The sequence below is a fragment of the Erwinia sp. PsM31 genome (assembly GCF_030433775.1).
Taxonomy (GTDB): Bacteria; Pseudomonadota; Gammaproteobacteria; order Enterobacterales; family Enterobacteriaceae; genus Erwinia; species Erwinia aeris.
In genome coordinates this window covers 1-57,397 of sequence record NZ_JARUWZ010000001.1, presented here as the reverse complement: position 1 = coordinate 57,397, position 57,397 = coordinate 1, and the positions used below count along the sequence as shown (strand labels likewise).

Annotated in this window: 51 protein-coding genes (1 of these 51 cut by a window edge); 29 read left to right on the top strand and 22 right to left on the bottom strand. The window is 56.5% G+C overall.

Translation table 11 applies throughout. The annotated features are described in order from the left end of the window. Window positions 1-932 carry the 3' portion of an NAD-dependent epimerase/dehydratase family protein gene (locus QCD69_RS00255; protein WP_253458375.1) on the top strand. 112 nt of this gene lie to the left of the window's left edge, so the window shows 932 of its 1,044 coding nt (coding positions 113-1,044); its start codon lies beyond the left edge, outside the window; the stop codon is at window positions 930-932. A gap of 87 nt (window positions 933-1,019) precedes the next feature. On the opposite strand, the gene QCD69_RS00250 is transcribed toward QCD69_RS00255, so the two are convergent. The 3 genes from QCD69_RS00250 to QCD69_RS00240 form a co-directional block, all read right to left on the bottom strand. Next, the gene (locus tag QCD69_RS00250; RefSeq protein WP_301250610.1) at window positions 1,020-1,253 is read right to left on the bottom strand and encodes a hypothetical protein; all 234 of its coding nucleotides are present in this window, start codon (window positions 1,251-1,253) and stop codon (window positions 1,020-1,022) included. 202 nt (window positions 1,254-1,455) lie between these two features. Further along, window positions 1,456-1,695: a hypothetical protein gene (locus QCD69_RS00245; RefSeq protein ID WP_253458380.1), complete on the bottom strand. Its 240-nt coding sequence runs from the start codon at window positions 1,693-1,695 to the stop codon at window positions 1,456-1,458. Then, window positions 1,664-2,206 (bottom strand): hypothetical protein, encoded by a 543-nt coding sequence (locus QCD69_RS00240; RefSeq protein WP_253458383.1) that lies wholly within the window; start codon window positions 2,204-2,206, stop codon window positions 1,664-1,666. Before QCD69_RS00240 ends, QCD69_RS00245 begins: the two co-directional genes overlap by 32 nt. A 281-nt stretch (window positions 2,207-2,487) precedes the next feature. On the opposite strand from QCD69_RS00240, the gene QCD69_RS00235 reads away from it, so the two are divergent. Further along, complete coding sequence (locus tag QCD69_RS00235; RefSeq protein ID WP_301250609.1) at window positions 2,488-2,802, top strand: DUF6678 family protein; 315 nt, start codon at window positions 2,488-2,490, stop codon at window positions 2,800-2,802. Between the two features lie 166 nt (window positions 2,803-2,968). Here QCD69_RS00235 and QCD69_RS00230 read toward each other — a convergent pair whose 3' ends face one another. Together QCD69_RS00230 and QCD69_RS00225 are read right to left on the bottom strand one after the other, a co-directional pair. Next, window positions 2,969-4,186: an MFS transporter gene (locus tag QCD69_RS00230; protein WP_253458388.1), complete on the bottom strand. Its 1,218-nt coding sequence runs from the start codon at window positions 4,184-4,186 to the stop codon at window positions 2,969-2,971. Between the two features lie 205 nt (window positions 4,187-4,391). Continuing rightward, window positions 4,392-4,667: a SelT/SelW/SelH family protein gene (locus QCD69_RS00225; RefSeq protein ID WP_253458390.1), complete on the bottom strand. Its 276-nt coding sequence runs from the start codon at window positions 4,665-4,667 to the stop codon at window positions 4,392-4,394. A gap of 245 nt (window positions 4,668-4,912) precedes the next feature. Here QCD69_RS00225 and QCD69_RS00220 point away from each other — a divergent pair, with 245 nt between their 5' ends. From QCD69_RS00220 to QCD69_RS00200, 5 genes are all read left to right on the top strand, one after another. Further along, entirely contained in the window at window positions 4,913-7,285 is a 2,373-nt protein-coding gene (locus tag QCD69_RS00220) for a TonB-dependent receptor domain-containing protein (protein WP_301250608.1), read from the top strand. Between the two features lie 107 nt (window positions 7,286-7,392). Continuing rightward, window positions 7,393-8,421: a hemin-degrading factor gene (locus QCD69_RS00215; protein ID WP_301250607.1), complete on the top strand. Its 1,029-nt coding sequence runs from the start codon at window positions 7,393-7,395 to the stop codon at window positions 8,419-8,421. Further along, a complete protein-coding gene (locus QCD69_RS00210; RefSeq protein WP_253458396.1) occupies window positions 8,418-9,236 on the top strand; it encodes a heme/hemin ABC transporter substrate-binding protein in 819 nt (272 codons plus the stop codon). The genes QCD69_RS00215 and QCD69_RS00210 overlap by 4 nt, the downstream gene beginning before the upstream one ends. Next, window positions 9,233-10,231, top strand: a complete 999-nt coding sequence (locus tag QCD69_RS00205) for a FecCD family ABC transporter permease (protein ID WP_301250606.1) — start codon at window positions 9,233-9,235, stop codon at window positions 10,229-10,231. Before QCD69_RS00210 ends, QCD69_RS00205 begins: the two co-directional genes overlap by 4 nt. After that, entirely contained in the window at window positions 10,224-10,997 is a 774-nt protein-coding gene (locus QCD69_RS00200) for a heme ABC transporter ATP-binding protein (protein ID WP_301250605.1), read from the top strand. Before QCD69_RS00205 ends, QCD69_RS00200 begins: the two co-directional genes overlap by 8 nt. A gap of 8 nt (window positions 10,998-11,005) precedes the next feature. On the opposite strand, the gene mrdA is transcribed toward QCD69_RS00200, so the two are convergent. Further along, on the bottom strand, window positions 11,006-12,901 hold the full coding sequence (mrdA, locus tag QCD69_RS00195; protein ID WP_253458402.1) for a penicillin-binding protein 2: 1,896 nt from the start codon (window positions 12,899-12,901) through the stop codon (window positions 11,006-11,008). Window positions 12,902-13,497: 596 nt separating this feature from the next. Between mrdA and QCD69_RS00190 the strand changes: the two genes are divergently transcribed. Further along, the gene (locus QCD69_RS00190; RefSeq protein ID WP_253458406.1) at window positions 13,498-14,598 is read left to right on the top strand and encodes an NADH:flavin oxidoreductase/NADH oxidase; all 1,101 of its coding nucleotides are present in this window, start codon (window positions 13,498-13,500) and stop codon (window positions 14,596-14,598) included. A 37-nt stretch (window positions 14,599-14,635) separates the two neighbouring features. Here the strand turns inward: QCD69_RS00190 and QCD69_RS00185 are convergent, their stop codons facing one another. The 7 genes from QCD69_RS00185 to QCD69_RS00155 form a co-directional block, all read right to left on the bottom strand. Further along, window positions 14,636-15,274, bottom strand: coding sequence for a helix-turn-helix domain-containing protein (locus tag QCD69_RS00185; protein WP_301250604.1), 639 nt, complete (start codon window positions 15,272-15,274; stop codon window positions 14,636-14,638). Window positions 15,275-15,326: 52 nt separating this feature from the next. Next, a complete protein-coding gene (locus tag QCD69_RS00180; protein WP_301250603.1) occupies window positions 15,327-16,472 on the bottom strand; it encodes a fimbrial protein in 1,146 nt (381 codons plus the stop codon). A gap of 14 nt (window positions 16,473-16,486) precedes the next feature. Then, complete coding sequence (locus tag QCD69_RS00175) at window positions 16,487-19,117, bottom strand: fimbria/pilus outer membrane usher protein (RefSeq protein ID WP_301250602.1); 2,631 nt, start codon at window positions 19,115-19,117, stop codon at window positions 16,487-16,489. 71 nt (window positions 19,118-19,188) lie between these two features. Next, complete coding sequence (locus tag QCD69_RS00170; RefSeq protein WP_301250601.1) at window positions 19,189-19,890, bottom strand: fimbrial biogenesis chaperone; 702 nt, start codon at window positions 19,888-19,890, stop codon at window positions 19,189-19,191. Window positions 19,891-19,940: 50 nt separating this feature from the next. Beyond that, entirely contained in the window at window positions 19,941-20,522 is a 582-nt protein-coding gene (locus QCD69_RS00165; RefSeq protein WP_301250600.1) for a fimbrial protein, read from the bottom strand. A 94-nt stretch (window positions 20,523-20,616) separates the two neighbouring features. Continuing rightward, on the bottom strand, window positions 20,617-21,024 hold the full coding sequence (locus QCD69_RS00160; RefSeq protein WP_253458423.1) for a winged helix-turn-helix domain-containing protein: 408 nt from the start codon (window positions 21,022-21,024) through the stop codon (window positions 20,617-20,619). 657 nt (window positions 21,025-21,681) lie between these two features. Then, entirely contained in the window at window positions 21,682-22,758 is a 1,077-nt protein-coding gene (locus QCD69_RS00155; protein ID WP_301250599.1) for a tartrate dehydrogenase, read from the bottom strand. Window positions 22,759-22,840: 82 nt separating this feature from the next. Between QCD69_RS00155 and QCD69_RS00150 the strand changes: the two genes are divergently transcribed. Continuing rightward, on the top strand, window positions 22,841-23,773 hold the full coding sequence (locus QCD69_RS00150) for a LysR family transcriptional regulator (RefSeq protein WP_301250598.1): 933 nt from the start codon (window positions 22,841-22,843) through the stop codon (window positions 23,771-23,773). Between the two features lie 710 nt (window positions 23,774-24,483). Here the strand turns inward: QCD69_RS00150 and QCD69_RS00145 are convergent. Next, on the bottom strand, window positions 24,484-24,825 hold the full coding sequence (locus tag QCD69_RS00145) for a hypothetical protein (RefSeq protein WP_253458434.1): 342 nt from the start codon (window positions 24,823-24,825) through the stop codon (window positions 24,484-24,486). 194 nt (window positions 24,826-25,019) lie between these two features. Here QCD69_RS00145 and QCD69_RS00140 point away from each other — a divergent pair, with 194 nt between their 5' ends. Next, complete coding sequence (locus QCD69_RS00140) at window positions 25,020-25,817, top strand: arylamine N-acetyltransferase family protein (RefSeq protein ID WP_253458438.1); 798 nt, start codon at window positions 25,020-25,022, stop codon at window positions 25,815-25,817. A gap of 69 nt (window positions 25,818-25,886) precedes the next feature. Here the strand turns inward: QCD69_RS00140 and QCD69_RS00135 are convergent, their stop codons facing one another. Next, on the bottom strand, window positions 25,887-26,153 hold the full coding sequence (locus tag QCD69_RS00135; protein WP_301250597.1) for a hypothetical protein: 267 nt from the start codon (window positions 26,151-26,153) through the stop codon (window positions 25,887-25,889). Between the two features lie 393 nt (window positions 26,154-26,546). Then, window positions 26,547-28,019: a MocR-like pyridoxine biosynthesis transcription factor PdxR gene (gene pdxR, locus QCD69_RS00130; RefSeq protein ID WP_301250596.1), complete on the bottom strand. Its 1,473-nt coding sequence runs from the start codon at window positions 28,017-28,019 to the stop codon at window positions 26,547-26,549. Between the two features lie 109 nt (window positions 28,020-28,128). Here pdxR and QCD69_RS00125 point away from each other — a divergent pair, with 109 nt between their 5' ends. Next, a complete protein-coding gene (locus QCD69_RS00125; RefSeq protein ID WP_301250595.1) occupies window positions 28,129-29,388 on the top strand; it encodes a 4-aminobutyrate--2-oxoglutarate transaminase in 1,260 nt (419 codons plus the stop codon). A gap of 100 nt (window positions 29,389-29,488) precedes the next feature. Here QCD69_RS00125 and QCD69_RS00120 read toward each other — a convergent pair whose 3' ends face one another. Then, the gene (locus QCD69_RS00120) at window positions 29,489-30,865 is read right to left on the bottom strand and encodes an APC family permease (protein ID WP_301250594.1); all 1,377 of its coding nucleotides are present in this window, start codon (window positions 30,863-30,865) and stop codon (window positions 29,489-29,491) included. A 218-nt stretch (window positions 30,866-31,083) separates the two neighbouring features. Next, entirely contained in the window at window positions 31,084-32,499 is a 1,416-nt protein-coding gene (locus QCD69_RS00115) for a glutamine synthetase family protein (RefSeq protein ID WP_253458453.1), read from the bottom strand. Window positions 32,500-32,717: 218 nt separating this feature from the next. Here QCD69_RS00115 and puuD point away from each other — a divergent pair, with 218 nt between their 5' ends. From puuD to QCD69_RS00100, 3 genes are all read left to right on the top strand, one after another. Continuing rightward, window positions 32,718-33,482 carry a gamma-glutamyl-gamma-aminobutyrate hydrolase gene (gene puuD, locus QCD69_RS00110; protein WP_301250593.1) on the top strand — a complete coding sequence of 255 codons (765 nt, stop codon included), beginning with the start codon at window positions 32,718-32,720 and terminating at the stop codon, window positions 33,480-33,482. Window positions 33,483-33,505: 23 nt separating this feature from the next. Next, window positions 33,506-34,063, top strand: coding sequence for an HTH-type transcriptional regulator PuuR (gene puuR / locus QCD69_RS00105; RefSeq protein ID WP_253458460.1), 558 nt, complete (start codon window positions 33,506-33,508; stop codon window positions 34,061-34,063). Window positions 34,064-34,211: 148 nt separating this feature from the next. Further along, entirely contained in the window at window positions 34,212-35,492 is a 1,281-nt protein-coding gene (locus QCD69_RS00100; protein WP_253458463.1) for an NAD(P)/FAD-dependent oxidoreductase, read from the top strand. Between the two features lie 51 nt (window positions 35,493-35,543). Here QCD69_RS00100 and queF read toward each other — a convergent pair whose 3' ends face one another. From queF to QCD69_RS00085, 3 genes are read right to left on the bottom strand one after another with little or no spacing between them, the layout of a single operon-like run. Then, complete coding sequence (gene queF, locus QCD69_RS00095) at window positions 35,544-36,371, bottom strand: NADPH-dependent 7-cyano-7-deazaguanine reductase QueF (protein ID WP_301250592.1); 828 nt, start codon at window positions 36,369-36,371, stop codon at window positions 35,544-35,546. Then, complete coding sequence (locus QCD69_RS00090) at window positions 36,368-37,255, bottom strand: queuosine precursor transporter (protein ID WP_253458470.1); 888 nt, start codon at window positions 37,253-37,255, stop codon at window positions 36,368-36,370. Before QCD69_RS00090 ends, queF begins: the two co-directional genes overlap by 4 nt. Before the next feature lie 18 nt (window positions 37,256-37,273). Beyond that, window positions 37,274-37,870 (bottom strand): helix-turn-helix domain-containing protein, encoded by a 597-nt coding sequence (locus QCD69_RS00085; protein ID WP_301250591.1) that lies wholly within the window; start codon window positions 37,868-37,870, stop codon window positions 37,274-37,276. A 48-nt stretch (window positions 37,871-37,918) separates the two neighbouring features. Between QCD69_RS00085 and QCD69_RS00080 the strand changes: the two genes are divergently transcribed. Both QCD69_RS00080 and QCD69_RS00075 read left to right on the top strand, forming a co-directional pair. After that, window positions 37,919-38,236 carry a hypothetical protein gene (locus QCD69_RS00080; RefSeq protein WP_301250590.1) on the top strand — a complete coding sequence of 106 codons (318 nt, stop codon included), beginning with the start codon at window positions 37,919-37,921 and terminating at the stop codon, window positions 38,234-38,236. A 458-nt stretch (window positions 38,237-38,694) separates the two neighbouring features. Then, the gene (locus tag QCD69_RS00075; protein WP_301250589.1) at window positions 38,695-39,633 is read left to right on the top strand and encodes an alpha/beta hydrolase; all 939 of its coding nucleotides are present in this window, start codon (window positions 38,695-38,697) and stop codon (window positions 39,631-39,633) included. 128 nt (window positions 39,634-39,761) lie between these two features. Here the strand turns inward: QCD69_RS00075 and QCD69_RS00070 are convergent, their stop codons facing one another. Next, window positions 39,762-40,667 (bottom strand): LysR family transcriptional regulator, encoded by a 906-nt coding sequence (locus QCD69_RS00070; RefSeq protein WP_253458482.1) that lies wholly within the window; start codon window positions 40,665-40,667, stop codon window positions 39,762-39,764. A gap of 163 nt (window positions 40,668-40,830) precedes the next feature. Here QCD69_RS00070 and QCD69_RS00065 point away from each other — a divergent pair, with 163 nt between their 5' ends. The 13 genes from QCD69_RS00065 (at window position 40,831) to QCD69_RS00005 (ending at window position 57,075) form a co-directional block, all read left to right on the top strand. After that, on the top strand, window positions 40,831-41,394 hold the full coding sequence (locus tag QCD69_RS00065) for an NAD(P)H-dependent oxidoreductase (protein ID WP_301250588.1): 564 nt from the start codon (window positions 40,831-40,833) through the stop codon (window positions 41,392-41,394). Window positions 41,395-41,420: 26 nt separating this feature from the next. Beyond that, entirely contained in the window at window positions 41,421-42,434 is a 1,014-nt protein-coding gene (locus QCD69_RS00060; protein WP_301250587.1) for an aldo/keto reductase, read from the top strand. 51 nt (window positions 42,435-42,485) lie between these two features. Then, on the top strand, window positions 42,486-43,229 hold the full coding sequence (locus tag QCD69_RS00055) for a putative quinol monooxygenase (RefSeq protein ID WP_301250586.1): 744 nt from the start codon (window positions 42,486-42,488) through the stop codon (window positions 43,227-43,229). A gap of 40 nt (window positions 43,230-43,269) precedes the next feature. After that, window positions 43,270-44,073 (top strand): carboxymuconolactone decarboxylase family protein, encoded by an 804-nt coding sequence (locus QCD69_RS00050; protein WP_301250585.1) that lies wholly within the window; start codon window positions 43,270-43,272, stop codon window positions 44,071-44,073. Between the two features lie 577 nt (window positions 44,074-44,650). Then, window positions 44,651-45,148: a type VI secretion system contractile sheath small subunit gene (gene tssB / locus QCD69_RS00045; protein ID WP_253458501.1), complete on the top strand. Its 498-nt coding sequence runs from the start codon at window positions 44,651-44,653 to the stop codon at window positions 45,146-45,148. 147 nt (window positions 45,149-45,295) lie between these two features. Then, window positions 45,296-46,843 (top strand): type VI secretion system contractile sheath large subunit, encoded by a 1,548-nt coding sequence (gene tssC / locus QCD69_RS00040; RefSeq protein ID WP_301250584.1) that lies wholly within the window; start codon window positions 45,296-45,298, stop codon window positions 46,841-46,843. Window positions 46,844-46,855: 12 nt separating this feature from the next. Continuing rightward, entirely contained in the window at window positions 46,856-48,190 is a 1,335-nt protein-coding gene (tssK, locus tag QCD69_RS00035) for a type VI secretion system baseplate subunit TssK (protein ID WP_301250583.1), read from the top strand. Further along, window positions 48,187-48,861: a type VI secretion system protein TssL, short form gene (gene tssL / locus QCD69_RS00030; protein WP_301250582.1), complete on the top strand. Its 675-nt coding sequence runs from the start codon at window positions 48,187-48,189 to the stop codon at window positions 48,859-48,861. The genes tssK and tssL overlap by 4 nt, the downstream gene beginning before the upstream one ends. Continuing rightward, window positions 48,858-50,540: an OmpA family protein gene (locus QCD69_RS00025; protein ID WP_301250581.1), complete on the top strand. Its 1,683-nt coding sequence runs from the start codon at window positions 48,858-48,860 to the stop codon at window positions 50,538-50,540. The genes tssL and QCD69_RS00025 overlap by 4 nt, the downstream gene beginning before the upstream one ends. Window positions 50,541-50,658: 118 nt before the next feature. Next, window positions 50,659-51,150 (top strand): Hcp family type VI secretion system effector, encoded by a 492-nt coding sequence (locus tag QCD69_RS00020; protein ID WP_253458518.1) that lies wholly within the window; start codon window positions 50,659-50,661, stop codon window positions 51,148-51,150. Window positions 51,151-51,326: 176 nt separating this feature from the next. Continuing rightward, window positions 51,327-53,984, top strand: coding sequence for a type VI secretion system ATPase TssH (gene tssH / locus QCD69_RS00015; protein WP_301250580.1), 2,658 nt, complete (start codon window positions 51,327-51,329; stop codon window positions 53,982-53,984). A 75-nt stretch (window positions 53,985-54,059) separates the two neighbouring features. Next, complete coding sequence (gene yiaA / locus QCD69_RS00010; RefSeq protein ID WP_253458524.1) at window positions 54,060-54,500, top strand: inner membrane protein YiaA; 441 nt, start codon at window positions 54,060-54,062, stop codon at window positions 54,498-54,500. Between the two features lie 82 nt (window positions 54,501-54,582). Beyond that, on the top strand, window positions 54,583-57,075 hold the full coding sequence (locus QCD69_RS00005) for a type VI secretion system Vgr family protein (RefSeq protein WP_301250579.1): 2,493 nt from the start codon (window positions 54,583-54,585) through the stop codon (window positions 57,073-57,075). Window positions 57,076-57,397: the final 322 nt, after the last annotated feature.

Here is a 57,397-nt window from a genome sequence, read left to right as displayed (position 1 = left end):
ACAGCCCTCATTCTTCTCCTCATATCAGCGCCGACCTGACCTCTTCAGAGGATCTTAAACAACACCGCGAAGCGTTTGAAACGGTGACGCATATCTTTTACGCGGCGTTGCGCCAGGATCCTAATCCGGGCGTGGAAGCGGATATTAATGCGTTGATGTTTGAAAACCTGATCGGCGCAGTGCGCTCGTCAGGCAATGCGTTGCAGCATATTATCTTTATTCAGGGCGGCAAGGTTTATGGCGCTCATCTGGGCGTTTACCGCACCCCGGCACGGGAAGAGGACAGCCGGCATTTTCCGCCTAACCTCTATTTCCGGCATGAAGACTATGCGAAGAAGATTGGCGAGGAAGGTATTGGCTGGACTGCGCTGCGCCCGGATATTGTTATCGGCCACTCATTCGGATCGCCCATGAACCTGGGAAATCTGATCGGCGTGTACGGGACGATTTGCCGCGAAACGGGAACCGCTCTGCATTTCCCCGGCCCGGATGACGCCTATCGCAATACGCTGGTGAATATCACCGACAGCCGCATTCTGGGGCAAAGCGCTATCTGGGCTGCCGAAAACGCCAAATTCGGCGCGTTCAATATCACCAATGGCGACGTGTTTCGCTGGTGTCATGTCTGGCCAAAACTGGCTGACTGGTTCGGTGTGCCGGTCGGCGAGGCGCAGCCTGTCTCGCTTAGCGAACGTCTCAGCGGGCTTAAGCCTCTCTGGTCATCCATCGCCGATAAGGCGCAGCTGAAGGAGAAGAATATCGATAAGCTGGCGCTGGGCGGATTTGGTGATTTCATCTTCCATGTGCAGAAAGATGCCATATTTGACGTCACCAAAGCGCGCCGGGAAGGATTTGACGCCATGATCAGGCGCTCCGATGACGTGTTGATCGAGCATCTGGAAGCCATGCGCAGCAGTAAACTTATTCCCTGATATGCAAGGCAGCCCGCCGTCTGGCAGGCTGCCGATCCACTCTTGCGGCTGGCTTTGCAACGGCTGAGTTAATGCCCTGATAATCGCTCAGGAAACGATGCTTACCGAAATGCTGAGGTGTCTGAAAAAGTTATCAGGCATCGTTTTTTCCAGAATCTGCGCCCAATCCATCAACCAGATAATATCAGCCATATCGCGCCACTTTATCGTGACATCTTCCTGTGCCAGACCGCGTATAACGTTGAACACCTGTCCGACTATCTCCGGAACAAGTGCTGTGGTCTGGTCATCAAACCGCCTTACCAGTAGCTGCATCGCCACACATTACTGCTGTCCGGCTGCTATCTGCGCCAGATAAGCGTCTAATCTTTGTCAGAAGCAGGCATTGCTTACAAATATATAGCAACCGGCAAAGTACAAATAACTGATGAGCCAAATGGCTAACTAAGTGCGCAGAATTTTTTTGAAAAAGATAAGTACAGGTTGGAATAGAGCGCATAAAAAAGCCCCTTTCGGGGCTCTTTTATGCGCTATACATCCCCTGCTTCTTTGGGCGACCCCCGCCAAAGACTGAGGAACGTTTAACGCGAAGGCTACTATCACTGGATGCCACATAGCGACCATTGACAATTTTAATCTCGCCGGAAGCAAGCTTCTCTCTCACATCTCGACCTGCTGCTGCCTGCAGACGTTTGCCCATTTCAAGAGTAAGGCGTTCCACTGCGGCGTTGTTAAGGCTGGTAACTTTGAGTTGTGACGACATAACTTCTTCCTCCTGCGTCTATATCGGTATATGCGTTCCAACCGATAAACGGGCTGAACAGCCTGCTTGTACGGTGCCCCTGAAGACCGAGTGCTCGCGAATAAATTACTGAAAGATCAGTGCCTCGCTCATGCTCTCTATCTTCCGCGGCGCTGAAAACATATGCACCTGCATCGCAAATATTATAATGGTCATAAATTATACTTGCAACGTTTTGGAGCACACGCCCACCCGCTAATCCGTCAAACTTAACATGCTTAAAGCCTAAAGGTGAGTCTGTTACCGGGTCAATAGTGTCAAATAGTACTGCCCAGACACTATTGTTCTGTGGGAAACGAAACTGTGGGAACGCATGATTCAACTTTATATGTTTTGCTTCTAAATCTGCCAGCGTCGGCAATTCTTGAAAGCCGATCCCGTAGAGTTGCCCGCAATATAAAAACTTGCGATAGACCATCCCTCCCGCCAGAGAGTCATCGAAGGGATCTGGCCACTGTATCCGATTGTTCACCTGGCTTCTCCTTGCCGCAAACTGATAACTATTCAACTAAATGGCAGTAAATTAAATAAAATAAAAGTTACCTAACCCCAATTATTCAGATCCAAAGAAATTTGCTCTTTATAATCCTATGTTAACTATGTATGGAATCACAAATCTTCATTAAATGCTTCTAAATGTGCGCTTCTCGCTCGTAGCATACGGGGAGCGCCTGGCGCCTGTCCACTTAGAGCCAGGGCGTTGCTAACCGCGTAGTATAGTAATCTGTAGGAAGCTGGTGCCTGGAGGTTTAAATGCTTTATAGCTGCATGAATGATACAAAATGGAATGAAATCCGTCTGGCAATGGTGAACATGACATCGCCTCCTTTATGGAAAACGACCTCTCTCGATGGCTATGGATCCGCAGTGGATGGCGAGTGGTTTTACCATTTCAACGTGGGCGGCTATTCGGATATCCACTATCTTGATATTTTGACAAATTCAGTTGAGCAGCACGTGGAAGTTGGCGTTATTCTTCGCGCTATTCATCTTCCCGGTATTGAAACTTCAACCGGCTACAGGATTTTTGGATACGCGGATCCGACCAGCTATATAGGGTATCTTTAGTTGGGCAGCATCAATAAGCGGCCAGCGGGATTATTAATGATAAGGTAAAATTTGTGTCCGTTTCTCGCTCAAAACAGTAGCCACACGGTATCTGATTTTCCCATGACGTCCGCTCCCACAAAGCGGACGTCACTTAAACATTCAGGGAACCCGATCACGCCATCTTTTAAATCAAATCGGTGGCGCCAATCGCGCTTTTTTTACGGTCGGCCACTTCCTTCAGCAGGGCGAAAGCAAAGATCACCATCCCCATCAGCGGCAGAACGGCGCCATAGCTGGCGGTCTGCGTCATCGGATAGCCCTGCTGCACCACCCAGGCACCCAGAAACGCACCCAGCGCGTTGGCGATATTAAAGGCGGAGTGATTCAGCGTCGCGGCGAGCGTTTGCGCTTTTCCGGCCACCTGCATCAGACGCACCTGTAGCGGCGCGCACAGCGCCAGATTGGTGCCGATCAGGAAAGCCCCCAGCAGCAGGCCGCTGACGGAAGAGACCATCAGCGGGAACAGGGTCAGCACCAGCACGCTCCAGGCCAGAATACAAAAAATAGAGAGCATGATTTTGCGGTCGGCCAGCTTGCCGCCAGCCAGATTGCCCAACACCATGCCCAGACCAAAAGCGAACAGCACCACCGGCAGCCAGAGCGTAGAGAGGTGCGCGGCCAGCGTCAGGATCGGCGTGATATAGCTGATCACGGCAAACATGCCGCCAAAGCCGATAGCCGCGATGCCCAGCGTTAGCCAGATGCGGCTGTTCGCCAGCCCGCGGATCTCTTTCAGCGGCGAGCTTTGCGCTTCCTCATGCTGCTGTGGGAAAAGTTTAAAAATCAGCAGCGCATCGGCCAGTGACAGCAGCGACACGCAGGCAAAGGCCCAGCGCCAGTCCAGGTGTTCGCCCAGCAGCGTCGCCGCGGGATTCCCCAGCAATGAGGCCAGCGTCAGGCCGAGCATGACTTTGCCCACCGCCTGACCGCGCCGGTTTTCTTCCACCAGCGAAGCGGCCGCCAGCGCCGCCACGCCAAGAAAAGCGCCGTGCGGCAGGCCGCTGAGAAAACGGGAAATCACCAGCGCGTGGGCGCTGTCCGCCAGCATGCTGCTGACGTTGCCGCCTAAAAATAGCGTGATAAAAATCATCAGCTGATGCTTGCGGCTAAGGCGCGCGGTGCTCAGGGAAAACAGCGGCGCGCCGATCACCACGCCCAGCGCGTAGTAGCTGATAAAACGGCTGCCTTCGGCCAGGCTGACGTGCATCGCTGCGCTGACCTGCGGCAGCAGGCCCATGATCACAAATTCGCTCAGGCCGATGGCGAAGGCGCCCAGCGCCAGGGCAAACAGCAGCGGGCCGACGGCGCGCGCCGCAGGGGAAGTTGGGTTTTCAATAGTCATAAAAAGTCTTAATAAGAGAGGCTAAAACCTGTGCACAACGCGTGACGGGGACGATGAGGGCAGGGCAGGCAAGAGTAGTTATTATTGCCGGCTGGCAGCGTGCCGCCGGAAGGCGCTGAGTTTACCGTGTAGCGGCAGGGATAAACAAGCCGGGCCGCGTGGATGGCCCGTCAAAACGTTAGCGCAGGGCGCTTTATTCGGCTGGCTATCTGTCTATATGACCCAAATCCCGCTCGGGAAAACAGTAGTTCCGCACGCGCTGCTTCAGCTCTTTCACTTCCGGAAAGCCGCCATCCACTTTGCGATCCCACAGCAGATGACCGTCAACGGCAATTTGATAGATGCCGCCCGTGCCCGGCACCAGCGTGACCGAAGCTAAATCGGTGCCAAAAGTATGCAGCAGCTCCTGCGCCATCCAGCCCGCGCGCAGCAGCCAGTTGCATTGGGAGCAGTAGTGAATAGTGATGGCAGGCGTTGTCATTAGCGTAGTCCGGCAAAAAAGGGGAGCACCATCTTCTGGTTGGTGAGAGGCGCTGTCAAGCCCGCGACTGCTTGCCTTTTCCCGGATTGTGAATTCTTTATGGAGATTGTTGATAACATAAATCAATATGATTATCATTCGCATTTATTGAGGTCAGGGATCGACTATAACCAGGCGCGGCGGGCGTCAGTACCGCTTTTGGCAGTGATGTGAGTCGATACTAATAAAGAAAAAGGCTTACCAGCATGTACAAGAATCAGTGTTCTCAGGGAATTTTCCATCGATCCGTGCTGTTTACGGCACTGGCGGCGGCCGGTTTATCATCAGGTGCGCAGGCGGCGGACGCGCGTGCCGCAAATGAGCAGCTGACCGTTGCCGACACGCACAGCGAACCACAGATGGTGGTCACCGCGCCCCGACAGGTAAAAGAGGCGGGCAGCCAGACCACCCTCACCGCAGCGGAAATGCAAAAAAAAGGGGCTAACGACTTCGGCTCGGTAATGCGTTATGAACCGTTGATCGGCGCGACCGGTGCCAGCGGTGGATCGGGCGCGGGCAAAAGCGGTTTCGATCGCGGCGGCTATACCGGCTACAACATTCGCGGCCTGGAAAGCAACCGCGTGGGGCTGGAGGTGGACGGCATTCCGCAGCCGGAAGCGGCCGGGCGCAGCTACGCCAGCCGCGCAGGTCTGAACACCTTCAGCATTGGCCGCGATTATATCGATCCTTATCTCTACGGCCTGGTAGAGATCGAATCCGGCGCGACCTCTACGGAAAAAGCCAACAACGCCATTGGCGGCGCGGTCTCCTTCCTGCCGAAATCGGCAGATGACTACCTGTCGCCCTATAAATCGACTTATTTCGGCTATCGGTCCGACTACGACTCCGCCAACCGCAGCTGGCACAACGGCATAACCGCTGCGGCAGGCGATGCCACGCTGCGCGGCATGTTCGTTTACAGCCGTCGCGACGGCCAGCAAACGCGCAATAACAGCGATACGCTGGCGGCTTATCCGGCCAACTGGCATTCAAACGCGCTGCTGGCTTCCGGCATCTGGCAGCCCAACGACGAGCACAAGCTGACCGGCACCGTCGATTATTATGACAAAACCAACCACACCCATTACGACTCGTGGGACAGCAGCGGCAACACCATCTGGGGAACCGCGCAGCAGCAAAGCAATACCCGCCGCTGGGGCATCAGCCTGAAGGATGAGTGGACGCCGACCAGCGATTTGCTCGACAGCCTGACCTCCCGACTTTATTACCAGCAGACGCAGGCGCACGACAATACCCTGATGCCTGCCAGCGCGACGGCGATGGAGCGGGTTTATTCCGATTACAATGTGGATATCCGGGGCGTGGAAACCCGGCTGATAAAAACCCTGGGACGCCACGAGCTGAGCGGCGGCCTGAACGCGACCGTCACCGACACGCAGCGGCCCTTCCGTCAGACGCCTGCGCCCAGCCAGTACAGCGTCATCATGCAGCCGCAGGCCGACAGCCGCGGCTATCTGGCGGGCGGTTACCTTCAGGATAAAATCCACTTCGATCTGAACGGTCACGACTTCAGCGCGGTGCCGGGCGTGCGTATCGCTTACCAAAGCATCAGGCCGCAAAACCTGAGCAGCCTGGCCACCGGCAGCACGGCTATTACCGAAGCGGATCTGCAAAAGCTTTACGGGCAGAAAAATAGCGATACGCAGGTGCTGCCATCGCTGAGCCTGAACTACGATCTGACGCCGGATCTGATGACGTATGTGCTCTACAAGCGCGGCGCGCAGTTCCCCAACGCCAGCCAGCTGTACGGCTCCTGGAACCTCGGCTCCAGCTATGCGGGATCCGCGCAGTACGCGCTGATCGGCAACAGCGCGTTAAAAACGGAAACCAGCAATAACCTGGAGTGGGGGCTGAAAGGCGAGGTGGCGAAAGGCGTATCGCTGAATGCCGCCATGTTCTACAACACCTACGACAACTTTATTGCCTATACCCGCTACACGCGCGCCGGCAGTCCGGCGAAGTTCAGCCGGGTGCCGTCGAATATTTACACTATCTATCAGGCAGAAAACCGTGATAAAGCTTTTATCTGGGGCGGCCAGCTTAGCACCAGGCTTGATGTCGGCAGCTGGTTTAGCGAGGTTAACGGCCTGAGCGCCACCTTTGCGCTGGGTTACAGCGAAGGCAAATCAAAATCCAGCTACGCTGGCGACAGCTATGTCGATTTAGACAGCGTGGCGCCGGTCAAAGCGATAGTGGGCGTAGCCTGGGACGATCCGGCAAAAGTCTACGGCGCTGCGGTAACGGCGACCTTTGTTAAGGGCAAGCGGGCGACCGAAACCAATCGCGAAAGCTACAGCAACAGCGGCGCGGCGCTGGCCGGGTCGGACGAGGAATACAGCCGCGTGCCGGGTTACGGCATGGTGGATATGACCGCCTGGTGGCAGGCGGCGAAAAACGTGCGCGTCAGCGGCGGTATCTATAACCTGACCGATCGTAAATATTGGGACTACCTGAGCAGCCGCAACCTGACGGAAAGCACGCGACAGGATGCCTTTGATAAAGCGCTGGCGGTGATGCCGGGCCGCACCTTCCAGCTGGGCGTCAATGTGGATTTCTGACCGCCTTAACTTTGCCCCGCGCTCGAGGCTTAATGGCGTAGCGGTAATGCCGGTTTCACAGTTAAGGCAACTTTGCCCCGCGCGCGGGGCTTAATGGAGAACAAGCGATGAACCTTTTACAACGTTACAGGCAGCTTAAAGCCGACCACCCGAAAAAATACGCCCGCGACCTGGCCGCGCTGCTGGACGTCAGCGAAGCCGAGCTGACCCATGCCCGCACCGCTTTCGACGCGGCGGCGCTGCGGCCGGATTTCAGTGCGCTGCTGGCCGCGCTGGAAGCGGTGGGCGAAACCAAATCGATTACCCGCAACGCCTTTGCCGTGCATGAACAAATTGGCCGCTACGAGAATTTGCATCTGGGCGGCCACGCCGGGCTGGTTCTGAACCCACGCGCGCTGGACCAGCGGATCTTTCCGCAGCGCTGGAAAAGCGCCTATGCGTTGCGTGAGGAGACGGCGCGCGGCGAACGTCACAGCATTCAGATTTTTGACGCGCACGGCGACGCGGTACTGAAAATTTACGCCACGCCCAACACCGATATGGCGGCCTGGCAGGCGCTGATCGCCGACTATCGCCTGATGGAAACGCCGGAGCTGGAGGTGATCCCGGTGACGCCTGCCAGCGTTAGTCCGCAGCCGGACAGCGCGGCTATTGAACAGGAATGGCGGGCGATGACTAACGTGCACCAGTTTTTCGGCCTGCTGAACCGCCACGGCGTTTCGCGCCAGCAGGCTTTCCACGCCGTTCCCGACGATCTGGCGCAGCGGGTGGACAACAGCGCGCCCGGCGAGCTGCTACGGCAGGCCAGCCAGGACGGCAACGAGATCATGATTTTCGTCGGCAATCGCGGCTGCGTGCAGATCTTTACCGGCGTGGTGGAGAAGCCGGTATGGAGGGAAAACTGGCTGAACATTTTCAATCCCACCTTTACGCTGCATCTGATGGCGGATCGCATAGCGGAAAGCTGGATCACCCGTAAGCCCACGGCTGACGGCTTTGTCACCAGCCTGGAGCTGTTTGCCGCCGACGGCACGCAGATCGCCCAGCTGTTTGGTCAGCGCACCGAGGGCCAGCCGGAACAGGCGCGCTGGCGCGAGCAGATCGCCGGGCTGACGAAGCAAGGAGCGACGGTATGAGGCTGTGGCTGATAGCGCTGCTGGCGCTGCCTTTTGCGCTGATGGCGGAAGAGCGAGTGGTAACGATCGGCGGCGACGTCACTGAGATTGTCTACGCGCTGGACGCCCAGCAAACTTTGGTAGCACGGGACTCCACCAGCCTGCGGCCCGCGCTGGCGACCAAACTGCCGGACGTGGGCTATATGCGTCAGCTGAATGCGGAAGGCATCCTGGCGATGCGGCCCACGCTGGTTATCGCCAGCGAGCTGGCTAAACCCTCGCTGGCCTTACAGCAGGTTGAGCAGGCCGGGGTCAGGGTGGTCACGGTAACGGGCGAGCCGACGCTCCAGGCGATCCATAAAAAAATCGCTACCGTTGCAGGCGCGCTGCATAAAGAAGAGGAAGGCAAAGCGCTGGACGCCAGGCTGGACAGCCAGCTGGCCGCAATGGCGAAAAAACCGCTGCCGGTCAAAGTGCTGTTTATCCTTAATCATAGCGGCATGAAGGCGATGGCGGCGGGAACGGAGACGGCGGCGGACAGCGCCATTCGCAGCGCGGGGCTGATTAACGCCATGGGGCAGGTGCCGCGCTACCAGCCGTTGACCCAGGAAGGTATCGTGGCCAGCGCGCCGCAGCTGGTGGTGATTGGCAAAGACGGCCTGAAGGCGATGGGCGATGAAGAGCGTATCTGGCAGCTGCCGGGACTGGCGCTGACGCCTGCGGGCAAGCAGCGCAACCTGCTGGTGGTGGACGATATGGCGCTGCTGGGCTTTGGTCTGCAAACGCCGGGCGCTATCGGCAAACTGCGTAAAGCGGCGGAAGCGACGCTGCCATGAGGAAAATGACGTCGCGCGGGCTGGGGATCATGCTTGCGCTGACGGTGGCGACGGCGCTTTTTGCCGCCAGCATGGGCGCGATGCGGCTGTCGCTGCCGATGGTCTGGCAGGCGTCCGCCGACAGCCTGGTCTGGCAGATCTGGTGGACTATCCGCCTGCCGCGCGTGCTGCTGGCGGTGCTGGTCGGCAGCGCCCTGGCGGTTTCCGGCGCGACCCTACAGGGGTTGTTTCGCAATCCGCTGGCCGATCCCGGCCTGTTGGGGATCAGCAGCGGCGCGTCGCTGGCGCTGGCGCTGGCCGTAGTGATGCCGCTGACGCTGCCTGCCGTGCTGGCTTTATGGTGGCCGATGCTGGCCGCCTTTGTCGGCAGCCTGGCCGTGACCCTGATGATTTTTTTGCTCAGCCGTCACGGCCGCACCACGCTCTCTCGCCTGCTGCTGGCGGGCATCGCTATCAACGCGCTCTGCGGCGCAGCGGTCGGCTTGCTCTCCTGGATCGGCAACGATCAGCAGCTGCGTCAGCTTTCGCTGTGGGGTATGGGATCGCTGGGACAGGCGCAGTGGTCAACGGTGCTGGCCAGCGCCGCGCTGATCCTGCCGGCGCTGCTGGCGACGCAGTGGCAGGCAAAGCGGCTCAATCTGCTGCAGCTGGGTGATGAAGAGGCGCACTATCTGGGCGTCGATGTGCAACGCACGCAGCGCATCGTACTGGTGCTCAGCGCGCTGATGGTGGCCGCAGCGGTGGCGGTCAGCGGCGTGATCGGTTTTATCGGCCTGGTGGTGCCGCACCTGATCCGGCTGGGCACCGGCGGCGATCATCGCTGGCTGCTGCCCGCTTCGGCGCTGCTCGGCGCCATACTGCTGCTGATAGCCGATACGCTGGCGCGCACGCTGGTGGCGCCTGCCGAAATGCCGGTTGGCCTGCTGACCAGCCTGCTGGGCGCGCCGTGGTTCTTATGGCTGATTTTGCGTCGGCGGGAGGGCGAATATGACTGATGCTTTACAGGCGCTCGATCTTTCCTGCCGCTCAGGGGCGCGGCTGCTGATCGATCGGGTTTCGCTGACGCTGACGCCGGGCGAAATGGTCGCTCTGATTGGCCCGAACGGGGCGGGGAAATCCACGCTGCTGCGGCTGCTGACGGGCTATCTCTCGCCGGATTCAGGTCAGTGCCTGCTGAACGGCCAGGCGCTGGATAGCTGGCCGCGCGATCGGCTGGCGCGCGTCAGGGCGGTGATGAGGCAGCAAAGCCACGTCGAGTTTCCGCTCAGCGTGCGCGAGGTGGTGGCGATGGGACGTGCGCCCTGGCCTGGCCGAGCCAGTGCGTCGATGCTGGACGAAGTGATGCAGCTGACCGGCTGCGACGAGCTGGCCACGCGCGACTATCGACGGCTTTCCGGCGGCGAACAGCAGCGTGTGCAGCTGGCGAGGGCGCTGGCGCAGCTCTGGCACGACGATGGCCCGCGCGGCTGGTTATTTTTAGACGAGCCGACCTCGGCGCTGGATCTCTATCATCAGCAGCATGCGCTGCGTTTGCTGCATCGACTCAGCCGTAAAGGGCAGCTGGCGGTTTGCTGCGTGCTGCACGATCTGAACCTGGCGGCGCTGTGGTCCGACAGCATGCTGCTGCTGCACGAGGGCAGGCGAGTCGCCAGCGGCACGCCAGCGGAAGTGATGACCGAACCGACGCTGACGCGCTGGTATCGGGCCGAGCTACAGGTTTATCATCACGGCCCCACGCCGCAGCTTATGCTGCGGCGCTAGCGGCCGGGCTATTGCGCGGTCAGGTTGCTCTGTGGATCGGCGGTAGGGGCCATCGGTTTAACATCCGGCGGCAGGAAGATGTGGTCGAGAATATTTCTTACCAGCGGCGCGGCCGTGACGCCGTTGATGCCGCCGTTTTCCAGGATCAGCGCTATCGCCACTTTGGGCTTATCGAAAGGCGCAAAGGCGGTATAGAAAATATGGTCGCGCAGGCGGATCGGGATCGTTTTGGCGTTGTAGATCTGATTCTGCTTCAGGCCGAACACCTGCGAGGTGCCGCTTTTCGCCGCAATGCCGTAAGGCGCGGTATGGAAATATTTATAGCCGGTGCCGTTTGGCGCGTTGGCCATGCCGAACATGGCGCGGCGTACGATCCCCCAGTACGGCGAGTCAGGATCGCCGACCTGCTGAGCGGGCAGCGTCGGCTGCCAAAGGCTGACGTTTTTACCCTGTTTTTCCTCATACATCAGGTGAGGCTGGATAACGCGCCCGTTATTAATAAGCGTGGCCATCGCTTTCACCATCTGGATTGGCGTGGCAATCCAGTAGCCCTGGCCGATACCGACGGAAACGGTATCGCCCTGATACCAGCTCTTTTTATGCACCTTTTGCTTCCATTCGCGGCCTGGTAGCAGGCCGTTGTACTCCTCGTTGAGATCGATGCCGGTGGATTTACCGTAGCCGAACTGGCTGAGCATGGTATGAATGCGATCGATACCCATCATAAAGGCCACCTGATAAAAGAAGGTGTCCGCCGACTCTTCTATCGCGCGGGTTACGTCCAGCATCCCGTGTCCGGTTTTTTTCCAGTCGCGGTATTTGCGCTCGGTGCCCGGCAGCGTCCAGGTCGGCGCGCCGTAGAAGCTGGTTTGCGGCGTAATGACGTGATTCAGCAGTGCCGACATCGCCATATAAGGCTTAACGGTGGAGGCTGGCGGATAAAGCCCTTGGGTTACGCGGTTGATAAGCGGCAGATCTTTATTAGCCAACAGCGACTTGTAGGCTTTATAGCTGATGCCCTTCACAAAAGGGTTGGGATCGTAGCTGGGACTGGACACCATCGCCAGCACCTCGCCGGTTTTGGGATTTTCAATCAGGACGGCGGCCCGCTGGCCTGGCAGCTGCGTCTCCACGTACTGCTGTAAAGGAAGATCCAGCGTCAAATAAATATTTTTACCGGCAACGGGCGGCACCTCTTTCAGCACGCGGATCACCCGGCCGTGGTTATCCACTTCCACTTCCTGATAGCCGGTTTTGCCATGCAGTACCGATTCGTAATAACCTTCAATCCCCTGTTTGCCAATATTATGGTCGGCGGCGTAGTTCTCGCTAATCCCTTCTTTATCCAGCCTTTTATAATCGCTGTCGTTTATTTTAGAGACGTACCCCACCACGTGTGCCAGATCCGGGCCGTAGGGGTACTGGCGATCTTCATAACTGTTGATATCGACGCCGGTATACTTGAATTGATTAACAGAGAAACGGGCCACTTCTTCCGCCGATAGCTCGGTTTTCAACACCACCGGCTTGTAGCGGCTGGCGTTGTGCAGATTATGGGTAAACGTCTCGATATCGTCGGCAGAAAGATCGACTATTGGCGTCAGTTCAGCCAGTAACGCCTTCATATCATGCACTTTATAAGGCACAACTTCGATGTCATACCAGGTAACATTTTTTACCAGCGGCGTACCGTTACGGTCGAAAATAATCCCACGCGTGGGCGCGATGGGGATCATCTTGATATCGTTTTGATTGGAGCGCGTTTGATAGTATTGATTTTGCTCAATCTGCAGATGCCAGAGATTGATGCCAAGCGTGACAAAACCCGCCAGCACAACGCCAAAGGCCACCAGTGCCCTGCGAACAAACAGCTTTTCTTCTTCTGCAAAATCTCTGAATTTCATTCACTGCCAATCAGGTAGTCTTTTATTTACCCGCTACATGATAGAGATTACGCAACAAATCACGACCTGAAAGATGCGTCCCGGCCAGGTAAAGTGTGACATTTGTTGAAGTTGTAACAGAATGGCTGCCTTTTTTAAAAGAGTGATGATTATTACCGCTGCCGCTGCTCATAAATAATATTTATTTTTTCCGCCTTCTGGCGAAAATTTATGACCATTAAACGAGAATGCTGTTTCTGCTGATAACGCGCCGTGACTATAAAATTCAAATTATTTTTCCGCTCTGTTTATTATTTTTGGCTATCAGCCATACGCGGCTAATTCGACGTGGGCGTTTTATATTTTTTACGAACAGGCCTCTTTGGAGCAGTCTGAGTCCGTTACCCAAATTTATTGCTGATTTTGCCTGGCCTGCGGAAAGCCGCCTGCGTTAAGCGGAAAAGATCGGCCTGTGACCACGGCTGACGCTGATACCCACCCTGCGTACAGCATCAGCATTAACCGCTTAGTGAAGTTGCCAGCATTGGCGTAATAATCGACCGACATGACGTTGTCATCAGGCAACCTGTTTTACCGCCATCCATTAAGAGGTTTTTATGTCAGGGTTATTTTCCCCTTTTACCTTAAAAGACGTGACGTTACGCAACCGTATCGCCGTACCGCCAATGTGTCAGTACAGCGCTGAAGATGGGCTGAGCAACGAGTGGCACCGCGTTCATTATGCCAGCCTGGCCCGTGGCGGCGCAGGTCTGGTGATTGTCGAGGCGACGGCGGTTGCGCCGGAAGGGCGTATCACGCCCGGCTGCCTCGGTATCTGGAACGACGAGCAGGCTGAGAAACTGGCGATCATCGCCCGTGATATCAAGGCGGCAGGCGCGGTGCCGGGTATTCAGATTGCCCATGCGGGCCGCAAAGCCAGCGCTAACCGTCCGTGGGAAGGCGACGATCATATCGCGAAAACCGACCCGCGCGGCTGGGAAACGCTGTCGCCGTCCGCTACCGCTTTCGGTGCTAACCTGCCGCAGGTGCCGCACGAAATGACGCTGGAAGAGATTGCCCGCGTTCGCGATGATTTTGCCGTGGCGGCACAGCGCGCGCGTGATGCCGGCTTCGAGTGGCTGGAGCTGCATTTCGCACATGGCTATCTGGCACAGAGCTTCTTCTCCGTGCACGCTAACCAGCGTCAGGATCAATATGGCGGCGATTTCGAAGGGCGCAGCCGCTTCCTGCTGGAAACGCTGGCTGCCGTACGTACACAGTGGCCGGATAACCTGCCGCTGACGGCGCGTTTCGGCGTGATTGAATACGACGGTCGTGACGAAGAGACGCTGACAGAGGCGATTACGCTGACGAAAAAATTCCGCGAAGGCGGCCTGGATCTGCTCAGCGTCAGCATCGGCTTCTCCACGCCGGACGCTAATATTCCGTGGGGCCCCGCTTTCCTGGCGCCAGTTGCCGAGCGCGTGCGCCGTGAAGCGGATATTCCGGTGGCTTCCGCGTGGGGTATTGATGCGCCGTTAATTGCTAACGAAGCCGTTGAGAAAGGTCAGCTGGATCTGGTCATGGTTGGTAAAGCACACCTGGCCAACCCTAACTGGTCCTATCAGGCCGCGCGGGCGCTGAAAAAAGAGCAGCCTTCATGGGTGCTGCCAGCGCCTTATGCACACTGGCTGGAGCGCTATCGCGTTAGCGAGTAAAACCCTGGCAGAAGGTCTGGCGACCTTCTGCCGCTTTCTACTGTAGCCGGGAAAGCGACGATGCTGCGCGCCACGATGGCGGATCCCGCAACCCCAGATAGCTCTTGTTGAAGCCGGAATAAAGATTAAGAATTTCTTTATAGCAGACCAGCGCCATATCATTGATTTTCATCATCCCCAGTTTGCGTACCGCATTCTGCTTATGGGAGCTAATCGTTTTAACCGAAATATTAAATTTTCGGGAAATAAAGATAGCCGAGTGGCCGGAAGCCAGCTCTTTCAGGATCAGCGTTTCCTTTCGGGAGAGCTGATTGTAGTGTGAAGCTTCATAGTTCGGGATAGCTTTTAATAAAGGAATGTATTTTTTAAAGGTGCTTTTCTTGGAGATAAGCCAGTAAGGATGGAAGCCTTTATGCTCATCCTGTAAGGGAAGGTCGACAATAAAAACAATATTGATACCGAAATAATCAATATTTTTCGCCATGCCCAGTTTGGTATGGCAATTAGTAAAGTTGATATCAATGATCACGGTATCTTCTTTTGTTAACTTACCGGGGCGGAATTGAGTTAGCCAGCCTTCATAGCTAAATCCTTGCATCGCTATGCCATTTGCCGCCAGAAAGTATTTTAGCCCGGCCACAAAGTACATATCGTCGGAAATAACATATATGCACATAAATCCCTCTTTATCCTGTCCCTGTTACAGCTGAAAAAAAACCTCGCTTTTTTCAGTAGTAGTTAATGGTAAATGTAACGGTCGCATCTGCTCTTCCTGCACTTACGGTCGATTCGGTCTGAATGTAACGAGCGACAAGCGGCATAGACTGCGTGGTCGCCGCACTGTTTTGCATGCTGTAATCCTTGCTGCTGGCAAAATCTACCAGCAAGGGAGAAGCATCAGATTTATTGCCATAAGCCATCTGAATGCCGACGCCTGTGGCGCTGCCGCTGCCCGTTTTTATGCCAAGAATACCGTTAGCGCTGTCGATAATGGCGGTATTAGGTGACAGCGTCAGATTTAAAATGTTGTTGGTGATAGCACCCATGCCGCTGGCGCCGTTGTCGGAAGTCCAGGTATTTCTGCCGTCGTTCAGCGTCCCGTAAAAGCGAGGGCAGTTAACTAAGTTAATGGTGGCATCTTTCCATTCGGTGGTTTTCCCTGTTCCCGTAAAATACTCAGCGATGTCATATTTTCCCATCTCGACGGTGACGTCCGGCGTTTGACAGGTTTGCGAAACGATATTTATCGCCCCGGAAAAGTTCAGGCTCCCTAAATTTATCGCCGAAATACCCGGCGCCTCAAAATCATATTTCACCGTAGGCAGCTGCGATCCGATAAGCGTGCCAGGTGTGATCGCGCCGGTTTTAATCAGCACCACGTCAAATTCAAAGCCGCCCTCCGCGTTCCAAACGTTACTGTCGTATTGAGTTTCTCGCCGCCATGGCTGATAGCTGAAAGGAACGGTGTAGTAGGTCAGATTATAGGTATAAATAGCTATGCCTATACCCGCTACGCCGGTTTCATACACTTTGCCGGCGCGAAACGAGCTGTCTGACCAGTCAGACTCTTTGTTAGGCGTCGTGTTGCTGTAATACCAGTTAATAGTGGGTTGATAGCTCTGTGTATTATCGCAATAAATATTTGTAGGCCGGGAGGGCTTAAAATACTGGCGATAAATGACGGTGCCGTTACTGACCCCTGGCCCGATGGTCAGATTGCTGCTTTGTAAGGGCAGCGTAAAATTCATAACGCCATAGCCTTCCAGCAGGCGACAACTCAGGGCAAAAGCCTGCTGGCTCCAGACCATGGCGATAGCCAGCAGAGCGAATAACGGGGCGGACCGGCAATATTTTTGTATTAAACGACTCTTCATGTCTTCAATCCGTATCAACTGTGACTTTGACGGGATGACGGCGGCGCCTCTGCCATGGTTCCCTCTGGCTGCGCGGTTTTTTCAATGGCCTCGCAAACGCTTTCAAAACGCGGTATTTCACGCTGGCGGTCGGTTTCCGCCTGTGGCATCAGGATATAGCTCAGGCTGCATTGCATATCCGGCGCGTCTCCCCATTTAACACGCAGCTTGTCCCGCTGCGCCTGGACGCGTGCATAGACTTCGCCGCCCTGGCCGACGGTACCAACATGGTTGCCTTTGCTGTCCAGCACCTCGGCACCGAAGGCCACAGGCTCACCCTGGAAGGTGGCCGCAATCAGCACCGCTGTGCCGCTGCGCGTGCCGTATTTCAGCTTCACTACGGCGCCTGATAACGGCGCTACTTTCAGCGAGGTGGTATCCAGCTCCACATCGCTGGCGGCCCCGCCAGGATCCAGCGTGACTTCGTTCAGCTGATAGGGATCCAGATAAGGCACGGCAGCGTAGCCGTTCCAGTCAACGTAAACGCCAGGATAGGACGAGACGCTGGCGCCCTGGGCGCCTTTGGCCTCGACCAGCGCGAAGGTATCGGAGGTGTAAGGCGTTAGCGTCACGCCGCCGGAATGGCCAATAACGGTACCGCTCATCCCGGCAGACGCGCTGTAATAGTTGCTGCCTTTGCCGTACGAAGCGCTCAAAGAAGAAACGGCGCTGCGCCATGAACCGTTAACCGTGCCGCTGCTGCCCGTGCCCTGATTGGCATTGGCGGCGCTGACGCCGTAAGAAAACTGGCCAAGCTTACCGCCCGTGCCGGATATGGCTGCCTGTTCTGAGGTTCGCCCGTTGCTGTTATGCGCTAAATCAACACGCAGCTGGGGCGTGTAGCTGCTGCTGTTGCCCAGCGGCAGGCTGAAGTTCAGCAGATAGTTGTTCTCGGCCTCGCCGTACAGCGTCCAGGTGCGGTTAACGCTAAGACCCCATGAGAGATTTTTATAGCGATTGTTGTAGCCCAGCTGGTACTGCTTGCTGTTGCCGTCGCGGTTCCAGTAATCCTGTAGCGAGCTGCTGGCGTAAAGGGTTCCCCAGCGCTCCGGCAGCCCTTGACTGACCGTAGCGATAAAACGGTTTTTGGCGCGCCAGATTGCGCTGGTTGACAACCCGTCGGCAACCGCTTCCCGCGTCTGCATCGCCGTCATAAATCCCATATAGCCGCTGGTGGAAAAACGGTAGGCCGCCAGCGACACTTTGCTGCTGGTAGCGCTGACGGTTTTGCTGTAGCTGAGCTGAAAGCTCTGCCCGCTCATGGATGCCGCCGTATCTTCGGCGGTCCCGCCCAGATGGGTGCGGGCCTGAGTGGCATCCAGCGCAAAAGCGCCGATTTCGGTACCAAGCGCCAGGCCCGATTGCAGCGCATAGTAGTTCTGGCTCGCCTGGAAACCGCCATAGGCGGTAAGCATGTTGGTCAGGCCATATTGCAGCGTAGCCTGATAGAGGGCGGGCTTTTCCGACAGCGAGCTGCTGCGCAGCCTGCCGGCGGTAACGGAGTAGCGGCTGTTGCCCGGCCTGAGCAGCTGGGCAACAGAGGAGTAGGGCACTTCAAAATATTGTTCGCTGCCGTCAGACTCGCGTACGGTGACCGCCAGGTTGCCGCCGTAGCCGGTGGGATAGAGGTCGTTAATTAGAAACTCGCCCGGCGGCACGGTGGTTTCGTAAATAACCTGGCTGCCCTGACGTACGGTCACCCTGGCGTTAGTGCGCGCCACGCCGTGGATCTCTGGCGCATAGCCGCGCAGCGAGTTCGGCAGCATTCTTTCATCACTTGCCAGCTGTACGCCGGAAAAAGGCAGCGTTTCAAACAGCAAGCCTGAGGTATTCGCCTGGCCAGCCAGCAGACGGCTTTCCAGGGCGGGAATATCCCGCTGCACATAGGTATTAAGGGCGCTATATTTTTTCTGGCCGTGCTCAACCCAGTTCCAGCTGCCGTTATGGCGCAGATACCAGCTGGCGATATTTAATCCCGCCCGGATGCTGGCATAGACGGATTGATAGCGGGTTCCCCCGCTTTCGCTGGTGTAGGCGCTGGCATTATAAGCCAGTAGCGCTGCCGGAATGCCGCTGTCCCAGCGGTCCTTGCTTATCGCTCCTCGCGCGTTTCGCGCCATATAAATTTGCGGAACGATAATATCAAGCCGCTGTTCGTTACTGTCGTAATTGACGGCGATCTCGGGAATTTTTTTCTTCAGATCGTAACAGCCCCGGCCGCGCTCATCCTGCTCAAAAAAATTTGCGGGTATCCGGCCTGCATCGAAGGCGATTCTTTTTATCAGCTCTTCTTTTAAGCAGGGCAGAACGTTTTTGTTCTTATCGGCGCTGAATTCAATATCGTAATTTCCCAGCAGGTCATTATTAACGTAAACCGCCGTTCGATAGATGCCGGGCAACGCCGCCGCACCGTTAGCGAAGCGGCCGAGATCGATAGCGCTGCCGTCGCTGACGTTAAGAAATGTAGGATCGAACTCAACATTTTTGGCAACTTCCTGCGGTGCAGAAGGGGAAGGTTCGATCGCATAGGCTGAAGAAATAAAAGGAAGGAGCAACACCAGCTGCGCTTGCTTCCATCTTTTTCCTTGTGGCGAGGCGTTTTCCATAAAAATCCTTTTTATAAAAAACCTGATTAAGCGTCATTAATCTGTCCCGATGACGTAGAGTAGAATATCTATTAATTGACTTGCGCATCGACGCTGATAGAGGCGCCATAATCATTGATATAATTTACCTTTATTTTGTCCCCAGGGTTTGCTGCAGCAGTAAAGCTGGCTTCAGAAAAAGGCGCGATCGTATCTGCCTCGGTATTTTTATCATTAATAACTATATTGGTCAGCGAGATATAATAAGGCGTAGGATTATTGGCTATCAGCTGCTGCCCGTTTTTTTTCCAGACAATTTTTTGTGCGGCATCGTTAGCGTTTCCTTTCAAACCGACGGGACGGAAAAAGAATTTAATGCGCGAGCGAAAGGCCATTTGCAGCAGGTTGCTGTCTTTAAGCAACGGGTTTTTAGCCGGAATTTCCAAAACGTTCAGCCAGTAGATGCTTTCCCGATCGGCCGGCAGCGGCTTCCCGGTATAGCTGATACGCAGCGTCTGGCCTTTCTCCGGCTCCACGCGGTTGATGGGCGGCGTCAGGACAAAAGGCACATGGATAGTTTCCGGTTTGGCTTTTACATCGCCGTCATCGATCCAGCTCTGGATCAGCACCGGCTTTTTTCCTTTATTGGCTAATTTTACGCTGACTTCTCTGGCGTCCGAGGGATAAATAACCCGGGTGCCGGTAATCACTACGCTGGCAGAAGCCGTGTAGCTAAACGCCAGCAATAAAGAAGCGTTTAAACCGGACAAAAATAAGCGAGAAAATTTATTCATACTAACCTTCTGTAAAAAGCAGAGAGACGGCATCTCTCTGCGGGGAGGTTTTATTTATACTGAAGAGCGTAAACCACGCTGCTGCTAACCATACCAGGGGCGGCCTTTGCTCCTGTTATTTCTTGTGCATTGTAGCGAACGGCGTATTCTAATGTTGCGGTTCCATCTGTAGTCACGGGTTTATAAATCGCACTTTCTTTTTGATTATCACTACCAATAAAAATAGATTTATAATTATTGTTATTAGCATCTAACAGCTCCAGCGTGACGTCTGATGTTTCCGTGGCATCGCTCTTGTTTATCAGATGTCCCTTATCATTAACGGTAGTGCCATGCTGGAAGAAAGCCGATACCGTTGTCTTATTATCTGCCAGCGTACAATCCGTCAGTTGCATAATGAAATGCGTATCACCTGCGGTGGCACCCTTCGGCAGAGCAGAAGTTTGAAGCACCGGCAGGTCAACATTACCGTCCGAATTTCCTGATCCGTTGACATTTACCTTACAGGTGGAGGAGGTGAGTTGGCCGTTAAAGGTAATGGTGCCCGAAGACTCCGTAGAAACAGAGTCCGCCTGGGCAGTCACGCCGGTAAACGCGGTTGCCAGCGCAGCAGCAATCAGCAATTTTTTCATTGAACATCCTTATTTTCATCATGTTAAAATAAATCCCATCTTGTCGTTGGGATTGTTATTTTTCCCTGAGGGGAAGTATTTGCAGTGGTTTTATCTACAAATTCTTAGTATCGAAGTAGTAAATAGGCGTGACGCGCTCTTTATTAATGCAGAATCCCCTGACGTGATCCTCTTCTGTCCGGGTGATAAAATCTTCAGCAATACCAAGCGTTGAAAGTTTGTTTCTCAGGCAGTGCATGACCTGCCAGAGCCGCTGTGATGAAGAGCTCAGGCCATACTTGTCCCACACATTGGTTAATATTTCTTCATTGCCGATAACTTTACTGTCGGCATTTTCCAGCAGGTAAATAAAAAGGCGCATCATGGTTTTTCTTAATTTTATTGCGCTGGTGCCCTTTTCGTTTGCCAGTAGTTTGATATTAATGATCCGGCTCTGGTTAATATTAACCTGGATGTCGGGCTCAATCATGTAACCGTAGACTTTTGCGCTTTCCCAATCCATTACCTTTCCTCCATGAAAACCAGACCGATTTTTTCAAAACGTGTCAAACGGAAACTCTTTCCTGAGTGCGGCTATAGTAACTGTTGAGATAAATCCATCTCAACACTTACTTTATTCTTTTATAAAGGGGGTATTATTTGTTAATTAAAGGGGGGAATGGCTACTTAAGGTTTTTTTTGTGGTTTTTTATATCAATGCATGCAGGTGTTTAAGGTTTTTATTTCGTCAAAAGGGGTAAGTCGATCATCAAACGGAAAATCTATTTTAGCCTGATATTTTAGAATAAAATATTAGATAATTTCTGCCATTACTGCTAATGATTCACAATCATGACGGTTTTTTTTAACACTTGTCGATTCCGGTAACTAAAAAAAATTAAATTTTTCCTTAGTTATTGTCATACGTTAGTGTCAGGCTCTGGTTAAAAATTAAAAATAACGTTTTTACTAATGGTTCAGGTAAGTGAAGTCATCTGGCCTGCCAGCCAGGATTATTCTCAGGCCTGAATTAATGGTTGATATTTTATAGCTCATAGTTGGTTGGTGTTTTTAATGGGAATAGTCTCATATTTTTTTATTTTTACAATAGTTGCACAGAATAATTTTCTTTCTTCAGTAAAATAGCAAAAAGGAGAAAGTTATCTCTCTCCTCTGTTATTTACAGCGCGGCGGCGATAGCGGCGCCCAGATCCGTCGTTCTTCCCGAACCGCCAATGTCCGGGGTTAACCGTATTTTATTTTCACTGCTCAGCACGCGTTCAATGGCTGCTACCACCGCTTCCGCCGCCTCGCTATGGCCCAGATGCTCAAGCATCATCGCGCCGCACCAGATTTGACCTATCGGATTGGCGATGCCTTGACCAGCGATGTCCGGTGCAGAGCCATGTACGGGTTCGAATAAGCTGGGAAAGGTACGTTCAGGATTAATGTTAGCGGAAGGCGCAATACCGATGGTTCCGGTGCAGGCCGGCCCCAAATCGGAAAGAATATCGCCGAACAGATTGCTGGCGACAACCACATCGAACCTGTCCGGATGCAGGACAAAGTGCGCCGTCAGAATATCAATATGGTATTTATCCACCGCCAGGTCGGGATAATGCTCGTGCATCGCCGCTACGCGGCTGTCCCACCACGGCATGGTGATGGCAATGCCGTTGGATTTGGTGGCGGAAGTCAGATGGCGGGCCGGACGCTTTTGCGCCAGCTCAAAGGCGAACTTTAAAATGCGGTCCACGCCGGTACGGGTCATTACCGTTTCCTGAATAACAATTTCTCTCTCCGTATTGGGAAACATCGTTCCGCCAACGCTGGAGTATTCACCTTCGGTATTCTCACGCACTACGTAGAAATCGATGTCACCAGGCTGGCGATCGGCCAGCGGGGATTTGATGCCGGCCAGCAGCCTCACCGGACGCAAATTAACGTACTGATCGAACTGGCGGCGGAACTGGAGCAGCGAGCCCCACAGCGAGACGTGATCCGGCACGATTTCGGGCCAGCCGACGGCGCCAAAGTAGATAGCGTCAAACGGCTTAAGTAAGGCAAACCAGTCGTCCGGCAGCATTTTACCGTGCTGCTGATAATAGTCCGCGCTGGCAAAATCAAACCAGACCCACTCCAGCACGATGCCGAATTTTTCTGCGGCGGCGCTGATAACCTTTACGCCTTCCGGCATCACCTCTTTGCCGATCCCGTCACCGGGGATCACGGCAATTTTGTAGTTTGCTACGGACATTGCGCTTCTCCTGGAAAGTTAGCTTTTCGCCCTGAGTCTATTGCAGCATTATGGTTAAATAATTAGCCTGGAATTCAATGCAATGTTAACTAAAGGTAAAGAGTTGGCGACAACCAGCGAGGATCTGCGCTTTTTTACCCACGTGGCCAGACTGACCAGTCTGACGGAGGTCGCCCGGGAACTGGGATTAAGCCTGCCGGCCGTCAGTAAACGACTGACGCAGTTGGAAGAGAAGCTGGGCGTACAGCTGGTCAGACGAACTACCCGACGCCTGGAGCTGACGCCGGAAGGGCTGCTTTACGCCGAAGGCGCGGAGCCGATCCTCAGCCAGCTGGCGCAGCTGGAAGAGGAGCTGGGCGGCGAAAGCGCTATGCTACACGGCACCTTACATATCAACGCTTCCTTTGGTTTTGGACGTCGTTACGTTGCGCCTCTGGTTTCAGATTTTGCCGCGCAACATCCGGCGTTAACGCTTAATTTACAGCTATCCAGCCAGCCGCTGAACTTCCTTAATGCAGGTATAGATGTGGATATCCGCGTAGGCAGCGTGCCGGATTCCCGTTTGATTGCACGCCGTATAGCGGCTAATTATCGCGTGGTATGCGCCTCGCCGGACTATCTGGCCCGTTATGGTGTACCACAGCGCGTTGAAGATCTGGCGCAGCATAATTGTATTGTGCTGCGCCAGCATGAGTCGGATGCCGCTATCTGGCGATTCAGCAAGGCGGGTAAAGAGCATCGGCAGAAAGTACAGGGAAGCCTGACCACAAATGATGGTGAGGTTGCCATGCGCCTGGCGCTGGATGGCCATGGTCTGATCCTGCGCTCGTGGTGGGATGCACGCGAAGCGATCCTGGCCGGCAAGCTGGTTCAGGTGCTCACTTCATATCAGCTGCCTTCAGCGGATATCTATGCGGTTTATGCTCATAGCCGACAGACGCCAAAAAGGATCCGCTGTTTTACCGACTATCTGCATGAGCGTTTCGAAGCGCTATTTACAGACGAGAAGAAATAAAAGGGGTTGCGCGCTCATGATGTTCCTGGCAGCAGAAGTAGCAGGCTTTTACGCGGTTGCCAAACCGGGCTTTGGCCACGGTTAATGCCTGGAGAGGGGCATAGCAGCTGCCGATAAACGCCAGCTTATTTTTCCCGGGCATTTTCTGGCAGCCTCGGCGGTGTAACAGATGAAAATCCATTTGTTCTGGTCGTTGGGTCACATAATAGTATTCAGCTTGCATTTTCCCTTTCACTCTTGGCAGGCGATAGCAGATGACTTTATGATAATTTTAATAAGATTATTTTAACGCGGAACTATCGGAAAATGTGCCGTCCCGTTGATTTACAGATAAATGCGTATAAGGCAAGTTAAGTGGCGTTAATTAATGGGCGCGGCGGGCACTTGTTTTTCTTATTAATAGCAGGTTCAGAGGTTACATGGTGTGTACAGATTTACAGAAAACCTTAATAAACGTGATTTATATTGGTAGTAAAAATATGCGCGTTTACCGAAACTGTGGGTAGCCGTTCCGCTGCAAAAAAGATGCAAATAAGAAGACACATTGCAGCGCCTTCAGATCCGTAACAAGCTGAGTCGATTGGCTGAATATGTAACAGCGCTCTGTTACCCGTTTGCCCTTGCTCCCTGAACGTAGTGAAAGATGCTGTAACAAAGATAATCCATAACCTGAGTGACTAACGGCCCGTCAGCGGCAGGCCGCCGGCCCTTTAGTCGGTTTTTTTCGGCAGCATGACGCTTAAACAGTCGTCGATGCTTTGGCGAGTTCGGTTTTTATCCTGCTCGCTGAGCTGCCGGTAACGCTGAATTGCGCCCTGTGCCGAATGCTTGTCGAAAGCTACTTTGTCCACCGCGTAGGAAGCGTTTTCGTTGGTAATCACCTCGCGCAATTTGTCAGGGAAATCTGCCGAGTCTGGCGTGTCATGCATATCCTTGATCGCCACGCAGGCGGCGGCATAATAGTGCGGATCCTGCTCCGGAGGGAGGAAGGTCAGATAAAGCCCGCCGACGATAGCCAGCAAAGCTACAATGGCGATAGTTTTGCGTTTCATACAGGTTGTTTTTACTGAAGTGGTGGCGGCGAGCTTAACGTTTCCGGCGCCTTTTCGCCAGGTTAACGCCTTTGCCGTTACAGGCGGACAAAAGAAAGAGGATTGAACGTTTTCCATCAACCCGGCGGCCTGCGAAAATAGCCGGCAGCGGCAAAACTGCTAACATGGTGGTTTAACATCATGAACGAGTTGCTATGAACAACTATCACTACTTTTCCCGCTTTGCGGCGCTGGCTGGTTTTTCCGCGTCGCCGTCTGCTGATTTCGCCACCCTTAGTGCACTACATCAGCGCTGGCCTGCTCTTATTCCCTTCGAAAACATAGAGGTTTTGCTGGGCAGGCCGGTCAGTATCGACGTAGAGAAGATTGCCGACAAGCTGCTGAGCAAACAGCGGGGAGGCTACTGCTTTGAGCATAATCTGCTGTTGCGACAAATCCTTGAAGAAATTGGCTTCAGGGTTACGCCGCACCTTGCACGCGTGCTGTGGGGACAGGATAAGCCGGACGCGACGCCGCAAACGCATATGCTGTTAACCGTGGCGCTCGACGGCGTGCGGTATCTGGCGGATGTCGGTTTTGGCGGCGTCAGCCTGACCGCGCCTTTACGGCTGGAGGCGGGCGAACAGCAGGGTTACCGTCTTGAGCGGTTCAGCCAGGAAGAGTGGCTGCTGTCGATGAAAAGCGGCGGCAGCTGGCGGTTGATGTATCGGTTTGCCGATGGCGCCTGCGAACAGGCGGATATTCTTGTCGCCAGCCACTTTGTTGCCACGTATGACGAGTCGCTGTTTCGCCATAATCTGATGATGGCGAAAATAATAAACGGGCAGCAGACCAATCTGTTCAACCGGCATCTTACCGTCTACGGAGAGGAGAAAAGGCAGCAGGAAGCCGCGTCTTTTACCGACTTTCGCGCGTTAATCCTCTCCTTTTTCACGGCGGACAACGTGTTGAGCGAGACGGAAATACGGGCAATTTACGAAAAAGTTGGCTGAAATCATATAGAGGCATAAAAGCATGAAGGCAGACCGATGGCCTGCCTTATTCAGATCCTTTACGCAAAACTACGCGGCAGACGAGCTGTCGGCTGGGGTAGTTAATCCGGTCAGGATATTCGACAGGAAGGAAAGCTTCGCATAGGTGCGAGACAGTCCTATAGCCTGATACGTCAGTTTTTTGATGCTCCAGCTATCCGTCGTGGTAGAAATAGCATCAACGGTGGTTTGCAGTTTGGTTGAGACATTTTCCATAGCCGAGTTCAGGCCGGTGATAACGTCAGTCAGACCAGCGCCGCTAACCATTTGTACTTCATTATGGCTGATTTCTCTCATTACTTTCTCCTTGTATATAAGGTTAATACAGCGGAGTTAATATATTTATCTCTGCCGCTTGCGTAAAGGGCGAAAATTCCTGAATAGAATATATCCGCACGAATAGCCTGGATATAAAGGGCGCATCCCTGTCAGTGCTTTCTTATTAATGAATTTAACAGGAGTTTATTGCGCACTACAGGTGGTAAATATTGGAATGATTAATAACGGGGTGAGTTTGAATGGTGAGTATTATTTATTTGTGATTTAAATTATTTATTATCTATATATTTATTCCTTTTAAATAAATTACCGAAAAATGGCCGGAAGTCATTGACCATGCGCTGCCTGTCGCTCTCTTTTACCCTGCACCGGGCGGGCGTTTTTTCAGGCGGAAAAGCTTACCGACACCGATCATTTTGCTAACAGCGGCAGCAGGGCGTGGACGACAGGCATAAAGGTTTCCGTCATTGCTTCCGCCTCTACGCAGGCGTAGCCGAGGATCAGGCCGCGTCTTTTCGCCTCGCCCCTGTAGTAAACCGAAAGCGGGCGAGTCCAGATCCCCTGTTGCTCCAGCACGTAAGCGAGGGCGACGTCGTCAATTTCCGGCGGCAGCGCAAGGATCAGATGCAGGCCGGCATGGCTGTCCTGGCCGATAAATTCCGCGCCCAGCTCCCGGCGGATCGTCCCGACCAGCGCCTCGCGTCGCTGGCCGTAAAGCTGTCGCATACGGCGTACGTGCGCCGCATAGTGGCCTTCACGAATAAATTCCGCCAGCGCCAGCTGGGTCAGGCCGTAGCCGCCCCGGTAAAGTTCGGAATGGGCCACTTTCAGGCGGGCCGTCAGCGAGTCGGGCACCACCATATAGCTGGTGCGCAGCCCCGGATAGAGCGTTTTGCTGAAGGTGCCCAGATAGATGACGTTTTCATCCTGCGCCAGCCCCTGTAGCGCCGGTACCGGGCTTTCACCAAAGCGAAACTCGCTGTCGTAATCGTCCTCGATGATAATGCTGCCCCAGGCCTGCGCCTGGCGGAGCAGCGCCTGACGACGCGCCAGGCCCATCACGGCGCCGGTCGGATATTGATGGGAAGGCGTTACGCAAATCAGCCGTGGCGGCGCGACGCCTGCGGGCAGCGTCATGCCTTCGTCGTCTACCGCAATCGGCACTGTTTCCAGGCCGTTGATTTCCAGCACGCTGCGATGGCCCCAGTAGCCCGGCTCTTCTACCCAGACCCGATCGCCGGGATTGCAGAGCATTTTCGCCAGCAGATCCAGTGACTGATGCGTCCCGGAAGCGATCAGGATCTGCTCCGGCGTGCATTTAACCGAACGCGCCACGCGCAGGTAATCCGCCAGCGCATGTTGCAGCGGCGCGTAGCCGCCGTGCTGCGAGTAACTCAACGTTTCTACCGGCAGCCGCAGGTTCAGGCGGCGCGTGATTTTATGCCAGGTTTTATGCGGAAAATGCCGTACGTCCGGCACGCCGGGCATAAAGGCTCCCCACTGACGCTGGCTGGCGCCGGCGCGGTTCAGCAGCTGCTCGCCCCGGCGGGAAAGCGCGATCTGCCCTGATGGCACGTCGGCGGAAACGATCCGTTCCACCGCCGAAAGATCGCTTTCCGGCAGACTGGCGCTGACAAAGGTGCCGCTGCCCGCGCGGGTGGTGAGATAGCCTTCCGACTGTAGCTGCTCATAAGCGGCCATCACCGTATTGCGCGATACGCCTAGTTCGGCGGCCAGATCGCGCGAGGCGGGCAGGCGAGTGCCGGGCGCAAGCATCCCTTTCTGAATGGATTGCTGTAAGGCGTCGTAAAGACGCTTGCCCAGCGTGCCTGCGGCCGTCTGTCCAAGCCGGCAGGCGACCAGATCACCGACGAGTGTGCGCAAAGTGGCTCCCTAAAATAGTCAAAACTGGCTCTGGATAATAGCACCCCATCAGCGCTAAAAATCAAGGTAATTCAGGTACAACCCGGCTTCCCGTAACGAGGAGTAAAACATGAACGATTCCATCCGTCAGCGCCGTCTGGACGCCACACCGCGCGGTGTGGGCGTAATGTGCGATTTTCTGGTCGAGCAGGCTGAAAACGCCACGCTTATCGATACGCAGGGGCGTGAATACATCGACTTCGCGGCGGGGATCGCCGTGCTGAATACCGGCCACCGTCATCCGAAAGTGATCGCTGCCGTGCAGCAGCAGCTGACCCGTTTTACCCATACGGCTTTCCAGGTTATTCCTTATGAAAATTATATCGCGCTGGCGGAGCGCCTGAACGAGCTGGCGCCGATAGCGGGCAAAGCGAAAACCACTTTTTTCACCACGGGCGCGGAAGCGGTGGAAAACGCGGTGAAAATCGCTCGCGCCGCGACCGGGCGTCCCGGCGTCATTACCTTTACCGGCGCGTTTCATGGCCGCACCATGATGACGATGGCGCTGACCGGCAAGGTCGCGCCCTATAAAACCGGCTTTGGCCCTTTTCCCGGCTCGGTGTTCCACGCCCGCTATCCCAACGAGCTGCACGGCGTCAGCGTGGAGGATGCGCTGAAAAGCCTGGACGATATCTTCCATTGCGATATCGCGCCGCAGGAAGTCGCCGCCATTATCTTTGAGCCGATTCAGGGCGAGGGCGGTTTCAACGTCGCGCCGCCGGAATTTGTCAGCGCGCTGCGCCACCTGTGCGACGAGCACGGCATTCTGCTGGTGGCTGATGAGATCCAGACGGGCTTTGCGCGTACCGGTAAGGTGTTCGCCAGCGAATACTACCCGGATGCGAAACCGGATCTGCTGACAATGGCGAAAAGCCTGGGCGGCGGTTTCCCGATTTCCGGCGTGGTTGGCCGCGCCGAAGTGATGGACGCGCCGGGTCCTGGCGGGCTGGGCGGTACCTACGCCGGCAACCCGGTGGCGGTGGCGGCGGCCCACGCGGTGCTGGATATCATCGAGGAAGAGCGGCTCTGCCAGCGTGCCGACAGGCTCGGCGCGGCCCTCAGCGAAGCCCTTATCGGCACCCGCCATCCAGCCATCGCTCAGGTACGCGGACGCGGCTCGATGATTGCAGTGGAATTCAATCATCCTGAAACCGGCGCGCCGGACAGCGCTTTTGCCCGCGATATTCAGCAGCGAGCGCTGGCGCAGAACCTGATCCTGCTGACCTGCGGCGTGCACGGTAACGTGATCCGTTTCCTTTATCCGCTGACCATTCCGGACGAGCAGTTCAGCCGCTCGCTAACCATTCTGACCTCGATCCTGAAAGCCTAAGGCATTCCCGGCTGCGTCACGCGGCCGGGCATATTTCGACAGACCTTTCACTTACTGACGCCCAAAGCGGGCTGCATCACGCGGCCATAAATGTTCTGCCTTATTTCCCGCCCGTTTCCGCTCGCAGCTTGTTAAACTGCGGCGGCGGCTGGCGAAAACGGCGGGTCAGCCAGGCCAGATAAAGCACGCCGAGCACTGCCCAAATCAGCCCCATCGTCAGCGATGTCGCCTCCAGGTTGATCCACAGTACCGCGACCGTGGCGGCGCCCACCATCGGCAACACCAGATAATGCAGCTTCTCCTTCCAGGTGCGATTGCGGCCTTCGCGGCGGTAAAAGTGGTTAAATACGGCGAGATTCACAAAGGTAAAGGCCACCAGCGCGCCGAAATTAATCAGCGCCGTCGCCGTTACCAGGTCGAAATACTGGGCGGAAAGCGCCACGATGCCGACCATAATCACGTTAAGCGCGGGCGTGCGCCATTTGGGATGCACGTAGCCGAACACCCTGGCCGGAAAGACATTATCCCGGCCCATTACGTACAGCAGACGGGAAACGCTGGCATGAGACGCCAGGCCGGAGGCCAGCGTATTGATAAAAGTGGTGCAGAGGAAAATCGACTGAAACAGCTTGCCGCCGACGTAGAGCGCGATTTCCGGCAGCGCCGCATCGGGATTTTTAAAGCGGCTGATATCGGGGAAAAAGAGCTGCATAAAGAACGAGGCGGCAATAAAAATCAGCCCGCCGTAGAGCGCGGTCAGAAAGATGGCGCGCGGAATGGTTTTCCCGGCGTTGTGCGTCTCTTCGGAGAGCGTGGTAACGGCGTCAAAACCGAGAAACGAAAAGCAGACGATGGTCGCGCCGGTCATAATCGGCAGCAGGTGCGCGTTCTGGCTGATAAAAGGCTGTAGCGACCAGACCGTGCCGACGCCTTCACCGCGATACAGACCGTGGATCACCAGAAAAATAAATACGCTGATAATCGCGACCTGAGCCAGCACAAACAGCGTATTGAAGTTCGCCACCAGGCTGACGCTTTTCAGGTTGGCGGCGGTCATGATCGCCACAAAACCCACTACCCATATCCAGGGCGGCACTTCCGGAAACAGGACCGAAAGGTAAATCTTCGCCAGCAGCACGTTGATCATCGGCAGGAACAGATAGTCCAGCAGCGACGACCAGCCGACCAGAAAGCCGACGTGAGGATTGATCGCCTTCTGCGCATAGGTATAGGCGGAACCGGCTTCGGGAAACTGGCGCACCAGCTTGCCGTAGCTGACGGCGGTAAATAATACGCCGGCGAGCGCCAGCAGATAGGAAGCGGGAACGTGGCCGTTGCTGATACCGGAAACGATACCGAAGGTATCGAACACCGTCATCGGCGTCAGGTAGGCCAGCCCCATCATCACAATCTGCCAGAGCTTAAGGGATTTTCTCAGCCCCGGTTTGGCCGGGCTTTCTTCAGTGACGGCAGCCATTAGCAGCCCCCTTGCGGCGGCGCTGAGAGAACAGCCGTGGGCGGCTTAAGGGTATACGGGACGGGCAGATGCACCATTTCCGAACCTCATGATGTAGGGCGTTCCGCCGCCGCTTTTTTTCCTTCGGCGACAGGCGGTACGGGCCGGAAAACCGGCAGAGAGCGCGCTCGTTTCCAGACGGGGCGCATGGGCGAGGCTCTTCCTGAGGCCGGATGCCATCAGGCGTTTTTCAGCATCCAGTCAATTTCCGTATCTGTGATCAACCGCTCAAACTGCGTCAGCTCGTTGCTTTTGCAGGCGTGCCAGACGTGGCTGAAGCGCTCGCCGAGCTGAGCACAGAGCGCCTCGTGCTGGGCGAATTCCCACAGCGCATCGCTCTGACGAATAGGGAATGGCAGCCCGTCCTGCTCCAGCCCGTTGCCCTCGACCTTCGGCGGCAGCGGCAAATCGTTATCCAGACCGTGCAGGATCCCGGCAAAAATGGCCGCCATTACCAGATAAGGGTTGGCATCCGCGCCCGCGACCCGATATTCCACGCGATGATTATCGCGATCGCCACAGGGAATGCGCAGGGCGACGGTGCGGTTATTGTGGCCCCAGGAAGCCTGCGTCGGCACATACATGCCTGCCTGAAAACGGCGATAGGAGTTGATATTAGGTGCCAGCAGCGCCATGGAGGCGGGCATCATCTCGATCATCCCGGCCAGCGAGCGTTGCAGAAGGGGGGAGTCGTTGCCGTGCCGGTCGGCCAGCACGTTCTCGCCCTGGTCGTTCAGCATACTGATATGAATATGCATGCCGCTGCCGGCGTATTCCTCGTAGGGCTTGGCCATAAACGTGGCGTGCATATGATGTTTTTCCGCTACCAGCCGGATCAGGCGCTTCAGCGCCAGCGCATGATCGCACGCTTCCAGCGCGTTGCGGGTATGGTGCAGGTTCACCTCGAACTGGCCTGGCGACGCCTCCGCCAGCGCGCCGTCCGCCGGGATCTTTTGCAGCTGCGCCAGCTCGTCGATATCGTTTAACACGTCGGCAAAGTGGTTGAGATTATCCACGGAGTAGACCTGGCTTTGCATATTGCGATCCTGGGTGCCGGGCGCGCAGGGCGGCTGAAGATAGCCTTCGGCGTCACGCTGCCGATCCAGTAAATAGAACTCCAGCTCTACCGCTACCACGGGATGCAGTCCACGCTGCTGTAGCTGCTGCCACAGGCGGTTAAGGACATTTCGCGGCTCAACGTCAAAGGGAGCGCCATCTTCGTCCAGCATCGTCAACAGCAGCTGGCCGATGGTCTGTGGATCGGCGGCGGAGGGCGTCAGCGTCCCGGCGATGGGCACACAGATGCGGTCGGGTTCGCCGGATGCCTGGCCCAGGCCCGCCGCCTCCACCACGTTGCCCAGAATATCCATCGCGAAAACGGAGGCGGGGAAATAGCAGCCTTTCTCCAGCTTACGCAGCGCCGCCACCGGGATGCGCTTGCCCCGGAAACAGCCGTTAAGATCGGTCAGCATCACATCGACGTAATGGGTATCCGGATAGCGGCTCAGATAGGCTTCGACCTCTCTGGCGAAGGCGCTGCTCCGTCTCTCTTCCGGCTGCTTAAAGTTTTCCACTGCTACAAGGTTAGTTTCCATGATTCACCGCTGTTGGCTTGGTAGGGGATAACAGGATCGCATTCACGTTGTTAAATATAATGCACACAAAAACAATCTGGACGGAAACAAATTGTTTGTCAAATGTTGCATTTGATTTAAAAAAGGGTTATCAAAATACCAGTCAGCGGAAATATTGCGCATTTCAGGTAATTTCAGACGCTTTTGTAAAAAATTCAGTCCGAAACAAGAGGTGAAGCATGGTCGATATATTTTACAGGCCGATTGTCGGGGTGGTGATGTGCAGCAACCCCGTCAAAGGCCAACAAAGTCATACCTTGCAAGATAAGTACCTGAATGCGGTTCTGGACGCGGGCGGTTTACCCATCGCCTTGCCGCACGCGCTGGCAGAGCCGGAATTGCTGGCAGGCGTGATGCCGCTGCTGGACGGCGTGTTGCTGCCGGGCAGCCCCAGTAATATGCAGCCGCACCATTATGGTGAAAACGGCGATGAGCCTGCCGCCGATCCCGGGCGAGATCTTCTGAGCATCGCGCTGATTGCGCAGGCGCTCGAAAGGCGCATCCCCATTTTTGCCATCTGTCGCGGTTTGCAGGAGCTGGTGGTCGCGACGGGCGGTACCCTCTACCGTCGCCTCTGCGACCATCCGCAGTTTCTTGAGCATCGTGAGGACCCGGATCTGCCAATAGATCAGCAATATGCGCCCTCGCATGAGATCAAAATCCAGCCGGACGGATTAATTTCGCAATTGATACCCGGAAGCAAAACATTCTGGGTAAACTCGTTGCACGGGCAGGGCGCAAAAACCCTTGGCCCGCGGCTTCGCGTGGAGGCGTACTCCCAGGACGGGCTGCCGGAGGCGGTCAGCGTGCTCGATCATCCCTACGCGCTGGGCGTACAGTGGCACCCGGAATGGAAAAGCAGCGAATATGCGCTGTCGCGCCTGTTGCTTGAAGGCTTTATCACGGCATGTCAGCAGCATCACGCTGAAAAGCAGCAGCTCTGACTCACATTGAAGGAAATGCGTTTATGAACAATGACGGCCTGGCACCAGGCAAGCGTTTGTCCGGGATCCGCCAGCAACTGGGTCTGTCACAGCGCCGGGTTGCCGAACTGTCTGGATTAACACACAGCGCCATCAGCACCATTGAACAGGACAAGGTCAGCCCGGCCATCAGCACGCTGCAAAAGCTGCTAAAAGTTTACGGGCTGTCGCTGTCCGAATTTTTTGCGGAGCCGGAGATCCCGGACGAGCCTCAGGTGGTGATTAATCCTGACGAGCTGATTGAGATCGGCAGTCAGGGCGTCTCCATGAAGCTTATCCATAACGGCGCGCCGAACCGCACGCTGGCGATGATGATTGAAACTTATCAGCCAGGCACCACCACAGGAGAGCGCATCAAGCATCAGGGGGAAGAGATAGGCACCTTGCTGGAAGGGGAAGTCGTGCTGAAATTCAACGGTCAGAGCTATCATCTGGTGGCGCAGCAAAGCTACGCCATCAACACCGGCATTCCGCACAGCTTCAGCAACACTTCGGCAAAAATTTGCCGCATTATCAGCGCCCATACGCCTACCACCTTCTGATGCCTGACGGCCGCTGCCGCGCGGGCCTGTGAACCACGACGGTGTATTCCTGCGCCTTTTGACGCCATACAGAGCGGCAACGGGCGCGGGTCGCGCCGCAAATATTCACCGAACCGATATCCGTCTGGATCTCTCTGGAGCCGTAAGCATGACTGAACATACGCAAAGCTACTATGCCGCCAGCGCCAACGCCTACACGCCGTTTCCGCCGCTGGAGGAGCCGATCTCCTGCGACGTTTGCATCATTGGTGCAGGCTACACCGGGCTGTCTTCGGCGCTGCATCTGGCGGAAAACGGCTACCAGGTCGTGGTGCTGGAAGCGGCGAAGGTCGGTTTTGGTGCCAGCGGGCGCAACGGCGGTCAGGTGGTCAACTCCTACAGCCGCGACGTGGACGTGATTGAAAAAAGCTACGGCAAAGACGCCGCCAGAATGCTGGGCAGCATGATGTTTGAAGGCGGCGATATTATTCGCGAGCGCATTAAACGTTACGGCATCGCCTGCGACTATCAGCAGGGCGGCCTTTTCGTGGCGCTGAACGCCCGTCAGTTCGCCACGCTGGAGGAGCAGAAGCAGAACTGGGAACGCTACGGCAACGACCAGCTGGAGCTGCTGGACGCCGGGCAGATCCGCCAGGAGATCGACAGCGATCGCTACGTCGGCGCGCTGCTGGACAAGCGCGGCGGCCATCTGCATCCGCTAAATCTGGCGATTGGTGAAGCGCAGGCGATAGTCCTGAACGGCGGCCGGATTTTCGAGCAGTCGCCGGTAGTGGAGATCCAGCATGGCAGCCCGGCCGTGGTAAAAACGGCGAAAGGGCAGGTTACGGCGCGCTATGTTATCGTCGCGGGCAACGCCTATCTCGGCAGCAAACTGGAGCCGTCGCTGTCGAAACGCAGTATGCCGTGCGGCACGCAGGTGTTGACCACGGAGCCGCTTGGCGCAGAGCTGGCCGCGTCGCTGCTCGCCTCCAACTACTGCGTGGAGGACTGCAACTACCTGCTGGACTATTTCCGGCTGACGGCCGACCATCGCCTGCTGTACGGCGGCGGCGTGGTCTATGGCGCGCGGGATCCTGAGGATATCGATCGGCTGATCGTGCCGAAGCTGCTGAAAACCTTCCCGCAGCTGAAAGGGGTAAAAATCGACTACCGCTGGACAGGCAACTTCCTGCTTACGCTCTCAAGGATGCCGCAGTTCGGCCGCCTGGAAAACAACATCTACTATATGCAGGGTGATAGCGGGCACGGCGTTACCTGTACCCATCTGGCCGGCCGGCTGATTTCGGAAGTGCTGCGCGGCGACGCCGAACGTTTCGACGCCTTTGCCCGCTTGCCGCACTATCCGTTCCCCGGCGGCCGCAATATGCGTATTCCGCTTACGGCGATGGGCGCGGCTTATTACAGCATCCGCGACAGGCTGGGCGTGTAGAGAGACAGCCATTTTGCAGCGTAATAAACAGGAACGGGCGCCTGGCGGGCATTACTGACGGACGAGGCGGCCCGTGGTCGGCTGCGCTTCAAAATCGCTTCTGAACGGATTGATATCCAGCCCGCCCCGGCGGGTGTAGCGGCCGAACACGCTTAGCTTTTCCGGGCGGCAATAGTGTTTGATATCGTTAAAGATGCGCTCAATGCACTGCTCGTGGAACTCGTTGTGCATCCTGAACGAAATCAGATAGCGCAGCAGTTTTTCCCGCTCGATCCGCTTGCCTTCATAGTGGATGACCACGCTGCCCCAGTCGGGCTGATTGGTCACCAGACAGTTAGACTTAAGCAGGTTTGAGGAGAGCGTTTCGGCCACAAAATCGCCGGAGGCGGCATCCTGCAGATGCTGCGGAGAAAAATCGTAATCCTCCACGGCGATATCAAGATGGTCAATGCATTCGCCGGGCAGCGCTGCGGTAAAAGCGGCGTAGCCGTTTAAATCGGGATAGAGCTTGACCTTCACGCTGCCGTCGGCCGCCCGCGACAGATCGTTTTCCAGCGTGGTGGCGACCTCTTCCGGCGCGGCGAAGCGCGTCTGATTAAAGCTGTTCAGGTAAAGCTTAAAAGATTTTGATTCGATCAGATGCTGGCTGGTGGCCGGGATCCAGAATTCGGCGATAGCCACCACGGGTTTGCCCTTAGCGTTAAGCCAGGAAAGCTCGAAGCCCGTCCACAGGTCGAAGCCGGAAAAGGGCAGCTCCGCCGAGGTCAGGCCGATTTCCTGGCGACCGCGCGACCGCGGCAGCGCCTCCAGCAGCTCCGGCGCATAATGCTGAACATAGCCGGTGCTTTTGCCCAGCAGCGTAATTTCCTCTGTTTTCATACTACTTCCTCTGCACGGTTAACCTGTTTTTCTTTATTGATATAGCGTCTGAACAGTTCACGGGTAGCGTAAATAGGGCCAACGCCCAGCAGCGCATAGCCCAGCTTGATAATGAACTGCGAAATAATCATGGTTTTAATCGTCGCCATGCTGAGCACGTTGTGAAAAGCCAGCGTACAGAAAATCACGCTATCAAGAGCCGAAGCGATAACGTTGCTGGTCAGCACGCGCACAAAAAGAAAGCGCGAATTGGTCAGCTCTTTTATTTTGCACAGGATCAGCGAGTTAATATTTTCCGACACCAGATACGCGGCCGAAGAGGCGAACAGTACGGAGACAATGCTGTTAACAAAGGTGGCGTAGGAGATATTCAGCTCCCACTCTTTCAGACCGGGTAAAAGGCTGGTCAGCCACAGGCCCGCCACAAACAGCGTATTAGAAATAAATGAAATAAATATCGTTCTTCTTGCCATTCTCAGGCCGTAAAACTCGTTGATAATATCCACCAGGATAAACGAGAGCGGATAGAAAAAAATGGCGGGCGGCACCACGAAATTCACCACGGGGATCAGCACGGGTTTCACGCCGCTCACGGTGCTGAGCGTATAAATAACCGTCAGCGCAATGCTGATGATCAGATAGGCGTACCAGGAGCGTTCATGCCTGTCGCCAATATCGTAAGAGGTCACGGTGCTGTTATCGCCATAAAGGCGACGATAAAGCGATTTCAGTTCATGCCGGTTAAAATCATCCGTGATTTCGCTGCTTTCCAGCTCGGGCAGGCCGATGCTGATATGCTTGCCGGTCGCCAGCACCATGACGTTGGCCGTAATCACATCCGAGCGGGTAAAGCCCAACAGCTTGTATTTCTTGTTTTGTTCCATGCAGAACAGTCCTTAGGGTTATTGGATTCTTTCTTCGATAATGGCGCCCAGCAGGGAAGCTTCCTCAGCGCCGGAGTAGATATCACTGACAAATAGCGCCTGAGTCGGGGAGGAAAACAGCGCCAGCTGTTTCTCCTGTGGCGGCGTATGGCGTTTGATAATAAGCACATCGCCAGGAAAAAACAGGTTGCCCAGATTTCTTTCAACCTGTAGCGCGACCGTGTTAGCGACCTCGCCAAAAAACCAGGTAACGGGATAGTGCGCCACCAGCTGGCCCACTCTTTTGTTTGCGCAGCGTAAAAATGCCGATTGAGGAATAACGGGCACGGCAGCCGGGTTTTTATCGCCGTCGGGCGACAGCGTATTTTCGATCAGTTCGATAGATTGCAGATCGTGATTTTCAATAATCTCGCACGACACGCCAAAGAAATCCGCGATTCGCGTAATGGTCGAGCGCTGTACGTTATTGACTTTGCCATCCAGGATTTTATACAGCGTCGCGCGGGTGACGCCGGTACGGTTGGCGAAAGAGACTTTTGTCTCGCCCCGGCTTTTAATAATATAATCTATATTGTTGATTATATTGTTTTTTCTCTGCAATGCCGATGTTTTCATGATAAGCGTCCGGTTGCTGTCATCTGCCGCATTTTATAAGCAAATTTAATGTTATTCAATAAATGTGAAGCAGGGAGTAGACAGGTCAGACCTGGTTTTGTCTGCTTTTTTGCTGTTGCATTAAGTGTTAATTTAAATAAAATCAATCATTTATACTTTTATGGCTGGTTTGGTATTCATTTTAGTGGAAGTTTTGTCTCTTTTTTTGTTGACTTCATTAAGGGTGTAAGATTAAGTTATCTGTACAAAGCAGCACATAATAAAAATATCTCCAGTATTCTTGCCAACGCCAGGGAATCCAGTTCACCGTGCGAACCTGATGCTTACCCATCAGGTTCGCCAGAGTTGTTACGCTTAAAGGCGTAGATCCAGCTGCACAATAACCTTTGTCTTTCGCGCCCCTTCTGTTGCGAAGCATGAACCATGCCAAAAAAATAACCAGGGTATGGTCGCTGAACGCAGATTGTCGACCGCCGCATTTTTCACAAATCCTTATCGTCCCAGGGCTTCTCATATAAAAATTTAATTTTTTCCGGTTTGGTAAAATTAAACCCCATTACGCCTGGTATTTTTCGTATTACGTTTGCTGCAAAAAGTGTGGGTATTAAACCCGCCGTTAATTAATGCGCGTTTCGCGCGGAGATCCGACACCAGAAATAGCTTGCCGGGACGGCTCTTATTTGTAATTAATAATCATTCTCATTATAGTGACGTTTTCCGCTTGTCGGCTATCACGCAGCCGGGCCTGCATTTTTGAGGAGAAACCGACAGACGCGACTTTTCCTCATCGCCTGCCTGTCCGGGTTTTTATTGAGAGCATGTAGATGAATATTAAGTTATTTTTCACCCGAAATGCGCGCGCGGCTTGCCGGCTGGGCGCGCTTTTTTTTACCTGTTTTTATACGACAGGCGCCTGGTGTCAGCCCGATATGCGGCCGTCTGGCCCGAATATTGCGGATAAGGGATCGGCTTTTTATCACTTTCGCGTCAGCACGCTTGATTCCGCCGATGGACAGCGACATTACAAAATATGGACGGGCATTCCCAATAAGAAAGCGCCGCCTGCCGGCTTTCCCGTGATGTATCTGCTCGACGGCAACGCCGTAATGGACAGGCTGTCGGAAAGGCTGCTGCAAACGCTGTCGGCGCAAAACCCACCGGTGATTGTCGCCGTCGGTTATCAGACGACGCTGCCTTTTGACCTGGCCGCCAGAACCTATGATTACACGCCGCCGGACGGCGAAAAAAGCGCCCGGCCCGGAGGAAGAAAGGGCGGCGGCGACGCTATTTTTCGCCGTCTGCTTGAGGAAAAAATTGCGCCGCAGGCCGAAAGAGGGTTAAAGATAAACTCCGCCGGGCGTGGCCTCTGGGGCCATTCCTTAGGCGGGGTCTTTACGCTGAACGCCTGGCTCTCCTCGTCGTTCTTTCATTTTTACTATCCGACCAGCCCAACGCTGAACCGGCAGTACGACGGCGTGCTGGCTAAGTTGGCGAAGGTCGAAGCGTCGCGCTTCTGCGCGAAGTCGCTCTATGTCAGTGAAGGCGACGGCCAGCCGGGAAACAATCCGCATGCGCCGGCGGCGGAAGTGCAGGACAGGGTTCGCGCCACGCTGGCATCGCTGCGCCAGGCCGGTTTATCTGCCGCCTACTGGTCGTGGCCTGAACTTTCGCACGGTCAGACCTTTGATGCCGGTTTCCGGCAGGCCTTACGCCATCTGGCGCAGCATGGCGAAGAGCGGGGCGCGTGCCGACAGGCTGAATAAAGATAAAAGGCGTGCGCGGCGCAGGGATAAGCCATGCACGCGGGCGTCTTCCGCCAGCGAGCATGTGCTTGCCGCGCCGTAGCGCGGGTTTTACGGTTACTTTACCCCGCTAAAGACCGGTGTTTTTGTCAGCTATACCCAGGCCGGTTCTCCAGCAGAAAATCAATCAGCGCCTTTACTCTTTTCGTTTTACCCGCGCTTTTTGCGTAATAGAGATAAACCGGCGGATAGGTCTTCCAGAAAGCTTCCATCACCGGCAGAAACCTCTCTTTATCCGGCTGCAGCTGCAAAACCGGCTCGAACAGCCTGCCGATACCCAGCCCGCTGCGGATGCCGTCAGCCATCACGTCGATGTCGTTGCTGATAAGCTGGCCCGGCATATCCACGGTCAGCTGTTCGCCGTTGTGCTCCAGCATCAGCGGCAGGAGGCGGTGAGCGGTAATAAATCGGTAGCCGATAAGCTGGTGCTGCGGCAGATCGGCTGGCGTTGTCGGCGTACCGAACGCCTTCAGGTAGGCTGCCGAAGCGTACAGCCCTTCACGAAAGGGCTTCATCAACTGGCGCGCCACCACGCCGCCCTCAAGGATATCGCCAAAACGGATCCCCACATCGACCCGCTCATCAACAAGATGCACGGTGCCGTCGTACACGGACACTTCCAGCCGGATGCCCGGATAACGCTGGCAAAATGCCGCCATCACCGGTTTGAGGATCAGCAGATAAGCGAAGCGGGAAAGCGTGATCCTGACCAGCCCGGAAGGCGCCTGCTGCTGACCCCGGATATTTTCCAGCGAGTTTTCCAGCGATTCCACCGCGGATAAGGTTTGCTCTAACAGCTGACGTCCGGCGTCCGTTAACTCAATACGCCGGGTGGTGCGCACGAAAAGAGGATGGCCGATATGCTGCTCAAGCAGCTTAAGCGCCTTGCTGACCGAGGGCGGCGTGATTTCCAGTTTCCTGGCGGCGGCCGAAATAGAGCCTTCACGAGCGATGCTCTGAAAAATACGGATTTGGTTGTATATCACGTTATTCATTACGTCGTCCTGATGCAGCTGCGCCGCTGATTATTAGCCACAGGCTAATTATCCATAAGCCGATACTGTCCTAATTCTATCAGGATCGCGAGCCTATACTTTCTTTCGGCAACCTCCTGCCGGGTAAATCAGGGAAAATGAGAAAGGAGATTAACGGCTAAAAATGAATATAGTTATTATTTCCGGACACCCGGATCTGACGAAGTCAATCGGTAACGCAACCATCCTGAACGAGGTGGCTAAGGCGCTGCCAGATGCGGAAATCCGTCGTCTGGATGCCTGTTATCCGGGCCATCAAATTGACGTGCGGGCCGAGCAGGAGGCGTTGTTAAAAGCCGAGGCGATCGTCTGGCAGTTTCCGTTTTCCTGGTATTCGCTGCCGGGGATCATGAAAGTCTGGCTGGACGAGGTTTTTGTTCACGGGTTCGCACAGGGTTCAACGGCAAAACTCGGCGGCAAAAAACTTATCCTTTCCTTTACCACTGGTGCAGCACAGGCGCTTTATTCTGCTGAAGGTGCATTCGGGCATAGCCTTGATGATTATCTTATTCAGTTTGAAACGACGGCCAGGCTGTGCAATCTGGAGATGCAAACACCCGTGTACACCTGTGGCATAAGTTACGCGGAGCGGGATGAAAACATCGCACAGCAGAAAATGTTGGCCAAGGATCACGCCGCACGGCTCATTGCGCAGTTAAAAGCGTTAGCGTCGAAACCGGCGCTTTAGATCCTGTTAATAAAGGAGAAAAGGTAATGGACTATACGCAACTGGGGAAAAGCGACTTAACGGTTTCCCGTCTCTGTCTGGGCTGCATGGGATTTGGCGATGCGGCGACGGGCCAGCACAGCTGGACGCTGGCTGAAGCGGAAAGCCGTGAGCTCATCCGTTACGGCCTGGAGCAGGGCGTGACTTTTTTCGATACGGCGATAGCCTATCAAAACGGCTCAAGCGAGCGCTATCTCGGCCGGGCGCTGCGGGATATGGCGAGGCGCGATGAGGTGGTGGTCGCCACCAAATTTCTGCCGCGCACGCCACAACAAATAGCCAGCGGCGTTACCGGCAAACAGGCTATTGCTCGATCGCTTAACCAAAGCCTGCAAAACCTGGGCATGGAACATATCGATCTCTATATCTGTCACGCCTGGGATCACCATACGCCAATACTTGAGGTGCTTGAGACGCTGCATCAGGCCGTTCAGGCGGGCAAAATCCGTGCTATCGGCATTTCTAACTGCTTCGCGTGGCAGCTGGCTAAAGCGAATGCGCTGGCCGAGCGGGAAGGTCTGACCGGTTTTGTTTCCGTACAGAGCCATTACAACCTGATTATGCGCGAGGACGAGCGCGAATTAGTCGGCTTATGCGCTGAAGATAATATTGCGATGACCCCTTACAGCGCGCTGGCCAGCGGTCGTCTTGCCCGGCTGGATAATCCGCCAACGCGGCGTGCCGCTGAAGATGCGTATGCGAAAGGAAAATACGATAAAACGGCGGCGCAGGACCGCATTATTATTGAACGCGTAGCGGAGCTTGCCCGTCGGTATCAGGTTTCCATGACCGAAATTTCACTCGCCTGGCTGTTAACTAAAGTCACCGCGCCGGTCGTCGGCGCCACCAAAAAGCAGCATCTCGACGGCGCGGTAAAAGCCGTGAAGTTGCAGCTCAGTCAGGAAGATATTCACTTTCTGGAGGCGTGCTATCAGCCGCACGCTCTGGTGGGGATGATGGCGCAAAAAACGCCTCAGACAGAGGATCGAAAGAAGGTATGAGCGCGTTAAGCATTGTCCTGCCCTGATAGCAAAGAAAGGAGACGGTAAATCATGATGAAAAGGCTCCTCGCGGCACAAATCCTGGCGGTAACGCTGTATCTGCCGATCGACAGCCCGGCGTTTGCCACTGACGCAACAGCGGCGAATAAACCGGCTATGAGTCTTGTCGAGCTGGAAGTTAAAGCGGGAAAAAGCGATCGCTACCGTGACATCATCAAAATGACCAGCCGTTCCGCTATAGAAAACGAGCCGGGAACCTTAGCGCTGTACGCTTTCAGGCATCAGGACAACCCTTATCTGACCTACAGAGTAGAAGTATATGCAGATGATGAAGCGTACAAAAAGCATTTAGCGTCCAGAGCGTATCAGGCTTTTATTCAGCAGGCGCCTGAGGTGGTCGCTAAGGAGAGAAAAACAGAACTTGTTCCGCAGTTCCTGGGCGATAAGCGCATCGTTCAGGATGAAAAAACGATCGATAACCTGGTGATTGTCGATGTGAAACCCGAGCATCAGCAGGCGTTTAAAAATATCGTGCTGCCGGAAATGGCCGAATCTTTAAAAGTTGAAGAGGGCGTCCTGGCAATGTATGCCGCGACGGATGCGCAAAATACCCGCCGCTGGTACTTCTACGAAATCTACGCCAGCGCCGCTGCGTATCAGCAACACCGGGCAACGCCGCACTTCAGAGCGTATATAGCGCAAACGGCACAAATGTCCGCCAGGAAAGAATCTGTCCCTGTCACGCCCGTCCTGCTCACAAACAAGGGCGGTATAAGGCCGGATAAAACACGTTAAGAATGCTGTCTTGCGTTTAATGGATCCTTGAGGCTAAACGATGAAAAAAGTGCTTGCCGCCGCCGCGATATCGCTGGTCCTTGCCGATGTCACTTTTGCTGAAGAGAAAAGAGGTGAATTTATGTTGAAGGTTACTCCATCCGCCCTGTCGGTCGCGGATATCGAGTCGGTTTCTCCCGCGCTGGCCCGCTTTGGGCGTGAGGCTATAACGGACGATCTGTGGAAACGCGACGCGCTGTCGCTGCGGGATCGTAGCATCGTGACGGTGGCTATTCTTATCGCCAGAAATCAGCCTGCCGAGCTTGGCCATTACGTCGGCGTGGCGCTGGATAGCGGCGTTACGCCAGCGGAAGTATCAGAAATTATCACGCATCTCGCTTTCTATTCCGGCTGGCCAAATGCCATGGCCGCGATTGCCGCGACTAAAAGTGTGTTTCACGAGCGCGGCGTCAGCGCCGAACAGCTAGCCGAAGCCTCTCCGGCGCTGTTGCCGCTTAATCAGGAGGTGGAAAAACAGCGGGCGGAAACGGTGGAAAAAAACGTGGGGCCTGTTTCTCCCGGTCTGGTTAAGTTTACGGCCGAGCCTCTTTTTCTCGATCTGTGGCAGCGACCCGCGCTGGCGCCAAGGGATCGCAGCCTGGTCACCGTCAGCGCGCTGATTGCCTCGGGGCAGAGCGCGCAGATTGGTTATCACCTTAACCGCGCGATGGACAATGGCTTAACGGCTGAGGAGGCGGGTGAGATTGTAACCCAGGCAGCCTTCTACGCCGGCTGGCCAAATGCGTTTTCCGCCGCGCCAGTTGTAGGCGAAGTGCTGCGCGCTCGCGCGGCGAAAGAAGGCTAAACAGCCATCAGCACAACATGCCCGGCGTTTTTGCGCCGGCCCTTTATGCTTCATTCTGCCATTCTGCCATTCTGCCATTCTGCCATTCTGACCGCCTGACCGCCTGACCGCCTGACCGCCTGACCATGCGCGCTTCCTTATTCACAAGAACGCGCTCTTCTTCAGGACAGTTCCTGACTGTCCTCTGTACGGCTGCACTGCCCGATGAACTTCTGACGCGGTAGCACGCGCTAACCGGGCGTTCTTAATGTAGAGCACATTGATGAAATTCATCATGATTAATAACTGCCGTTATGGTGATTATTGGAAATAATGTTAAGTAATTAACTAATTAGAAGGTGTTACTCTGAATTAGATCGAGATCAAAAAAAGAATAATTTTTAAGATGAATCCGATTCTTTTTTAGTTACCCTATTCAGTCACTTAACGCAAATTTTAATAAAATCCCTTATAAATCAGATCACAAATTATCAGTCAGCATATTGCCTGTGGCGGGCAGGCTGCTATAGTCACGCCCGTACACAAGGAAAGTGTGCGCTCTGCCTGCTTTCCATGCTTATTTTTTACAGGAATAAATATGAGCAACTCTTATCAGAATGAAATCCCCAAAGCCCGCGTTAACATCACGTTGGATCTGCATACCGGCAACGCCCAAAAGAAAATGGAGCTGCCTCTGAAGCTGCTGGTCACCGGCGACTTCAGCCACGGTCAGGAGCAGCGCGCGCTGTCCGAGCGTGAAAAAGTCAACGTGAATAAAAACAACTTCGACAGCGTTCTGGCGGCGTTCTCCCCGGCTCTCAATATTTCCGTGGAAAACACGCTGGCCAACGACGGCAGTGAGGAAAACGTCCGGCTGACTTTCCGCGAGATGAAGGACTTCAAGCCGGAGCAGGTGGCGCGTCAAATCCCACAGCTTAAGGCGATGCTGGCAATGCGCAATCTTCTGCGCGACCTGAAGGCCAACCTGCTGGATAACGTCACCTTCCGCAAGGAGCTGGAAACCATCCTGAAAAACCCTGCCCTGAGTGACGAACTGCGCACCGAACTGTCCGCCCTGGCAACGGAAAAAGCCTGATTGCTGACGCCTGGTCCCGAACACTTCAGGTTGCAGCACGGCGGCAGACGGGCAGCTCCCGGCAGGCTTAGTTAAGCCGCCAGGCGAGCAGCTGACGCATTTGCAGCAGGAAGCGTGACGGAAATATTAATGGACTAATACAAGAGAATGCTGATGTCTGTACAAAATGAAACCTCCTCTGCCGGTACCGCTACCGTGCTCGATCGCCCTGCTACGGGCGGTGTTTACGCGTCACTGTTTGAAAAAATCAATCTGAGTCCGGTAACGCATCTCAGCGACCTGAACGTCTGGCAGGACAACCAGGCGATGTCCGATGCCAGCGTCGACGAACGCGTAACCGCCGCCATGAAGGTGCTGGTTGAATGTCTGAACCAGTCCGGTTCGCAGGTGGATAAACTGGATAAAACCCTGCTGGATCACCATATCGCGCAGCTGGATGAGCAGATCAGCCGCCAGCTTGATGCGGTGATGCACCATGACGAGTTCCAGAAAGTCGAATCCCTGTGGCGCGGCCTGAAGTCGCTGGTGGATAAAACCGACTTCCGTCAGAACGTGAAGATAGAAGTGCTCGATCTGTCGAAAGAGGATCTGCGTCAGGACTTCGAGGACGCGCCGGAAATTATCCAGAGCGGCCTGTACGCGCACACCTATATTGCCGAATACGACACGCCGGGCGGCGAACCGATTGGCGCGCTGATCTCCTCCTGGGAGTTTGACGCCTCGGCACAGGACGTGACGCTGCTGCGCAACATATCTAAAGTAGCCGCTTCCGCGCATATGCCGTTTATCGGTTCGGTCGGCCCGCAGTTTTTCCTGAAGGACAGCATGGAAGAGGTGGCGGCGATTAAAGATATCGGTAACTACTTCGACCGCGCGGAATACATCAAGTGGAAGTCGTTCCGCGAAAGCGATGACTCGCGCTACATCGGCCTGACCATGCCGCGCGTGCTCGGGCGTCTGCCGTACGGCCCGGATACCGTGCCGGTACGCAGCTTTAATTATGTCGAAGAAGTGAAAGGCCCGGATCACCACAAATATCTGTGGACCAACGCCTCATTCGCTTTTGCCGCCAACATGGTAAAAAGCTTTATCAACAACGGCTGGTGCGTACAAATCCGCGGGCCGCAGGCGGGCGGCGCGGTGACCGATCTGCCGATCCACCTGTACGATCTCGGCACTGGCAATCAGGTGAAAATCCCGTCTGAGGTGATGATCCCGGAGACCCGTGAGTTTGAGTTTGCCAACCTTGGTTTTATCCCGCTGTCGTACTATAAAAACCGCGACTATTCATGCTTCTTCTCCGCCAACTCAACGCAAAAACCGACGCTGTACGACACCGCCGACGCCACGGCCAACAGCCGGATCAACGCGCGCCTGCCGTATATCTTCCTGCTGTCGCGCATTGCGCACTACCTGAAGCTGATCCAGCGCGAAAACATCGGCACCACTAAAGATCGTCGCCTGCTGGAGCTGGAGCTGAATACCTGGGTTCGCGGCCTGGTGACGGAAATGACCGATCCGGGCGACGAGTTGCAGGCTTCCCATCCGCTGCGCGATGCCAAAGTGATGGTTGAAGATATCGAAGACAATCCGGGTTTCTTCCGCGTCAGGCTGTTCGCGGTGCCACATTTCCAGGTGGAAGGCATGGACGTCAACCTGTCTCTGGTTTCCCAGATGCCAAAAGCGAAAGCGTAAGGCGGAGACGGGATGAAAACGCAACAGCCGCTGTGGGATCGGGGCGTCATGGTCTCGCCACAGCATTTCCAGCAGCAGGCCGCGTATGCGGCCTGGTCAGCGGAATGTATCGCACAGAGGGGACTGAATCATCCCTGGGGCGTAATCCGCGCCGAATTTGAACCCGAGATCCTGAAGCTGGGGCGGCTACAGGCGCGTCATCTTCACGTGCGCTTCCAGGACGGCACGCTTATCGATACCGACAACGGCGACGATCTGCCGCCGGCGATCGTGCCGGAAGGTCAGGAGGTCGTGGTCGTGCTTGCGCTGCCCTTGCTCAGGGCGAACGGCGGCAACTGCCTGCGTCCCGATGAGGTTGCCGAACGTCCGGTGCGCTATCGTCAGCGCTGGCGCGACATTCGTAACCAGTTTGGCGACGATACGCGCCAGATTGCGGTGATCAAGCCCGAGCTGACGCTGCGTTTTGCCCATCAGGACAACAGTGATTATCTGGTCTGTCCGGTAGCGCGTCTGAAGCAGGACAGCCAGAGCGGCTGGACGCAGGACGAGACTTTTCTGCCCGCGATACTTACGGTGCAGAGCAGCCCGTGGCTGCTGTCGCAGCTTGACCTGCTGATGACCCAGCTGCGCACCCGCCTTAACCGGCTGATGGCCATGCGCCGCGAAAGCAACGAGCGCATGGCGGATTTTGCCGTTGCCGATGTCTCGCTGTTCTGGCTGCTCAACGCGCTGAACAGCGCCGAACCGGTGCTGAGCCAGTTTCTGCGCTTTCCGCAAAGCGCCCCGGAGCGGCTTTATCCTGAGCTGGCGCGTCTGGCAGGCAGCCTGCTGACCTTTTCGCTGGCGCATCAGGTCAGCGCCATCCCGGCTTATCAGCATGCCCGGCTGAACGACGTTTTCCCGCCGCTGTTCGCGCTGTTGGGCGATTTGCTGGAGGCCAGCCTGCCGTCACGGGTGGTGCCTGTCGCTCTGGAGCAGGATAAGCGGCTGCGTCAGTGGCTGGCGCGCCTGCACGATCCGCGACTGCGCGAGGAGGCGGATTTCTATCTTTCCGTCCGTTCGCCTTTGCCTGCGGCACAGCTGCAGGAGCAGTTCCCGCGCCAGTGCAAAGTCGGCAGCCCGGATTACGTTACCGGGCTGGTAAACGCCTCGCAGCAGGGCATTCCGCTGAAGCCGCTGCATCACGTGCCTGCGGCCATTCCGCTGCGCCTGGAAAACCAATATTTCGCGCTCGATCTGTCGCATCCGGCCGCCGCAGAGATGCTGGCAAGCGGGAACTGCATGTTCTACGTGCCGGGCATGTTGGGCGAACCTGAACTTGAACTGTTTGCGGTGCTGAGAACATGAGCCAGAAAGAAGAGTGTGATATCGACGCGCTGCTGCAAAACACCTGGCTACAGGTCATCAGTCTGCGCCATGGCCCGGTATTTGAGGAGGGGGAAGGGCGCGTACTGTGGGAGCGCTGCGTGGCAGAAGCGGAACAGGTGCAGCTGGCGCTTAGTGAAGCCGGCTACGACGAACAAAGCCGCGAGCATATTTTGTATGCGCAATGCGCCCTGATTGACGAGGTCGTTAAGGGGCGCGGCGTGCAGGATGACGCCTGCGTGCAGTGGTATCACATGCCGCTTCAGGGGCATTTCCTCGGCACGCTGGACGCTGGCGACAGGCTCTGTAACCGCATGAGAGAAGTCCTGCACGAGCCTGCGCCAAATCCTGCCGTTCTGACCTGCTTCCAGCGCGTGATGCTGCTGGGTTTCCTTGGCGGCTATCGTTTGCTGAACGACCCGGAACGGGAAAAGCTGGTGCAGGCGCTGAACGATCAGGTTGCACCATTCAGCGGGCCGCAGACGCAGAGCGTACTGGCAGAAAGTAAACCCGGTCGGGGGCTCGGCGGCTGGCTGGCCAGCTGGCCGCTGCGTATTGGCTTCTCGATCCTGCTACTGGCCGCCGTCTGGTGGGGGCTGGATCGCTGGCTGAGCAGCCTGGTGGCGTCGCTGCTGCCGGGAGTCGTGCCGTGAGTCCCGGACTGCAACGCACGCTGGCGTTCTGGGCCGCGCTGCTTGCTGCCGGGCTGTGTCTGCTTTTTCTGCCGGTTTCGCGGTCTGTTGCCGTGGTGCTGATGTTGTGCTGGTGGGCGCTGATTATCGTGGTGCTGGCCGGCCGGCCTCGTCCGGCGCAGGAAGACGCATTATGTGCCGACGATCTTCCTGATACCGCTTACCGGCAGCCGGTGGTGCTGGTCTGTGGCGACAGCGCGCAGGCGTGGCCGGATGACGCCTCGGTGTTGACCGTAGCGCACGGCTGCTGGGTGCGGGTGGCCAGGCATCAGGCGCTGGACGCGGTAGGCCGTCAGCTATTGTCCCTGCGGCCGGAGTGGGGCCGCCAGCTTTCGGTGACGATCGGTATTTCTCCTCAACAGCATCAGGACTATGAAGCCCTGACCAGCCAGCTGCTGACGCTGCGCTGGCAGCTTGAGCAGCTACGGCGCGAAACCGGCTATTCCGTGCCGCTGGTGCTGTGCGGTCAGGTAGGTAGCGCGATGGTCAGCGAGCCTGTCTGGCAGGCGGCGATGCCCGACGAGTCGGTACGCGTCTGGCGCGACAGCATGGCTCCTTGCACGCTGAGCAGCTGGCTGGCGGCGGGCGGATACGCGGCCTGGCAGCAGCAGGTGCTGTTCAACAGCCTGACGACATGGCTTCAGCGACACGTTGAGGCGGTATTCGCCGACGGCGCGCGGCCAGTCTGCGTCGTCCGGGGGCTGAGCGCGGCGATTGACGGCGGCGCGTCACCTTCTTCCCTCTGGATCCGCTGGATGCAGCAGCATAGCGCGCTGAACCGCGTCAACGGGTGGCTTCCGGCAGGATCTTCCTCGTTATCTTCACCGCTGCCGGAATGCGTTCTGCCGCTGTTGCCGGAGGGCGGCGGCCTGACGCCACCCCAGCGCGCCTGCCGCTACGGCCTGGGACTGTTCGTTATCGCGGCGATTGTCGCGCTGTGCAGCAGCGCCTGGAACAATCGCCAGCTGGTACAGCGCATCGCGTTCGATATCAATGATTACCAGCGTATCGCCATGGACGACTACGCGCCGAAAGCGGCGGCGGTCGAGGTGCTGCGTCAGGATGCCGCCGGGCTGGATAACTATGCCCGCAACGGCGTGCCGCTGCGCCTCGGGCTGGGGTTATATCAGGGCGGACGACTGCAACGGCCGCTGCTGGAAGCTATCCGCACCTGGGTTCCGCCGCCGCCAACACCGGCGCCCGTCGCGGAGAAAGTGCCGGAAACCGTCCGCCTCGACAGCCTTTCGCTGTTCGATACCGGCAAAGCGGTGCTTAAACCCGGCTCGCTGAAGCTGTTGGTTAACGCGCTGGTGGATATCAAAGCGCGACCGGGCTGGCTGATTGTGGTGGCCGGGCACACCGACAGTACCGGCGAGGCGCAGGCCAACCAGCAGCTGTCGCTGAAGCGGGCAGAAGCGCTGCGTGACTGGATGCTGCAAACCAGCGACGTTTCGCCGACCTGTTTTGCCGTGCAGGGCTTTGGGGCCAGTCGCCCCATCGCCACCAACGCTACCCCCGCAGGGCGCGCGTTAAATCGCCGGGTTGAAATTAGTCTGGTGCCGCAGGCAAACGCCTGCCTGGCGGCAGACCATCCCCAAACGTCATCACAGGATGATGACATAACAGCAAACCCTGAATAGTTCGGGCTGTCTCGCGGCGTCCGCTGAGCGCATTTTCCCATGCTGTGGTCGGGGAAAACGGCGGCGGCCAGCCAGAAGGCGGCACAAATTAGGACGGGATAAAAAGGAGAAGTAACACATGGCAATTCCAGTCTATCTGTGGCTGAAAGACGACGGCGGCGCGGACATCAAAGGCTCCGTGGATGTGAAAGATCGTGAAGGCAGCATCGAAGTGTTGGCGCAGGAACATAACCTGTACATCCCGACCGACAACAACACCGGCAAGCTGACCGGCACCCGCGTGCATACGCCGTTTATGTTCGCCAAGGAAATCGATTCCTCCAGCCCGTACCTCTATAAAGCGGTGACCACCGGCCAGACCCTGAAATCCGCGGAGTTCAAGTGGTATCGCATCAACGATGCGGGTCAGGAAGTGGAGTATTTCAATACCAAACTGGAGAACGTCAAGCTGGTGAAAGTGGCTCCGCTGATGCACGACGTCAAGGACGCCTCGAAGGAGAAGCATAACCACCTGGAGCGTATCGAACTGCGCTACGAAAAAATCACCTGGACCTATAAAGACGGCAACATCATTCATTCCGACTCCTGGAACGAACGGACTACTGCCTGATAAGCCCCAGCGGGCGGTTCGCCGCCCGCTGTTTTATTTGCTGAGCCACTGCTGAGCGGCGGCTCAGCAAATAATCCCACCTTCTGACCTGATGCGCTTCGGGTTCCTCACAGCAGGGAATAGCGACGGGCGGTAGCGTGTCTGAACCTGATTAATTACGGAAGAGAGAAGAACATATGGAAAACCAGTCGGCCGTTCTGCTGCGTCGTTTAAATCCGTTCTGCGCCCGCGCGCTGGAGGCCGCCGCGTCGCTGTGCCAGACCCGCGCCCACAGCGAAATCCGCATTGAGCACTGGCTGCTGAAGCTGCTGGAGCAGGGCGAAGGCGATATCACCGTGCTGGCGCGTCGCTATGAATGGGACATGGATGGTATCTGGCAGGCTCTGCTGAGCTGGCTGGATAACGTACCGCGTTCGGTGCGCACCCGCCCTGGGCTTGCCGACTCGCTGCTGGCGCTGATTAAGCAGGCGTGGCTGATCGCCTCGCTGGAAGACGATGCCGCCCATATTCGCAGCCACCACCTGCTGGCGGCGCTGACCGATAAGCCGTCGCTGGTTGGCTGCGAAGGGCTGTGGCCGCTGCTGAGCCTGAGCCGCAGCCAGCTGGATCGCCTGCGTCCGCTGCTGGACGCGCAGTCCGACGAGCGCCCGGAAGTGCAGCAGCAGGAGAGCCTTAACGTCTTATCCACGACGCTGGGCGAGGCGGAGGAGCAGGCGAACGGCAGCGTATCCGGCGGTACGCTGAGTGAAGCCTTACAGGCGGCACTCGACAAGTTCACGCTCGACATCACCGCCAAAGCGCAGGCCGGGCTGATCGATCCGGTATTTGGTCGCGATACCGAAATCCGCCAGATGGTCGATATCCTGTCGCGCCGCCGCAAGAACAACCCGATCCTGGTCGGCGAGCCGGGCGTCGGCAAAACCGCGCTGGTGGAAGGGCTGGCGCTGCGCATTGCGGAAGGCAACGTGCCGGGCAGCCTGAAAACCGTCTCGCTGCGTACCCTTGACCTGGGGCTGTTGCAGGCTGGCGCGGGCGTAAAGGGCGAATTCGAGCAGCGTCTGAAAAACGTTATCGAAGCGGTACAGCAGTCGGCGACGCCGGTGCTGCTGTTTATCGACGAGGCGCACACCATTATCGGCGCGGGCAACCAGGCGGGCGGAGCCGATGCCGCCAATCTGCTGAAGCCGGCGCTGGCGCGAGGCGAGCTGCGCACTATCGCCGCCACCACCTGGAGCGAGTACAAGCAGTACTTTGAGAGGGACGCCGCGCTGGAGCGCCGCTTTCAGCGGGTGTTAGTTGACGAGCCGGACGACGAGACCGCCAGCCTGATGCTGCGCGGCCTGAAATCGCGCTACGCGCAGCACCACGGCGTCCATATCTCCGACGACGCGGTAAAAGCGGCGGTCACCCTGTCGCGCCGCTATCTGACGGGACGTCAGCTGCCTGACAAAGCGGTGGATCTGCTGGACACTGCCGCCGCGCGCGTGCGTATGAGCCTGGATACCGTGCCGGAGGCGATCACCGCTCTTAACGCGCAGATCACCGCGCTGGAAATGGAAAAGCAGGGGCTCCAGGAGGATCTCGCTCTCGGCGAGACCATCCGTAACGGACGGCTGACCGAAATTGAAAGCGGGATTGCCGCGCGTCGGGATGAGCTGGCGATCCTGGAGGCACAGTACGATCGCGAAAGATCGTTAACGCAACGGCTGCTGGCGTGCCGTACCGACATCAGCCGCCAGGCCGAAACGGGCGAGCTTCAGCAGCAGCTGCTGGCCGTCCGGCAGGATAACCCGCTGCTGGCGCTTGACGTTGACGCCCGTACGGTGGCTGGCGTGGTTGCCGACTGGACCGGCGTGCCGCTCTCCTCCCTGATGAAGGATGAGCAGGCGGAGCTGCTGACTCTGGAAGCGGAAATCGGCAGGCGCGTGGTCGGCCAGGATGCGTCGCTCAATGCCATCGCACAACGCCTGCGCGCGGCGAAAACCGGGCTGACCGCTGAGAACGGTCCGCAGGGCGTGTTTCTGCTGGTCGGGCCGAGCGGCACCGGCAAAACCGAGAGCGCGCTGGCGCTGGCCGACGTGCTGTACGGCGGCGAGAAGTCGCTGATTACGCTTAACCTGTCGGAATATCAGGAGCCGCATACCGTCTCGCAGCTGAAAGGCTCGCCGCCGGGCTACGTCGGCTACGGCCAGGGCGGCATCCTCACCGAGGCGGTGCGCAAGCGCCCGTACAGCGTGGTGCTGCTCGACGAGGTGGAAAAAGCGCATCGCGACGTGCTCAACCTGTTCTACCAGGTCTTCGATCGCGGCTTTATGCGCGACGGCGAGGGGCGCGAGATCGATTTTCGCAATACCGTGATCCTGATGACCTCCAACCTCGGCAGCGACGCCATCATGCAGCGGCTGGAAGAGAACCCGGACGCCACGGAAGGCGAGTTGCAGACGCTGCTGCGCCCAATGCTGCGCGACCACTTTCAGCCCGCGCTGCTGGCGCGCTTTCAGACGGTGATTTACCGCCCGCTGAATGAAACCGCGATGCGCACTATCGTGGACATGAAGCTGAACCAGGTCAGCCTGCGCCTGGCGCGCCACTACGGCCTGAAAACCACCCTGGGCGACAGCCTGCCAGCGGCGCTGACCGCCGCCTGCCTGCTGCCGGATACCGGCGCGCGCAATATCGACAGCCTGCTTAACCAGCAGATCCTGCCGGTGCTGAGCCAGCAGCTGCTACAGCAGATGGCGGCGAAGCAGAAACCGCAGCACCTCCGGCTTTACTGGGATGAGGAAGAGGGCATCGTGCTGGAGTTTGACGGCCCGCAGGCGGACGCGCTGTAACCCCTTAACCCGAGGGGGATACCTTTGTGCCCCTCACAGTCAGCATTTATCCCACCAACAGACAAGGTAATAAAAATGAAAACGCAAAATATCCCGGTTTCACCCGCTTTTATCGCAATCTCCTGGATCGCCATGCTCGGCGGCGTGCTGGTCTACCTGTTCGGCCTGTGGCGTGCCGACATGCAGCTGAATGAAAAAGGTTACTACTTTGCCGTACTGATCCTCGGGCTGTTTTCCGCCGTTTCGTTGCAGAAGACCGTGCGCGACCGCTTTGAAGACATACCGACCACGCAGCTTTACTACTTCATCTGCCTGCTCTCCTTTACGATCGCCGTGATTTTACTGGTCACGGGCTTGTGGAACGCCACGTTGATGCCCAACGAAAAGGGCTTTTACGGGGTGACGTTCTTTATGGCGCTGTTTGGTGCCGTTGCGGTGCAGAAGAACACGCGCGACAGCTTATGCAACGTTCAGTCCGCGCCGAATGAGTTACAGGATCAGCCTGCGCAAGATTAAGCCCTGACTGGACTTCTCCCGCTTTATCCACAGGGAAATAGCCACGCTGCCGCACGCGGCAGCGGCCTGATAAGGACATCATATGAGCATAAATCCGGTTTCTTTTTTCAGCCACAGCCACCACCTGCTGGCGGTGCGCGACTGCCCGGCGCAGCCAGACGTGCTGGCCTTCCGGGGCGAGGAGCGCCTGAGCGAGCCGTTCAGCTGGCGCGTTGAGTTCACCAGCGCCGACCCCGGCCTCACCCGCGAGGCGATGCTGCTGAAGCCGGCCTCGCTGACCCTGCGGGCGCCGGTCAGCCAGGGGATGGGGATCCGCGTACAGCGGCCGGTGCGCGTGGTGCAGGGCGTGGTGACGGGCTTTGAGCGCCTCGGCACTTCCGCCGACCAGACCCTCTACGCCGTGACGCTGCGGCCGCGCCTCGCCCTGCTGTCGCGCAGCCGCCACAACGCCATCTATCAGGACATGTCGGTGCCGCAGATTGTGGAGAAAATCCTGCGCGAGCGGCACGGGATGCGCGGCCAGGACTTCGTTTTTACGCTGGCGCACGACTACCCGCGCCGCGAGCAGGTGATGCAGTACGGCGAGGACGACCTGGCGTTTATCACCCGCCTGCTGGGCGAGGTCGGCATCTGGTTCCGCTTCACCCCGGACGCGCGCCTGCATATTGACGTGGTGGAGTTCTACGACGGCCGACAGGGCCACGTGAAGGGGCTGACGCTGCCGGCCGTGCCGCCGTCCGGGATGCACGATGCGGGCAGCGACTCGGTATGGAACCTTGCCAGCCGCTCTGTGGTGGTGGAGAAAAGCGTCAGCGTTCGCGATTACAACTACCGCAACGCCATGCAGGACATGAACGTCCATGCCGACGTCACCGGCGGCGACGACACCACCTGCGGCGAATCTTACGGCTGGGGAGGTAACTACCTGACGCCGGGCGAGGGGCCAGAAGCGGCGCCGGAAAGCGGAACCTTCTACGCCCGCCTGCGCCACGAGCGCTGCCTGAACGAGCAGACGCGGCTGTCGGCGGTGACCTCCTGTCCGACGCTGGCGCCCGGCAGCGAGCTGAGCGTGACCGGCGGCCAGGAGGTCGGCGGAGCGTTTCGCAGCGGGATGCTGGTTACCGCCGTGGTCAGCACCGCGCGGCGCGACCGCAGTTTTGAAACCGAACTGGACGGCATCCCGCTGAACGACCGCTACGGCTTCCGGCCGATCCCGCTTCCGCCGCCGGTGATGGCCGGCACGCTTCCGGCGCGGATCACCAGCACCACGGTGAACGATACCTACGGCCACATCGACCGCGACGGACGCTACCGCGTCAGCATGATGTTTGACCGGGCGACGTGGGAAACCGGCTTCGAGAGCCTGTGGGTGCGCCAGGCACGCTCCTACGCGGGCGACACCTACGGGCTGCACCTGCCGCTGCTGGCGGGCACGGAGGTGGCGATAGCCTTTGAGCACGGCCACCCGGACCGGCCGTACATTGCGGGCGCGCTGCACGACTCGGCGCACGGGGACCACGTCACCATCCGCAACTTCAGGCGCAACGTGTTGCGCACGCCGGCGAACAACAAGCTGCGGATGGACGACACGCGGGGGCAGGAGCACGTCAAGCTCAGCACGGAATACGGCGGCAAGAGCCAGCTGAACCTCGGCCATCTGGTGGACGGCGAAAAGCAGAAGCGGGGAGAGGGATTCGAGCTGCGCAGCGACGGTTGGGGCGCGATACGGGCGGGCAAGGGACTGTTTATCACGGCGGACGCCCAGGTGAAGGCGCAGGGCGAACAGCTGGAGATGGCGTCGGCGCTGTCGCGGCTGTCGGCGGCGCTGGCGGAAATGCGCTCCCTGGCGGCGAGCGCGCGGCAGGCGCGTGCGCTGGCGGCGGACGTGGGGCGGCAGCAGGCGCTGCTGGAGGAGAGGCTGGAAGGGCTGCGGCGGGAGGTGCTGCTGTGCAGCGCGCCGGCGGGCGTGGCGGTGGCGAGCGGGGAGGACATGCAGCTGTCGGCGCAGGAGAGCCTGACGCTGACGGCGGGAAGGCAGCTGGACGTGGGGGCGCGGCGGGATTTTACGCTGTCGGCGGGCGGGCAGGTGAGCCTGTTCGGCCGGGAAGGAGCAAAGCTGTTCGCATCGGGCGGGGATATTGACGTGCAGGCGCAGGGGGGCAGCCTGACGAGCTGGTCAACGGGGGACACGCACCTGTCGAGCGGTAAAAAGCTGGTGGTGACGGCGCAGGACGAGCTGACGCTGGTGTGCGGCGGGGGGTACATCAGGCTGAAGGGAGGGAACGTTGAAATCGGCGGGCCGGGCAGGCTGCTGATAAAGAACGCGGGGATAAAGAAGGCGGGCGCCGGGAGCCTGCGGGGGGTGATGAAGTCTTTTGAGCCGGAGAGTTTCGACGAAAAATTTGTTGTCACCCACGGCCTGACCGGCCATCCCGTTGGAAATCTGCCTTACCGAATTACCATGCCGGACGGAAAAATAATTGAAGGCGTAACTTCTGCCACTGGTGAGACAGAATTGTCCCAGTCCGAGGTAGTTGAAGATATGATCTTATCTGTATTGCCAAAAAGATCATGATTGATATGAATGAAATGGCAGGAATTTTATTTCCTGCTTATTTTTTTTAGTTGATGTGAATCGAGTCATCTTAAATAAAATGAGTACTCCTTTTATTATGAGGTAAGTTAAGTGGTGATGGTAACTATAAGGGTGTAAAATCCTTTTCCAAAAATATTAAGCTCATGAGGGAATAAATTTATTAATCATTAAAAAGATAACGCGGATAAGAGTGAATAACACCATAATTGATGGAGTGTTATTATGAGTGACAAGAATCAGAATACTGTCAGTACCGGCCTGAAACTGGCCCTGGTCGCCGTTTTGCTGTTAGTGGTAGTCG

Excerpts from the sequence above, each read along its gene's own strand:
- QCD69_RS00205 (WP_301250606.1), top strand. The coding sequence starts at position 9,233 with ATGAGGAAAATGACGTCGCGCGGGCTGGGGATCATGCTTGCGCTGACG.
- QCD69_RS00055 (WP_301250586.1), top strand. The coding sequence starts at position 42,486 with ATGATGAAAAGGCTCCTCGCGGCACAAATCCTGGCGGTAACGCTGTAT.
- QCD69_RS00165 (WP_301250600.1), bottom strand. The coding sequence starts at position 20,522 with ATGAAAAAATTGCTGATTGCTGCTGCGCTGGCAACCGCGTTTACCGGC.
- QCD69_RS00120 (WP_301250594.1), bottom strand. The coding sequence starts at position 30,865 with ATGGCTGCCGTCACTGAAGAAAGCCCGGCCAAACCGGGGCTGAGAAAA.
- QCD69_RS00190 (WP_253458406.1), top strand. The coding sequence starts at position 13,498 with ATGTCAGGGTTATTTTCCCCTTTTACCTTAAAAGACGTGACGTTACGC.
- QCD69_RS00115 (WP_253458453.1), bottom strand. The coding sequence starts at position 32,499 with ATGGAAACTAACCTTGTAGCAGTGGAAAACTTTAAGCAGCCGGAAGAG.
- tssK (WP_301250583.1), top strand. The coding sequence starts at position 46,856 with ATGAAAACGCAACAGCCGCTGTGGGATCGGGGCGTCATGGTCTCGCCA.
- tssC (WP_301250584.1), top strand. The coding sequence starts at position 45,296 with ATGCTGATGTCTGTACAAAATGAAACCTCCTCTGCCGGTACCGCTACC.
- QCD69_RS00225 (WP_253458390.1), bottom strand. The coding sequence starts at position 4,667 with ATGACAACGCCTGCCATCACTATTCACTACTGCTCCCAATGCAACTGG.
- QCD69_RS00200 (WP_301250605.1), top strand. The coding sequence starts at position 10,224 with ATGACTGATGCTTTACAGGCGCTCGATCTTTCCTGCCGCTCAGGGGCG.
- QCD69_RS00235 (WP_301250609.1), top strand. The coding sequence starts at position 2,488 with ATGCTTTATAGCTGCATGAATGATACAAAATGGAATGAAATCCGTCTG.
- QCD69_RS00100 (WP_253458463.1), top strand. The coding sequence starts at position 34,212 with ATGACTGAACATACGCAAAGCTACTATGCCGCCAGCGCCAACGCCTAC.
- tssH (WP_301250580.1), top strand. The coding sequence starts at position 51,327 with ATGGAAAACCAGTCGGCCGTTCTGCTGCGTCGTTTAAATCCGTTCTGC.
- QCD69_RS00145 (WP_253458434.1), bottom strand. The coding sequence starts at position 24,825 with ATGAAACGCAAAACTATCGCCATTGTAGCTTTGCTGGCTATCGTCGGC.
- QCD69_RS00005 (WP_301250579.1), top strand. The coding sequence starts at position 54,583 with ATGAGCATAAATCCGGTTTCTTTTTTCAGCCACAGCCACCACCTGCTG.
- QCD69_RS00160 (WP_253458423.1), bottom strand. The coding sequence starts at position 21,024 with ATGGATTGGGAAAGCGCAAAAGTCTACGGTTACATGATTGAGCCCGAC.
- QCD69_RS00070 (WP_253458482.1), bottom strand. The coding sequence starts at position 40,667 with ATGAATAACGTGATATACAACCAAATCCGTATTTTTCAGAGCATCGCT.
- puuR (WP_253458460.1), top strand. The coding sequence starts at position 33,506 with ATGAACAATGACGGCCTGGCACCAGGCAAGCGTTTGTCCGGGATCCGC.
- QCD69_RS00185 (WP_301250604.1), bottom strand. The coding sequence starts at position 15,274 with ATGTGCATATATGTTATTTCCGACGATATGTACTTTGTGGCCGGGCTA.
- QCD69_RS00175 (WP_301250602.1), bottom strand. The coding sequence starts at position 19,117 with ATGGAAAACGCCTCGCCACAAGGAAAAAGATGGAAGCAAGCGCAGCTG.
- tssB (WP_253458501.1), top strand. The coding sequence starts at position 44,651 with ATGAGCAACTCTTATCAGAATGAAATCCCCAAAGCCCGCGTTAACATC.
- yiaA (WP_253458524.1), top strand. The coding sequence starts at position 54,060 with ATGAAAACGCAAAATATCCCGGTTTCACCCGCTTTTATCGCAATCTCC.
- QCD69_RS00090 (WP_253458470.1), bottom strand. The coding sequence starts at position 37,255 with ATGGAACAAAACAAGAAATACAAGCTGTTGGGCTTTACCCGCTCGGAT.
- puuD (WP_301250593.1), top strand. The coding sequence starts at position 32,718 with ATGGTCGATATATTTTACAGGCCGATTGTCGGGGTGGTGATGTGCAGC.
- queF (WP_301250592.1), bottom strand. The coding sequence starts at position 36,371 with ATGAAAACAGAGGAAATTACGCTGCTGGGCAAAAGCACCGGCTATGTT.
- QCD69_RS00060 (WP_301250587.1), top strand. The coding sequence starts at position 41,421 with ATGGACTATACGCAACTGGGGAAAAGCGACTTAACGGTTTCCCGTCTC.
- QCD69_RS00085 (WP_301250591.1), bottom strand. The coding sequence starts at position 37,870 with ATGAAAACATCGGCATTGCAGAGAAAAAACAATATAATCAACAATATA.
- QCD69_RS00230 (WP_253458388.1), bottom strand. The coding sequence starts at position 4,186 with ATGACTATTGAAAACCCAACTTCCCCTGCGGCGCGCGCCGTCGGCCCG.
- QCD69_RS00075 (WP_301250589.1), top strand. The coding sequence starts at position 38,695 with ATGAATATTAAGTTATTTTTCACCCGAAATGCGCGCGCGGCTTGCCGG.
- QCD69_RS00020 (WP_253458518.1), top strand. The coding sequence starts at position 50,659 with ATGGCAATTCCAGTCTATCTGTGGCTGAAAGACGACGGCGGCGCGGAC.
- QCD69_RS00050 (WP_301250585.1), top strand. The coding sequence starts at position 43,270 with ATGAAAAAAGTGCTTGCCGCCGCCGCGATATCGCTGGTCCTTGCCGAT.
- QCD69_RS00180 (WP_301250603.1), bottom strand. The coding sequence starts at position 16,472 with ATGAAGAGTCGTTTAATACAAAAATATTGCCGGTCCGCCCCGTTATTC.
- QCD69_RS00245 (WP_253458380.1), bottom strand. The coding sequence starts at position 1,695 with ATGTCGTCACAACTCAAAGTTACCAGCCTTAACAACGCCGCAGTGGAA.
- QCD69_RS00170 (WP_301250601.1), bottom strand. The coding sequence starts at position 19,890 with ATGAATAAATTTTCTCGCTTATTTTTGTCCGGTTTAAACGCTTCTTTA.
- QCD69_RS00080 (WP_301250590.1), top strand. The coding sequence starts at position 37,919 with ATGTTATTCAATAAATGTGAAGCAGGGAGTAGACAGGTCAGACCTGGT.
- QCD69_RS00125 (WP_301250595.1), top strand. The coding sequence starts at position 28,129 with ATGAACGATTCCATCCGTCAGCGCCGTCTGGACGCCACACCGCGCGGT.
- QCD69_RS00220 (WP_301250608.1), top strand. The coding sequence starts at position 4,913 with ATGTACAAGAATCAGTGTTCTCAGGGAATTTTCCATCGATCCGTGCTG.
- mrdA (WP_253458402.1), bottom strand. The coding sequence starts at position 12,901 with ATGAAATTCAGAGATTTTGCAGAAGAAGAAAAGCTGTTTGTTCGCAGG.
- tssL (WP_301250582.1), top strand. The coding sequence starts at position 48,187 with ATGAGCCAGAAAGAAGAGTGTGATATCGACGCGCTGCTGCAAAACACC.
- QCD69_RS00215 (WP_301250607.1), top strand. The coding sequence starts at position 7,393 with ATGAACCTTTTACAACGTTACAGGCAGCTTAAAGCCGACCACCCGAAA.
- QCD69_RS00150 (WP_301250598.1), top strand. The coding sequence starts at position 22,841 with ATGTTAACTAAAGGTAAAGAGTTGGCGACAACCAGCGAGGATCTGCGC.
- QCD69_RS00135 (WP_301250597.1), bottom strand. The coding sequence starts at position 26,153 with ATGAGAGAAATCAGCCATAATGAAGTACAAATGGTTAGCGGCGCTGGT.
- QCD69_RS00155 (WP_301250599.1), bottom strand. The coding sequence starts at position 22,758 with ATGTCCGTAGCAAACTACAAAATTGCCGTGATCCCCGGTGACGGGATC.
- QCD69_RS00065 (WP_301250588.1), top strand. The coding sequence starts at position 40,831 with ATGAATATAGTTATTATTTCCGGACACCCGGATCTGACGAAGTCAATC.
- QCD69_RS00210 (WP_253458396.1), top strand. The coding sequence starts at position 8,418 with ATGAGGCTGTGGCTGATAGCGCTGCTGGCGCTGCCTTTTGCGCTGATG.
- QCD69_RS00140 (WP_253458438.1), top strand. The coding sequence starts at position 25,020 with ATGAACAACTATCACTACTTTTCCCGCTTTGCGGCGCTGGCTGGTTTT.